Source organism: Kitasatospora sp. NPDC088742, assembly GCF_055584905.1.
In genome coordinates, this window is the sequence record NZ_JBVJLD010000001.1 from 422,889 (window position 1) to 479,110 (window position 56,222).

Annotated in this window: 49 protein-coding genes (2 of these 49 cut by a window edge); 22 read left to right on the plus strand and 27 right to left on the minus strand. The window is 72.6% G+C overall.

The genetic code is table 11. The features are described 5' to 3' along the window. A protein-coding gene (locus ACZ6ZR_RS01800; protein ID WP_465638299.1) for a hypothetical protein crosses the window boundary here: on the minus strand, positions 1-1,662 show its 5' end (the start). 2,565 nt of this gene lie to the left of the window's left edge; 1,662 of the gene's 4,227 nt are visible here — the first part of the coding sequence; the start codon lies at positions 1,660-1,662; its stop codon lies beyond the left edge, outside the window. A 275-nt stretch (positions 1,663-1,937) separates the two neighbouring features. Here ACZ6ZR_RS01800 and ACZ6ZR_RS01805 point away from each other — a divergent pair, with 275 nt between their 5' ends. Next, positions 1,938-3,878 (plus strand): FG-GAP-like repeat-containing protein, encoded by a 1,941-nt coding sequence (locus ACZ6ZR_RS01805; protein ID WP_465638301.1) that lies wholly within the window; start codon positions 1,938-1,940, stop codon positions 3,876-3,878. 41 nt (positions 3,879-3,919) lie between these two features. Here ACZ6ZR_RS01805 and ACZ6ZR_RS01810 read toward each other — a convergent pair whose 3' ends face one another. The 3 genes from ACZ6ZR_RS01810 to ACZ6ZR_RS01820 form a co-directional block, all read right to left on the minus strand. After that, positions 3,920-5,317 (minus strand): NAD(P)/FAD-dependent oxidoreductase, encoded by a 1,398-nt coding sequence (locus ACZ6ZR_RS01810; protein WP_465638302.1) that lies wholly within the window; start codon positions 5,315-5,317, stop codon positions 3,920-3,922. A 131-nt stretch (positions 5,318-5,448) separates the two neighbouring features. Then, positions 5,449-5,955, minus strand: a complete 507-nt coding sequence (locus tag ACZ6ZR_RS01815) for a DUF6624 domain-containing protein (protein ID WP_465638304.1) — start codon at positions 5,953-5,955, stop codon at positions 5,449-5,451. 144 nt (positions 5,956-6,099) lie between these two features. Then, positions 6,100-6,645 carry an EF-hand domain-containing protein gene (locus tag ACZ6ZR_RS01820; protein ID WP_465638306.1) on the minus strand — a complete coding sequence of 182 codons (546 nt, stop codon included), beginning with the start codon at positions 6,643-6,645 and terminating at the stop codon, positions 6,100-6,102. 331 nt (positions 6,646-6,976) lie between these two features. On the opposite strand from ACZ6ZR_RS01820, the gene ACZ6ZR_RS01825 reads away from it, so the two are divergent. Then, on the plus strand, positions 6,977-7,720 hold the full coding sequence (locus tag ACZ6ZR_RS01825; protein WP_465638308.1) for a DUF6585 family protein: 744 nt from the start codon (positions 6,977-6,979) through the stop codon (positions 7,718-7,720). A gap of 134 nt (positions 7,721-7,854) precedes the next feature. Further along, positions 7,855-8,286: an LppU/SCO3897 family protein gene (locus ACZ6ZR_RS01830; protein WP_465638310.1), complete on the plus strand. Its 432-nt coding sequence runs from the start codon at positions 7,855-7,857 to the stop codon at positions 8,284-8,286. Positions 8,287-8,355: 69 nt separating this feature from the next. Here the strand turns inward: ACZ6ZR_RS01830 and infA are convergent, their stop codons facing one another. Both infA and ACZ6ZR_RS01840 read right to left on the minus strand, forming a co-directional pair. Continuing rightward, positions 8,356-8,580, minus strand: coding sequence for a translation initiation factor IF-1 (infA, locus tag ACZ6ZR_RS01835; protein WP_465638312.1), 225 nt, complete (start codon positions 8,578-8,580; stop codon positions 8,356-8,358). A 46-nt stretch (positions 8,581-8,626) separates the two neighbouring features. Further along, entirely contained in the window at positions 8,627-9,394 is a 768-nt protein-coding gene (locus ACZ6ZR_RS01840) for a GNAT family N-acetyltransferase (protein ID WP_465638314.1), read from the minus strand. A 378-nt stretch (positions 9,395-9,772) separates the two neighbouring features. Between ACZ6ZR_RS01840 and ACZ6ZR_RS01845 the strand changes: the two genes are divergently transcribed. Beyond that, on the plus strand, positions 9,773-11,236 hold the full coding sequence (locus ACZ6ZR_RS01845) for an amino acid permease (protein ID WP_465638316.1): 1,464 nt from the start codon (positions 9,773-9,775) through the stop codon (positions 11,234-11,236). A 34-nt stretch (positions 11,237-11,270) separates the two neighbouring features. On the opposite strand, the gene ACZ6ZR_RS01850 is transcribed toward ACZ6ZR_RS01845, so the two are convergent. Both ACZ6ZR_RS01850 and ACZ6ZR_RS01855 read right to left on the minus strand, forming a co-directional pair. After that, positions 11,271-12,428 (minus strand): hypothetical protein, encoded by a 1,158-nt coding sequence (locus tag ACZ6ZR_RS01850; RefSeq protein ID WP_465638317.1) that lies wholly within the window; start codon positions 12,426-12,428, stop codon positions 11,271-11,273. A 74-nt stretch (positions 12,429-12,502) separates the two neighbouring features. Beyond that, complete coding sequence (locus tag ACZ6ZR_RS01855; protein WP_465638319.1) at positions 12,503-15,064, minus strand: DUF7617 domain-containing protein; 2,562 nt, start codon at positions 15,062-15,064, stop codon at positions 12,503-12,505. A gap of 325 nt (positions 15,065-15,389) precedes the next feature. Between ACZ6ZR_RS01855 and ACZ6ZR_RS01860 the strand changes: the two genes are divergently transcribed. Then, a complete protein-coding gene (locus tag ACZ6ZR_RS01860; RefSeq protein ID WP_465638321.1) occupies positions 15,390-16,673 on the plus strand; it encodes a hypothetical protein in 1,284 nt (427 codons plus the stop codon). Here ACZ6ZR_RS01860 and ACZ6ZR_RS01865 read toward each other — a convergent pair. Next, positions 16,664-17,818 carry an RNA polymerase sigma factor gene (locus tag ACZ6ZR_RS01865; RefSeq protein WP_465638323.1) on the minus strand — a complete coding sequence of 385 codons (1,155 nt, stop codon included), beginning with the start codon at positions 17,816-17,818 and terminating at the stop codon, positions 16,664-16,666. The genes ACZ6ZR_RS01860 and ACZ6ZR_RS01865 overlap by 10 nt on opposite strands. A gap of 8 nt (positions 17,819-17,826) precedes the next feature. Beyond that, positions 17,827-18,258, minus strand: coding sequence for a YciI family protein (locus tag ACZ6ZR_RS01870; protein ID WP_465638325.1), 432 nt, complete (start codon positions 18,256-18,258; stop codon positions 17,827-17,829). Between the two features lie 201 nt (positions 18,259-18,459). Here ACZ6ZR_RS01870 and ACZ6ZR_RS01875 point away from each other — a divergent pair, with 201 nt between their 5' ends. From ACZ6ZR_RS01875 to ACZ6ZR_RS01895, 5 genes are all read left to right on the plus strand, one after another. Continuing rightward, positions 18,460-20,112 carry a glycoside hydrolase family 13 protein gene (locus tag ACZ6ZR_RS01875; protein ID WP_465638327.1) on the plus strand — a complete coding sequence of 551 codons (1,653 nt, stop codon included), beginning with the start codon at positions 18,460-18,462 and terminating at the stop codon, positions 20,110-20,112. Between the two features lie 107 nt (positions 20,113-20,219). Then, positions 20,220-21,323 (plus strand): hypothetical protein, encoded by a 1,104-nt coding sequence (locus tag ACZ6ZR_RS01880; protein WP_465638329.1) that lies wholly within the window; start codon positions 20,220-20,222, stop codon positions 21,321-21,323. A 116-nt stretch (positions 21,324-21,439) separates the two neighbouring features. Then, on the plus strand, positions 21,440-23,002 hold the full coding sequence (locus tag ACZ6ZR_RS01885; RefSeq protein ID WP_465638330.1) for a circularly permuted type 2 ATP-grasp protein: 1,563 nt from the start codon (positions 21,440-21,442) through the stop codon (positions 23,000-23,002). Next, entirely contained in the window at positions 22,999-23,973 is a 975-nt protein-coding gene (locus tag ACZ6ZR_RS01890) for an alpha-E domain-containing protein (RefSeq protein WP_465638332.1), read from the plus strand. The genes ACZ6ZR_RS01885 and ACZ6ZR_RS01890 overlap by 4 nt, the downstream gene beginning before the upstream one ends. Positions 23,974-23,978: 5 nt before the next feature. Beyond that, positions 23,979-24,821, plus strand: coding sequence for a transglutaminase family protein (locus tag ACZ6ZR_RS01895; RefSeq protein ID WP_465638334.1), 843 nt, complete (start codon positions 23,979-23,981; stop codon positions 24,819-24,821). 71 nt (positions 24,822-24,892) lie between these two features. Here the strand turns inward: ACZ6ZR_RS01895 and ACZ6ZR_RS01900 are convergent, their stop codons facing one another. The 3 genes from ACZ6ZR_RS01900 to ACZ6ZR_RS01910 all read right to left on the minus strand — a co-directional run bounded on the left by ACZ6ZR_RS01900 (position 24,893) and on the right by ACZ6ZR_RS01910 (position 28,346). Then, positions 24,893-26,170, minus strand: a complete 1,278-nt coding sequence (locus ACZ6ZR_RS01900) for a M23 family metallopeptidase (protein ID WP_465638336.1) — start codon at positions 26,168-26,170, stop codon at positions 24,893-24,895. Positions 26,171-26,185: 15 nt separating this feature from the next. Further along, positions 26,186-27,760 carry a D-alanyl-D-alanine carboxypeptidase/D-alanyl-D-alanine endopeptidase gene (dacB, locus tag ACZ6ZR_RS01905; RefSeq protein WP_465638338.1) on the minus strand — a complete coding sequence of 525 codons (1,575 nt, stop codon included), beginning with the start codon at positions 27,758-27,760 and terminating at the stop codon, positions 26,186-26,188. A 166-nt stretch (positions 27,761-27,926) separates the two neighbouring features. Continuing rightward, complete coding sequence (locus ACZ6ZR_RS01910; protein ID WP_465638340.1) at positions 27,927-28,346, minus strand: ester cyclase; 420 nt, start codon at positions 28,344-28,346, stop codon at positions 27,927-27,929. A 74-nt stretch (positions 28,347-28,420) separates the two neighbouring features. On the opposite strand from ACZ6ZR_RS01910, the gene ACZ6ZR_RS01915 reads away from it, so the two are divergent. Both ACZ6ZR_RS01915 and ACZ6ZR_RS01920 read left to right on the plus strand, forming a co-directional pair. After that, positions 28,421-29,032, plus strand: a complete 612-nt coding sequence (locus ACZ6ZR_RS01915; RefSeq protein WP_465638342.1) for a PadR family transcriptional regulator — start codon at positions 28,421-28,423, stop codon at positions 29,030-29,032. 22 nt (positions 29,033-29,054) lie between these two features. Then, positions 29,055-30,035: an NADPH:quinone reductase gene (locus ACZ6ZR_RS01920; RefSeq protein ID WP_465638344.1), complete on the plus strand. Its 981-nt coding sequence runs from the start codon at positions 29,055-29,057 to the stop codon at positions 30,033-30,035. Between the two features lie 154 nt (positions 30,036-30,189). On the opposite strand, the gene ACZ6ZR_RS01925 is transcribed toward ACZ6ZR_RS01920, so the two are convergent. Next, on the minus strand, positions 30,190-31,635 hold the full coding sequence (locus ACZ6ZR_RS01925) for a non-reducing end alpha-L-arabinofuranosidase family hydrolase (protein WP_465638346.1): 1,446 nt from the start codon (positions 31,633-31,635) through the stop codon (positions 30,190-30,192). Between the two features lie 719 nt (positions 31,636-32,354). Between ACZ6ZR_RS01925 and ACZ6ZR_RS01930 the strand changes: the two genes are divergently transcribed. The 3 genes from ACZ6ZR_RS01930 (at position 32,355) to ACZ6ZR_RS01940 (ending at position 37,992) form a co-directional block, all read left to right on the plus strand. After that, positions 32,355-33,758, plus strand: coding sequence for a glycoside hydrolase family 43 protein (locus ACZ6ZR_RS01930; protein ID WP_465638348.1), 1,404 nt, complete (start codon positions 32,355-32,357; stop codon positions 33,756-33,758). Positions 33,759-34,186: 428 nt separating this feature from the next. Beyond that, entirely contained in the window at positions 34,187-37,258 is a 3,072-nt protein-coding gene (locus tag ACZ6ZR_RS01935; protein WP_465638349.1) for a hypothetical protein, read from the plus strand. Between the two features lie 305 nt (positions 37,259-37,563). After that, entirely contained in the window at positions 37,564-37,992 is a 429-nt protein-coding gene (locus ACZ6ZR_RS01940; RefSeq protein WP_465638351.1) for a hypothetical protein, read from the plus strand. A 241-nt stretch (positions 37,993-38,233) separates the two neighbouring features. Here the strand turns inward: ACZ6ZR_RS01940 and ACZ6ZR_RS01945 are convergent, their stop codons facing one another. Next, on the minus strand, positions 38,234-39,046 hold the full coding sequence (locus ACZ6ZR_RS01945) for an exodeoxyribonuclease III (protein ID WP_465638353.1): 813 nt from the start codon (positions 39,044-39,046) through the stop codon (positions 38,234-38,236). A 255-nt stretch (positions 39,047-39,301) separates the two neighbouring features. Between ACZ6ZR_RS01945 and ACZ6ZR_RS01950 the strand changes: the two genes are divergently transcribed. Next, positions 39,302-40,096, plus strand: coding sequence for a GntR family transcriptional regulator (locus ACZ6ZR_RS01950; RefSeq protein WP_465638355.1), 795 nt, complete (start codon positions 39,302-39,304; stop codon positions 40,094-40,096). Between the two features lie 246 nt (positions 40,097-40,342). Here the strand turns inward: ACZ6ZR_RS01950 and ACZ6ZR_RS01955 are convergent, their stop codons facing one another. Both ACZ6ZR_RS01955 and ACZ6ZR_RS01960 read right to left on the minus strand, forming a co-directional pair. Next, positions 40,343-41,491, minus strand: coding sequence for an ROK family protein (locus tag ACZ6ZR_RS01955; RefSeq protein WP_465638356.1), 1,149 nt, complete (start codon positions 41,489-41,491; stop codon positions 40,343-40,345). Between the two features lie 251 nt (positions 41,492-41,742). Further along, the gene (locus ACZ6ZR_RS01960) at positions 41,743-42,411 is read right to left on the minus strand and encodes a class I SAM-dependent methyltransferase (protein WP_465638358.1); all 669 of its coding nucleotides are present in this window, start codon (positions 42,409-42,411) and stop codon (positions 41,743-41,745) included. 249 nt (positions 42,412-42,660) lie between these two features. Between ACZ6ZR_RS01960 and ACZ6ZR_RS01965 the strand changes: the two genes are divergently transcribed. Beyond that, positions 42,661-43,116 (plus strand): GNAT family N-acetyltransferase, encoded by a 456-nt coding sequence (locus ACZ6ZR_RS01965; protein ID WP_465638360.1) that lies wholly within the window; start codon positions 42,661-42,663, stop codon positions 43,114-43,116. A gap of 7 nt (positions 43,117-43,123) precedes the next feature. Here ACZ6ZR_RS01965 and ACZ6ZR_RS01970 read toward each other — a convergent pair whose 3' ends face one another. Then, complete coding sequence (locus ACZ6ZR_RS01970; RefSeq protein WP_465638362.1) at positions 43,124-44,569, minus strand: FAD-dependent monooxygenase; 1,446 nt, start codon at positions 44,567-44,569, stop codon at positions 43,124-43,126. A gap of 147 nt (positions 44,570-44,716) precedes the next feature. On the opposite strand from ACZ6ZR_RS01970, the gene ACZ6ZR_RS01975 reads away from it, so the two are divergent. Then, the gene (locus ACZ6ZR_RS01975) at positions 44,717-45,154 is read left to right on the plus strand and encodes an excalibur calcium-binding protein (RefSeq protein ID WP_465638364.1); all 438 of its coding nucleotides are present in this window, start codon (positions 44,717-44,719) and stop codon (positions 45,152-45,154) included. A gap of 70 nt (positions 45,155-45,224) precedes the next feature. Further along, the gene (locus tag ACZ6ZR_RS01980) at positions 45,225-45,914 is read left to right on the plus strand and encodes a class F sortase (protein ID WP_465638366.1); all 690 of its coding nucleotides are present in this window, start codon (positions 45,225-45,227) and stop codon (positions 45,912-45,914) included. Positions 45,915-45,921: 7 nt separating this feature from the next. Here ACZ6ZR_RS01980 and ACZ6ZR_RS01985 read toward each other — a convergent pair whose 3' ends face one another. Then, positions 45,922-46,413, minus strand: a complete 492-nt coding sequence (locus ACZ6ZR_RS01985; protein ID WP_465638368.1) for an isochorismatase family protein — start codon at positions 46,411-46,413, stop codon at positions 45,922-45,924. A gap of 83 nt (positions 46,414-46,496) precedes the next feature. On the opposite strand from ACZ6ZR_RS01985, the gene ACZ6ZR_RS01990 reads away from it, so the two are divergent. Beyond that, entirely contained in the window at positions 46,497-46,823 is a 327-nt protein-coding gene (locus tag ACZ6ZR_RS01990; RefSeq protein WP_465638370.1) for a deoxyxylulose-5-phosphate synthase, read from the plus strand. A gap of 61 nt (positions 46,824-46,884) precedes the next feature. Here the strand turns inward: ACZ6ZR_RS01990 and ACZ6ZR_RS01995 are convergent, their stop codons facing one another. Continuing rightward, positions 46,885-46,962, minus strand: coding sequence for a 50S ribosomal protein bL37 (locus ACZ6ZR_RS01995; RefSeq protein WP_380149272.1), 78 nt, complete (start codon positions 46,960-46,962; stop codon positions 46,885-46,887). 378 nt (positions 46,963-47,340) lie between these two features. On the opposite strand from ACZ6ZR_RS01995, the gene ACZ6ZR_RS02000 reads away from it, so the two are divergent. Next, complete coding sequence (locus ACZ6ZR_RS02000) at positions 47,341-48,462, plus strand: hypothetical protein (protein WP_465638372.1); 1,122 nt, start codon at positions 47,341-47,343, stop codon at positions 48,460-48,462. A 29-nt stretch (positions 48,463-48,491) separates the two neighbouring features. Here ACZ6ZR_RS02000 and ACZ6ZR_RS02005 read toward each other — a convergent pair whose 3' ends face one another. The 6 genes from ACZ6ZR_RS02005 to bioB form a co-directional block, all read right to left on the minus strand. Beyond that, complete coding sequence (locus tag ACZ6ZR_RS02005) at positions 48,492-49,643, minus strand: alpha/beta hydrolase family protein (RefSeq protein ID WP_465638374.1); 1,152 nt, start codon at positions 49,641-49,643, stop codon at positions 48,492-48,494. A gap of 131 nt (positions 49,644-49,774) precedes the next feature. After that, positions 49,775-50,545 (minus strand): hypothetical protein, encoded by a 771-nt coding sequence (locus ACZ6ZR_RS02010; protein WP_465638376.1) that lies wholly within the window; start codon positions 50,543-50,545, stop codon positions 49,775-49,777. Positions 50,546-50,633: 88 nt separating this feature from the next. Continuing rightward, positions 50,634-51,950: a YncE family protein gene (locus ACZ6ZR_RS02015; RefSeq protein WP_465638378.1), complete on the minus strand. Its 1,317-nt coding sequence runs from the start codon at positions 51,948-51,950 to the stop codon at positions 50,634-50,636. Positions 51,951-51,971: 21 nt separating this feature from the next. Next, positions 51,972-52,709, minus strand: coding sequence for a dethiobiotin synthase (gene bioD, locus ACZ6ZR_RS02020; RefSeq protein WP_465638380.1), 738 nt, complete (start codon positions 52,707-52,709; stop codon positions 51,972-51,974). A 25-nt stretch (positions 52,710-52,734) separates the two neighbouring features. Next, positions 52,735-54,009 (minus strand): adenosylmethionine--8-amino-7-oxononanoate transaminase, encoded by a 1,275-nt coding sequence (locus ACZ6ZR_RS02025; RefSeq protein WP_465638382.1) that lies wholly within the window; start codon positions 54,007-54,009, stop codon positions 52,735-52,737. Between the two features lie 18 nt (positions 54,010-54,027). Beyond that, positions 54,028-55,236, minus strand: coding sequence for a biotin synthase BioB (gene bioB / locus ACZ6ZR_RS02030; RefSeq protein WP_465638384.1), 1,209 nt, complete (start codon positions 55,234-55,236; stop codon positions 54,028-54,030). 189 nt (positions 55,237-55,425) lie between these two features. Here bioB and ACZ6ZR_RS02035 point away from each other — a divergent pair, with 189 nt between their 5' ends. Beyond that, positions 55,426-56,151 (plus strand): hypothetical protein, encoded by a 726-nt coding sequence (locus tag ACZ6ZR_RS02035; RefSeq protein ID WP_465638386.1) that lies wholly within the window; start codon positions 55,426-55,428, stop codon positions 56,149-56,151. Between the two features lie 34 nt (positions 56,152-56,185). Here the strand turns inward: ACZ6ZR_RS02035 and ACZ6ZR_RS02040 are convergent, their stop codons facing one another. Beyond that, positions 56,186-56,222: the end of an RICIN domain-containing protein gene (locus ACZ6ZR_RS02040; protein ID WP_465638388.1), read on the minus strand. The gene runs 2,147 nt beyond the window's last position; 37 of the gene's 2,184 nt are visible here — the last part of the coding sequence; its start codon lies off the right edge, out of view; its stop codon occupies positions 56,186-56,188.

Below are 56,222 nucleotides of genomic sequence, written 5' to 3' on the forward strand. Positions count from 1 at the left end.
GAGCAGCTCCACCGCCCGCTTCCCGGCGGTGGCGGCCTCCTCGTGCCGCCCCAACTCGGTGAGGGAGGACGCCAGTTCGCGCAGCACGGCGGCATGCTCGGCCGGCTCCGAACTGTGCGCCAGCCGGTGGCCGGCCAGCTTCACCAGCAGCGCGGCCCGGCCCGGCCGCAGGTCCGGCGGAGGGTCGGCGGGCAGGGCGGCGAGCACCCGCTCCAGCAACTCCCGGTCGATGCGCGGCAGTTCCGTCAGGGCCAGCAGGACCGGCGTGCCGCCCGCGGCGGCCAGGGCCGGATCGGCGGAGAGCAGCGGGTGGAGCAGTTGCGGCAGGACGTGGGGCCAACGGGCGGCGGTGAGGGCCAGTTGGAGCACGACGGCACCGGCTTCGGCACCGGCTTCGGCACCGGCTTTGGCATCGGCGCCGGGCTCGGCGCCGGGCTCGGTTCCGGCCCCGACGTCGGCCCGTAGGCCGAGCACGGTGGCGGCGTCACCGGCGGCCCACGGCTGCGCCGGGTACCCGGCGGCGTGGCCCGGCAGGGTGAGGGCGAGGAAGTCCTCGGCCAGGGTGGCGGGTCGCAACGGCGCCAGTTCACGGCCCGGTTCGGAGGGCGGGTAGCAGAGCGCGTGGTCGGCCAGCACCGCCGAGACGGGGTGGTCCAGGGCGAGCGCGCCGAGCAGCTCCGCCGCCTGGTCGGAGGCCCGGGGTCCGCCCAGGGCGGCCGCGAAGACGGCCCTGCTCATCACCCACGGCGGAGTGCTGAACCGGCCCACCTCCGGGCTGCGGTGCAGCAGCGCCCAGTGCGCCTGCTCGCGGTCGAGCAGCCGGACGGTCAGCGCGGTCCGGTCGAGGGGGAGGACGAGGTCAGGAACGGAAGCGGCGGACGGCTGTGCGGACTCCAGGACGGTGTCCAACGCGGAGAGCAGCACGGTGAGGGCCAGCCCGAACTCCGGGTGCTCCACCTCCCTCGGCTGCGAGGGCGGTTCGACCCCGTACTGCGCGGCGAAAGCGGCCACCGCCGCCCGGTGCAGCGCACGTCGCGCCTCCGGCCCCAGCGGGCCGAGCAGTTGGGAGTCCGTCACGGTCGGCTGCTCGGAGGCGGCCTCCAGTGCGTACCGCAGGCTGTCGCCGCGGGCCAGCAGCAGCACCCTGGTCGGCACCCCCGGCCGCGGCGGCACCGCCGAGGCCAGCAGCCGGGCCAGCTCGGAGACCGGCCGCCGGTCCGCCTGCTCGACCAGCACCAGCAACCCGGCCGCCCGCTCGTCCGGAGCCGTACCCGGCGTGCCCGTCGTACCTGCCGCGCCCGCCGGACGCCCCGGCCCGCCGGCTGCCACCGGCCCGTCCACGGAGACCACCTGCCAGCCCGACTGCCGCTGCTCCTCGGCGAGTTGGTCGGCCAGCCGGGTCTTGCCCTGCCCGCCCGGCCCGTGCAGCCAGCGCACCGCGTGCGGACCGTCCTGCGCGCACCAGGCCCGCAGCGCCCCCAACTCCGGCTCCCGGCCGGTGAACCCGACCACCGCGAACCGGGCGTCCAGCAGCCTGCTCGGCTGCTCCACCAACCACCCGGAGTCCAGCGGCGGCGGCGACTGCCAGGCCGCCGGAAGGTACCGCCCGGCAGCTTCGGCCGCGCCGCTTGCGGTACCGGTGCCCCACGACTCAGCCAGCATGGACTACCCCGATCAGCTGCGCCCTCCCCGGGGCCCACCCCACCCGCTCGGTCGGGGACCATGCTGCCACCAAGGGCACGGATGTGACAGATGATTGACATGTTTCCGGAGCCACCCCGTGCGGTTCGCCCACGGTCCCCGCCCCGGCCTCCGCCGCAGCCCGATCGGGTGACCCGGAGCGTGTCGTCGCCCTCCGGGCCGGTGGTGCGGGTGACGATCCGTTCGACGGACCGCGCCGGGAGCCGATCCGGTGGCAGCCCTGGAAGGGATTCCCGATGCTCACTGGCACCGCACGTCCGGGGTTGCGGGCGGCCCTGGTCGGCCTGCTCGCCGCCTCGCTCTCGGCCGGCCTCCCCGGTGGGTTCCGCGCCCCGAGCCCCGCCGCCGCTGCAACCGCCATCGCAACCGCCACCCGCGCCGCCGGAGAGCTCTTCGCCCCGGCCACCGTCCAACCCGTGGGCGACCAGCCCAACCGGATCATCACCGCCGACCTGAACGGCGACGGCCGGCCCGACCTGGTCACCAGCGACGTGGCCTCCTCCACGGTCTCCGTCCTGCTCGGCAACGGGGACGGCACCTTCCAGCCCCGGCGCGGCTTCCCGGTCGAGGGATACCCGAGCGCCCTGGACGCGGGCGACCTGAACGGCGACGGCCGGCCCGACCTCGCCGTGGTCAGCGCCGTCCAGAGCCTGGTCACCGTGCTGCTCGGCAACGGCGACGGCACCTTCCAGCCCGGCGTGGCCCAACGCACCTGGGAGTGGTCCAACTTCGTGAAGATCGCCGACCTGGACCGCGACGGCCGGGCCGACCTGATCACCAGCAGCGACCGGTACCACTTCATCGACGTCTGGCTCGGAAACGGCGACGCCACCTTCCGCCCCGGCCAGCACTACACCACCGACAACGGCGCCACCCGCGCCGCCGTCACCGACCTCAACGGCGACGGGGCGCCCGACCTCGCCGTCACCAACCTGTGCGACGACAGCGTCTCGATCCTGATCGGCAACGGCGACGGCAGCTTCCGGCCCCAACGCTCCCTCCCCGCAGGGGTGGACCCGGAGGAGATCGCCGCCGCCGACCTCGACCACGACGGCGACGCCGACCTCGTCATCGGCAACGGTCTCTCCGGCTCGGTCGTCGACCGCCGGGTCTCGGTGCTGCTCGGCAACGGCGACGGCACCTTCCAACCGCTGCGCGCCTACGAGCTGCCGCAGGCCCCGACCGGCCTGGCAGTGGCCGACTACGACGCCGACGGGCGGCTCGACCTGGCCGCCTCGGTGACCGACCTCTGGGACGAGTCCGCCGTGGTCGTCCTCCCGGGCGACGGCGAGGGCGGCTTCGGCGCCCCCGACCCGTACCAGGCGGGATCGCGCCCCCGGGACCTGGCCACCGCCGACTTCGACGCCGACGGCCGTCCCGACCTGGCGGCCCCCGCCCAGGCGGACAACACGGTGGCGGTCCTCCTCAACCGGGCGGTGGCGCCGGTCCGTTCGGCCCTCACCAGCTCCGCCGAACCGGTCGGCTACGGCACCCCTGTCACCTTCACCGACACCGTCTGCCCCCGCTCACCCGCACTCCTGCGGCCCCCGACCGGCACGGTCACCTTCACCGAGGGCACCACCACCCTGGCGACCGCCACCCTGACCGCCGCCCCGGGCGCGGGCTGCGCCGGCGCCGCCTTCACCACCGCCGACCTGACACCCGGACAGCACGAGCTCACCGCCACCTACTCCGGCGACGCCCGCTACCGGCCCGACAGCTCCGCAGTCCTCCGTCAGAACGTCAACTGCACCACCACCGTGGCCGGTTCGGCCGTCCCGCTCACGGTGACGGGGTCCACTTGCGTCACCGGCGGCACCGTCGGTCCGGTCACCGTCCGCCCCGGCGGCGTCCTCTACCTGGCCGGAGCCACCGTCACCGGCGGCCTGACCGCCGACCGCGCGGCCAGGGTCACCTCCTGCGGCTCCACCCTCACCGGCCCGGTCTCCGTCCAGGGCTCCACCGGCCCGGTGACCCTCGGCTCCCCGGCCACCGGCTGCGGCGGCAACCGCGTCGACCGCGGCCTGCTGCTGCGCGGCAACCGGGCCGGCACCCTGCTGGCCGGCAACCGCGTCACCGGCCCGCTGCTCTGCACGGGCAACACCCCGCCCCCGTCGAACGCCGGACAGCCCAACACCGTCACCGGCTCCCGCGCGGGGCAGTGCACGGGGCTCTGACCCACGCCGGGTTGGCTGACGCCCCGTCCGCCGACGGGGCGTCAGCTGTCGAAGCCCAGCCCGAGGCGGTCCAGCGTGCGCAGCCAGGCGTTGCGGTGCCCGGAGTTGGCGTCGGCCCGGGTGAGTGACCACTGGGTGACGCCGATGCCGGCCGAGCGGATCGGCTCGGGCGGGAAGGGCAGCGGCTTGCGGCGCACCATCGACAGCTCGGTCCGCTCGGTGCGCCGGCCGGCCAGCAGGTCGAGCACCACCTCGGCGCCGAAGCGGGTGGCCCCGACCCCGAGACCGGTGTACCCGGCGGTGTAGGCGACCTTGCCGCGGTGGGAGAGGTCGAAGAAGGCACTGAACCGGGTGCAGGTGTCGATCGCCCCGCCCCAGGCGTGGCTGAAGCGGACGCCCTCCAGCTGAGGGAAGGTCTCGAAGAAGTGCCGCGCCAGGGTGGCGAAGGTCTCCGGCCGCTGGTCCCGTTCGGCCCGCACCCGGCTGCGGTACTGGTGCACCACGTCGTACCCGCCCCACAGGATGCGGTTGTCGGCCGACAGCCGGACGTAGTGGAAGTGGTTGGAACTGTCCGCGAACCCCTGCCGGTTGCGCCAGCCCACCGAGGCGAGCTGGTCCTCCGTCAGCGGCTCGGTCATCAGCGCGTAGTCGTAGACCGGGACGGTGTACGGCCGGTGACGGCGCAGCAGGGAGGGGAAGGCGTTGGTGGCCAGCGCCACCCGCCGGGCCGCGACCCGCCCGTACGGGGTGCGCACCACGACCCCGGAGCCGGACTCGGCGAGCCCGGTCGCCCGGGTGTGCTCGTGCAGCCGCACGCCCAGCCGCAGGCAGGCCCGGCGCAGGCCCCAGGCCAGCTTGGCCGGGTTCACCATGGCGACGCCCTCGCGGTCCCAGAGACCGCCCAGGAAGGTGGGGGAGTCGATCTCGGCGCGCACCTGCTCACGGTCCAGCGGGGTGAGGTGGCCCCCGTACCGCTCCGCGAGCGCGGCGAACTCGCGCAGCCCGTCGACCTGGTAGGGCTCGGTGGCGACCACGATCGAGCCGGAGCGCTCCCAGTCGCAGTCGATGTCGTACCGCTCGAGGGTGTCCTCCATGCCCTGGAGGTTGCGGGCGCCGAGACGCTCCAGGGCGGCGAGTTCGTCCGGCCAGCGCTGGTGGCCGTTGGCCAGCCCGTGGGTGAGGCTGGCCTCGCAGAACCCGCCGTTGCGCCCGGACGCGGCCCAGCCGGCCTCCTGGGCCTCGATCAGCAGCACGTCCAGCGACGGGTCCCGCTCCTTGGCGATCAGCGCCGTCCACAGCCCCGCGTACCCGCCGCCGACCACCAGCAGGTCGCACCGCGTCTCCCCGACCAGCGCCGAGGCGGCCGAGGGCCGGCCCGGGTCGTCGAGCCAGAACGGAACGGGCTTCGCGTCTTCCAGCGCGCGGACGGCGTCGGCCATGGCGGGGGGCTCCTACGGGTACGGAGGAGCGGGGGGTCTCCTCGTCGGACCGCCATCAGAACCCTGGGCCCGCCGTAAGGTCAACCATGTTGACGTAAGAGCGGATGAGGGGCCGAGGACGGCCCGGTGGCTCAGGCGATCGAGAACTGAGCGATGTACTCGGCGTACGGCGGGATGCCGACCTCGGCCCGGCGCTCGTCCATGCGCTCGGGCTCCTCGCAGGGCCACGGGACCGGCGAGCCGTCCTTCACGCCGGCGATCTGGGTGCCGTAGACCTGCTTCCTCCCCTCGTTCACCAGCGTGCGATCCCGCAGGAACGCGAGGTCCCGCGGGCTGGCACCGCCGCCGGCCACGGCCTGCTCCATCAGCCGCAGCGCACGCCGCTGCACGTCGAGCTGCCGGTCGGCGTGCTGGGCGATCAGCCATGCACCCTGGGCCGCCTCCGCGCCGACCAGCTCGGCGGTCGGCCAGCCGTGGGCGTCCATGATTTCGCTGAGACGGTCCGCGTGCCGCGCGGTCAAGCGCCGCCACAGCAACTGCTCCGCCGGGTCATCGCTGTTCGCATGGCGCGCGGCCTGGTGGTCCGCCGCCACCATCGCGTCGAGCTCTGCAGCCACTGCGGCAATCTCGGATGCCATCCCTTACTCCACGTCAGATCGAAGTCGTCGCTGGTCATTTGCCACCCTAGGTGTGCAAATCGCGACAGGATCTCCTCCCGGAGGACGGTGACAGACGCCCCTGAACATGGGGATACTTGATCTACCCGCGGAGCGAGAGCCGGATCAGCCGAGCGGGCCGAGGAGGTAGTTGCCAGGGGCGTCGGGGTCGGTGCTGAGGTAGAAGTCGACGATGGCACTGCGGTACTCGTGGTGGCTGATGACGCCGTCACCGTTGAGGTCGACACGCTCGAACGCCGGCCCGGAGAGCTCCGCGGGCACGCCCAGCGCCCGGTACAGCGCCACGTACTCCTCGCGACTCAGGACGCCGTCGCCATTGGTGTCGGCGGCGTTGATGACGGCGTCGGCGATGGCCATGACCGCGCTCTCGAAGTGGGCGGGGGCGGTGATGTCCGCCATCGCGGCGGTGAACTCCGCGCGGGAGACCTGTCCGTCGCCGTCGGTGTCGGCGTGCTCGAGGAGCAGCTGCCACCACTGCCCGAACGCGGTGTGGATCGCGGCCTGGTTCGCCAAGTCCTCATCCGCCGCGACCTGGGCGAACACCCCGGCCGTCGCCTGCAGGTCCTGCTCGGTGAGCCGGCAGTCGTCGTCCTGGTCGAACCAGTCGAACAGGAGGCTGAACTTCTGACCGGCCATGGTGGAGCTGTTCATGCTTCGTCCCTCGTTCCACGGTCCGCGCGCAGTTCCAGCGCGCGGCAACGTGCAAACGCTAGTGACATCGAGCCTGGACAGGCCGGCCGTTCCGCGGACAGCCATTCGTCCGGGTGAATGCCCCCTGGGTCACCTGTGCGAGTGGGCGGGGCTGCCCTCGTACCGGTCGCCGGCCAGACGGGTCGGTCCGCTGATGCGGCCACCGGGCTGGGGTTCGGCGGGATCACGTTCAGAGTTCAGCTGACCGGTGTGTCGGTGGTGGGTGGGGGCCAGTAGCATCCGTTGGCCCGTCAGGGCCGGCCCGTGAATTCCCGTGATGAAAGAGGCGTCAGTGCAACACGTCGAGTCCCCTCAGGCGCCGGTGCGGGAGCAACTGCCCGGGGAGGTGGCGGCGCTCGCGGCTGCCGAACGGCTCGGGGAGCTCCGGGCGAGTTTCGGGCCGAAGCGGGTGGGGGCCTGGGCGATGGCCGGTATGGGCTTGCTCACCCTGCTGGGGCTGCCGGCTCTGGTGCTGCCGGGGCTGTACTTCGGCTGGCGGCTGCTGCGGACGCCCAACCTCAACGGCAAGCAGGCCGCGAAGCGGATCCACTGCTTCGAGCACGGGCTCGTCGTGAGCGACCGCACCGGTCCGGTCGCGTTCCGGTGGGACTCGGCCGCGGTGCTGCAGCGGATCACCAGGAACCACGTGAACGGGGTGTACGTCGGGACCAGCTACCTCTACACGCTGTTCAAGCCGGATCGCTCCACGATCGAGTTGACGGACTTCTACGCGGACCCGGAGGTCTGGGGCGCCGCCATCCAGCACGAGCTCACCAGGGCCCAACTGCCCGGTGTGCTGGAGCTGTTGGACCGGGGCGAGCACGTGCGGTTCGGTGACGTGGTGGTGGGGTCCGGCGGGATCTCGACCACGAAGCGGGGCGGGGTGCCGTGGAGCGAGATCGAGAAGATCGAGGTCAGGGACGGGGTGGTGTGCGTGGCGAAGGCCGGCAAGCTGCTCGCGTGGTCGAATACGCCGGTCCACCGGATTCCCAACTTCTTTCTGTTCCTGGCCGTGGTGGATCACCTTCGCGGCTGAGGCCGTTATCAATTCTTTGCATCTCACTTGAATCACGGCCGGGTTGATAGGTCGCCATTGCCCGAAACGCGCGCAATGGCTGTGGATACTGTGCGCCCTGCACTGCCATGAAGCCATTGACCGCAGAGGACCCCATGAGTACCCCGCAGAACCCCCAGGGCCAGCCCGTGCCGCCGTCCGAGGAGGGCGCCCCGGCTCCCTTCGCCTACGACGCCGCCATGCAGGCGCAGGCGGCAGCGCCCAAGAAGAGCCTGTCCAAGAAGCTGCTCTCGCTGCTCGGTGTGCTCGTGGTGATCGTGATCGTGGCAGTGATCAAGGTCGCCGTGCGGGACGCCTTCACCGACGGGCCGGTCCGCGCCAAGGTCGGTGACTGCGTCGCCGTCACCGGCAGCGAGAACGACCCGTCCGTCGAGACCGTCGGCTGTGGCGACTCCAAGGCCACCCACACGGTTTCGAAGGTCATCGACAACACCTTCGACGGGACGAAGTGCGGCCCCGAGTTCGACGCCCTCTCGCAGAAGCTGGGCAGCGACAAGTTCGTACTCTGCCTGACTCCGAAGAGCTGATCACGGCAGGGCGCCGCCCCGGGGGGAATTCCCCCCGGGGCGGCGCTCGCTTTTCCGCCCGACGGGGCGTCAGTTGCGGTAGCGGTACAGGACGCGGCCTCGGGTCAGGTCGTAGGGGCTGAGCTCCACGAGGACCCGGTCGAAGGGGAGGATCTTGATCCGGTTCTTGCGGATCTTCCCGCTGATGTGGGCGAGCACGTGGTGGCCGTTGGTGAGTTCCACCTTGAAGACCGCGTTGCGCAGGCACTCGAGGACGGTGCCTTCGATTTCGATGCCGTTCGGTGTTCTCGGCAAAGGTCCCTCGTTTCTAGGGGATTGGAGGATGGGCGGTGGAGAATGATCAGTGGTGGCGGACGAGCTCCGTGACGCTGCCGGTCCGCTGGGCGCCGAAGTCCTCGAAGAGTGCGGCGGCCGCGAGGTTGGACGCGTCCACCTCGGCCCAGGCCGACGGGATGCCCGCCGCGTCGAGCGAGGCGAGGGCGTGGGCCAGCAACGCCCGCCCGGCGCCCCGCAGTCGGAAGTCGGCCAGGACCGCGAGGAGTCCGATGCGGGCGCGGCGCGGCACGATCGCCACCCGCACCAGCCCGATGTAGGTGCCGTCGTCCGTGACGGCCACCGCGTAGCGGGTGGGGTCGCCGAGGACGGTGCCCGCGGGGGGCGGGATGACCTCGGCGGGCATGGTGTGCCAGCCGGCCGCGGCGGAGATCTCGGCGCGGAGGTCGCGGTCGAGTGCGCGGAGCAGGGTCTCGTCGGCTTCGGTCCCGGGCAGGACCGACATGCCCGCCGGGGTGGTGAGGCCGCCCGGCCGGGCGGTGGGCAGGACGTACTCCAACTCGCGGCGGGAGAAGGTGTAACCGGCCTGCTGCCAGCGGGAGTTGAGCTCGGGCTCGGAGTCGCTCACCAGGGTGTGGAGCGGGGCCGGCAGGGCGGCCGACATGGCGTCGGCGAGCGGCGCGAAGGCGGTGTCCTGCCAGACGTCGATGCTGAGGAAGCGGCGGCCGTCGGGCCGCTCTGCGAGGTCGCCGTGGCCGAGGACGCGGCTGTCGCCGTCGACGGCCTGCCACTGGGTGTCGGTCACGCGGTTGACCAGGGGGAGGGGAGAGTTCATGGCTGTCGCCCTTTCAGGAGTGCCTGCTTGAAGAGGCGCTCCCGACGACACCGTCCTGGTCAGTCGCACACCGTGAAGAAGAGGGGGAGCACCCACGTCGATACTGCGTTCACGGGTCTCACCTCCTGGCGTGCGGTCACGGTGATCGGCACACTAGCAAGCCGGCCGGGTCCGGCCCAAACTGTTTTCGGAGTGGCCGGATCCGAATCGCCCAAAGCTCAAATTTCGCGCAAATCATCCTCGAAGGTGACATACGCCACAGCGGGAACCCCTGCCACGGGTAAGGATGTGCCGCTCGGCCGAGGCGCCCGACGACCACCCACATCGCCGCCGTCCCGGTCGGGAGACCACACTCCCCCTCATGAAGGCGACGACTCCATGGTTGACCGCACGACCACCACGGCGGCCCAACTCAACACCGATGAGCCACAGTTGGCGGCGCCGGGGCATGTGGACGCCGGTGACGCCGGGTACCGCAAGGACCTGAAGTCCCGTCACGTCAACATGATCGCGATCGGCGGCGCGATCGGCACCGGCCTGTTCCTGGGGGCCGGCGGGCGGATGGCGAACGCGGGGCCGTCGCTGTTCATCGCGTACGCCGTCTGCGGCGTCTTCGCCTTCCTGGTCGTCCGGGCGCTCGGCGAGCTGGTGCTCTACCGGCCGTCCTCCGGCGCGTTCGTCTCCTACGCCCGCGAGTTCATGGGGGAGAAGGGCGCCTACACGGCGGGCTGGCTCTACTTCCTCAACTGGGCCACCACCGCCATCGCGGACATCACCGCCGCCGCGACGTACGCGCACTTCTGGGCGATGTTCAGCGACGTCCCGCAGTGGCTGCTCGCGCTGGTCGCGCTGTCCGTGGTGCTCGCGGCCAACCTGATCTCGGTCAAGTACTTCGGGGAGATGGAGTTCTGGTTCGCCATCATCAAGGTGGCGGCGTTGGTGGCGTTCATGCTGGTGGGCATCTACCTGGTGGCCACCCACCACCCGGTGGACGGGCACACCCCCGGCCTGGCCACCATCACCGAGAACGGCGGGCTCTTCCCGAGCGGCGTGATGCCGATGCTGCTCCTGCTCCAGGGCGTCGTCTTCGCCTACGCCTCGGTCGAGCTGTGCGGGGTCGCGGCGGGGGAGACGGAGCACCCGGAGAAGATCATGCCGAAGGCGATCAACTCCATCATGTGGCGGGTGGGCCTGTTCTACGTCGGCTCCGTCGTCCTGCTCGCGCTGATCCTCCCGTACACCGCGTACTCCTCCAGCCAGAGCCCCTTCGTCACCGTCTTCGACAAGCTCGGCATCCCGGGCGCCGCCGGCGTGATGAACCTGGTGGTCCTCACCGCGGCGCTCTCCAGCCTCAACTCCGGCCTGTACTCGACCGGTCGGATCCTGCGCTCGATGTCGCTGTCCGGCTCGGCGCCGAAGTTCACCGGCGTGATGAACAAGGGTGGCGTCCCCTACGGCGGGATCCTGCTCACCGCCGGGTTCGGCGTGCTGGGCGTGGTGCTGAACTACGTGATGCCCGGTGAGGCCTTCGAACTGGTCATCAACTTCGCCTCGATCGGGATCCTCGGCACCTGGGCGATGATCATGATCTGCTCGCTGCTCTTCTGGCGCCGGGCCGGCCAGGGCCTGCTCACCCGCCCCGGGTTCCGGCTCCCCTGGGCGCCGTGGACGCAGCTCGTCACGCTGGGGTTCCTGGTCTCGGTGCTGGTCCTGATGTGGATGGACGGCGGTGTCGGGCGGACCACCGTGGCCTGTCTGCCGCTGGTCGCCGCCGCCCTGACGGGTGGTTGGTTCCTGGTCCGCCGACGCGTCTCGGAGACGGCCTCGGCGGAACGGGGCTGACGCGGCCGGGCGCCGTCGGCGCCCGGCGCGGAGGTCAGACGGGCCGGCGGTCCAGGACGTGTGTCAGGAAGCGTTCGGTGGACGGGAGCCCGGCGAAGGCGCGCAGGTCGGGACGGGCGGCGAAGTGGTCCGCTCCGGGCAGCGAGCCCGGGCGGGTGAGGACCAGGGCGGGGCGCCCGTACCGCTGGTACGAGGGCTCCCAGCCCGCCGGGCGGAAGCCGTCGCGGTGGAGCTGCTCCAGCCGGACCGGGGTGTCCGGTGCGCCGAGCACATCGTCCTCGACCACGATCCGGTCGGAGAGCCCGGTGGAGCGGTACGAGCCGTCCGGCCCGGCCACGGCGGGGACGGTGGGGACCGGCTGTCCGGTGAGGGGCGGACGGGCCGTGAGCAGGTAGAGCGACTCCACCGTCGCCGAGGGTGCGGCGAGTTGGTGCAGTGCGCCCACCGCTCCGGTCCCGTCCGGGAGTTGGTGGTCGAGGGCTGCTTCGAGGCCGGTGCTCTCCGCCCACATCGCGGCCAGCAGGCGGTAGTCGGGGCCGTCGGGCAGGTGGAGCGGGCGCTGCCGGGCGGCGGCCTGCCAGGACGGCAGGTCGCGGGGGGCGAAGGTGGCGATGAAGGGCTCGGCGGCCGTCCGGGCGACGAGGTGGGAGTGCAGCGCGTGGGTGGCGGTGAAGCCCTGCGCGAGCTGACTGGCGATCACCGGGCCGACCGGTGGCCGGCCGGGCCGGTTCAGCGCGACCCGGGTGTGGGTCACCAGGTGGTCGGCCTCCAGGAGGTGCTCGCGGGCCCAGCGCACCCGGGCGGTCAGCAGCCCCGCCGCGAGGCCGGACCGGGTGCCGGGGCGCTTGCCGGTGCGGCCGAGTTCGTACCGCGTGGGGCCGTCGGCGAAGAGCGGCTCGACCAGGGTGTACCTGGTCGTCGCCACCACCACCTCGCTCTGCCCGTCCAGTAGGAGGAAGAGCCGGACCCGTCCGGACTCCACGGCCTCGGCCAGCTGCCGGGCCTCCGCCTCTGCCGCGTCCTGGTCCAGGCGCCGGTCGTAGAGGAGCGCCAGCAGTCCGGCCACCTGGCGGGCCGCGCGCAGCAGGTGGGGGTGGGCCAGGCCGGCCACCGCGTCCGGTGGGATGAGCTCGAACCCCTGTTCCGTGTAAGCCCGTTGAGCTTTGATCAGATCCTCGCGGCGGCTCTCCATGGCACCAGGGTAGAACGGCGGATGCCGCCGGCCGGAGGTGTTCCGGTCGGCGGCATCCGCAGCGGCTGCGGAGGTCAGGCCTGGTCGGGTGCGGCCAGGATGCAGAGCAGGGAGCAGGCCACGGCGTAGGACGGGGCGGTGGTGGTGGGGACGGTGCCCGGGGGCGAGTTGGCGGGGACGAAGCTGGCGGAGGCGGTGTTCTTCATCGGGAGGGCCAGCAGGAAGGAGCTGCAGTGGATCTGACGGCTCGTCCCGGCGGCCAGCTCGAAGGTGCCGGCGGCGGTGCGGCAGGCGGGCGTCGCGGCGTCGTTCACCTGGACCCCGGCGGCGGCCACCTGGCCGGTGTTGGTGACGGTGATCCGCCAGTGGGCGGTGCCGAGCAGGCGGAGCAGACCGACCGGGCTGGTCTTCGCCCAGGGGCCGGGCCCGCCCGGGTCGCAGTCGTGCGGGTGGTCGGAGGCGCAGATCTCCTTCACCACGCTCACCTGCGGCAGGCAGCCGCTGCCGGGGGCGACGGCCAGGGTGACGGTGTTGGAGCCGGACTGGCCCGCCGCGTCGACGCCGTTCGCGGTGTTGGAGAGCTGGGTGGCCGCGCAGTCGGCGGAGACCACGGTCCGGAAGCAGAGCTGCGGGGCGTCACCCTGGTAACGGGCCGTCAGCACCGGCCCGTTGCCGTTCTCGAAGTCGGCGGCCGAGGTGAGCGTCAACTGCACCGACACGGTGACGGCCGGGTGGGCGGCGGCGCTGATGCCGCTGAGGTCGATCACCCCGTCGGCGGTGAGCGGCGGGCTCGCCAGCACGGCGCCGCTGTCCGGGTCGGTGACGCTGACCCGGGAGGCGGCCAGGTCGGCGTGCGAGAGGTCGATGCCGGTCAACTCGGCCCGGGTGTACGCCTGGACGTGGCCGGTCCCGCCGTCGCAGTAGAACGCCGAGGGCCGGAGCGTGACGGTGGCCCCGCTGTGCACGCACGGGGAGGTACCGGTGGCCGGGTCGATCGAGAACAGCACGCCCGCGTCGCCGAGGGCGATCAGGCAGCGGGTGGTGGCGTCGTAGGCGTAGCCGTAGTCCCGGGTGGCCCCGCCGTTCACGTTCGGGTGCTTGGCCGGGAGCGGGAAGCCGGCGCAGGGCGCGGCGTGGGTCCAGTCGTGGCAGACCGTCGCGCCCGCGATGCCGCCGCCCCAGATCGGGAAGTAGCTGCGGGTCTCGCCGTTGGCGGTGACCACCTCGGGGTTGAAGGTCAGCACCCCGCCGGCGATCCCGGCCAACGTGGACGGCGGGGTCAACGGGGCGCCGGCGATGGCGAAGCAGGCGGTGTTGAGGGTGGCGCCGCTGACGGTGGTGGTGCAGACGCCGTTGGCCTGGCCGGCGGTGTCGTAGGCCGTGTAGGCGTTGTAGCTGTAGTAGGCCGCGCTGGGCGCGGCGGCGTGCGGGGTCTCCCAGCCCGCGCAGGCGGTGCCGGTCGCGGGGTCGAAGCAGCCGAGCGCGGGCGGCAGCGCGGCGGTGGAGCCGCCGGTCTGCGGGGAGGACGAGGCGAAGACCTTGCCGTCGGCGACGGTGGTGGCGCCCAGGTAGAGCGCGCCGGGCGAGCTCGGCAGGTCGTGGTTGGGCGGCACGATCGCCGCGTACGGCTGACCGGCGCACGGGGTGCGGGAGCTGACGGTCAGACAGAGCACCTGCCCGGTGCTGGCGACGCCGTACAGCTTGCCGCCGGTGGTGACCAGCCCGGCGAGTCCGTTCGCCGCGGACGGGGAGCCGGCGACGGGGGCCAGGGCGAAGAAGCCGCAGTTGGCCACGGTGTCCAGGTCCAGGCAGCCGACGCCGACGCTGCCCGCCGAGACGCCCGGGTAGTAGACGGTGCCGGGCCGCTGCGGGTCCTCGACGTACTGCGGGGTCAGGGTGGAGGCGATGTCGCCGGTGTCGCCCGAACCGAGCGGCCCCGGCGTGCTGTTGAGCGGGCGGGGCCAGGGGCCGCCGGGGCAGGGCTGCCCGGTGGAGAGGTCGCTGCAGACCACCTGCCGGGCGGTGGCGCCGACGTGGTGGTACATGTTCCAGGACTGCACCTGGCCGAGGGCCGTCCGGTGCAGGATCGGCGTGAAGCCGTCCCCGCCGGTGGCCTGCGTGGTGGGCTTCACCGGCGGCAACAGCGGGGCCGAGAGCTCGGTGCCGCCGTTGCGGGCGTCCGCCTTGGACGCGCGGACGGCGGTGGTGGCGGCGCCCTGGTCGGTGCCGGTGAAGGTGGAGCCGTCGGTGGACCAGGACGGCGTCCAGCCGGGCGGGGTCCGGAGCGAACCCGGCACGTAGGTCTGGGTGGTGCCCGCGCCCGTCCCGCCGCCGGTGATCGGGTCGGTGACGGTGGCGGGCGCGGCGGCCGGGGAGTCGACCGCGTTGCGGTAGGAGACGGCCCAGTCGACCGTGTCGCCGTGCTCGGCGGTGGCGGCGCCGGGGTGGGTGACGTTCCGGACCGACTTCGTCAGGGTGGACGGCGAGGCGGCCGCGGTCTCGGCGGCGGCTTGGGCGGCCGTGGCGGTGGTGGTGGCCGGTGCGACTCCGACCAGCAGCGCGGCCGTCAGGGACGCGGCGGCGGTGGTGGCGCGGAGGAGGTGGCTGGTTCGGGATGCGAAGAGCGTTCTCAGCATGGATTCCCCACCTGGGTCGGCGGGCGTCCGGCACGGCGCCGGAGCCCTTCCGGGGGCGACCTTAGGGGAGCGGCCCGAGCCGGGTGAGCTGATGAACGGAAGATACGGCCATCGGAAGAAATTCGGACACGATACAGAAGCAGTCGGCTGACGAACTGTCGGAATGCAGGCTCGGAACGGTCCTTCCCGGCTGGAAAACCCACTGGTCCCGCCTGCCCCGGGCGGCCAGACTGCACAGGTGAACCCACTGACCACATCCCGTGGACCGCTACGCCCCGCTCCGCCGGATCCGCGCAGCGAATTCCTCGTCCCCGACTTCGAGGACATGGCGGACCTGATCGCCGGGCTGGCCGTTCCGGCGGACGCGCCGATGGACGTGATGAGCGCGCTGGGCACCTGCCGCGAACTCCTCCGGTTCGCATTCCACCGCTACGAGTTCGCCACCGCCGCGATCACCCATTCGCTGGTCGCGCTGGAACTCGCCCTCACCGGGCGGTCGGTGGCGCCGGGGCCGCTGCCGGAGCGCGTGCGGTCGGCCGTCGCGACGGGACTGCTCCCCGCGGGGTCGGCCGCTCCGCTCGGCCCGGCCCTGGCGCTTCCCGGCCAACTCGCCCGGGGCGAACGGAGCAGCGCCGCCTGGCAACCCGAGGCCGCCGTCGGAGTGGCGCAGGCGGTGTTCGACGCGGTGGCCGCGCTCGTCACGGTGGCGGCCCGGACCGCGGAGTCGGAGCTGAGCGGCGAGTCGTTGGTCCGACTGCGGGACGAGCACCGGGCCATGCCGTTCCCACCGAGCTTCCGGGGTGCCGGCATCGCCGGAACGGACCTGGTCCTGGTCGACCTGTGGGTGGCCGGTCTGGTCGACCGCACTCTCAACGGCACCTTCGACGAGTGGTGCGCGGCCGAGCTCTGGGGGTCGATCAACGCCCTCGACAAGGCGATCCCCCTGATGCACGAGCCGTACTGCGAGAGCTACTTCGCCAAGTTGCGGAGCTTGGCGATGGCCGTCGCCTCGCGCCACGTCCCGGACGCGGCACCGATCCCGCTGGGTACCGCGAGCCCGGACCATCCGGGAGAGCACGGCTCCTTCTCGGTCCGGGTCGGCGGCGGAGCGCTCACCGTCCCCATCCGGATCTACCACGACGAACCGGCCACCGCCGCGGTCGGGTCGCTCACCGAGCGGCGGCGGAGGGCACTCCACTGCCTCTACACCCGTCACCACGACGGGCGGGTGCGGCAGCGTCACCTCGCGGAGATCATCGCGTCCACGGACCCCGAGGTGGTCCCCTTCGTCGTGCGGCTGCTCGGGGAGTACGTGCTGGAGATCCTGGTCGATCTCCGGGACGGGCTACGGGAGTTGCTCGTTCCCGGCTCCGAGGGGAGTGCCGTGTACGGACGGTTCGTCGTGGAGAACCCGGCGTTCTTCGCGCGTACCGAGCGGCGGGTGGTCAGCTACTGGAACCAGTACCACCGCGGCACGTACGCGAGCTTCCAGGGCTACCCCGGCGGCACCGCGCTCGATCTGCTGCGCGACGCCGCCTCCGAGGTGGCCGGGCGCCCCTGGCCCAACCGGACCCCAAGTCGGCGGACCCGGGTGGACGGCTACTGCTGAACCCCCGGGAGGGAGTTGAGGCGGGCGGCCTGGCGGTAGAGGTGGTCCCGTTCGGGCTGGTTGGCGGCGTGGCGGGCGGCCTCGGCGTAGAGGCGGGCGGCCGTGGTCAGGGCGCCGTCGCGTTCGTGGAGGTAGGCCGAGACGGCGGTGTGGCGGGGGACGGTGGGGGCCACCGTGGCGAGGGCGGCCAGGCCGGCGCGGGGGCCGTCGGCCTCGCCGACCGCGACGGCGCGGTTGAGGCGGACCACCGGACTGTCCGTCAGCTTCGCCAACTCGTCGTACCACTCGACGATCTGGACCCAGTCGGTCGCCGCGGCCGTCGGCGCGTCCGCGTGCAGCGCGGCGATCGCCGCCTGTGCCTGGTACTCGCCGAGACGGTCCCGGGAGAGCGCCGCCTGGAGCACCGCGACCCCCTCCGCGACGGCGGCGGTGTCCCAGCGGCCGCGGTCCTGCTCGGCCAGCGGGACCAGGGCGCCGTCCGGGGTGGTCCTGGCCGCCCGCCGGGCGTGGTGCAGCAGCATCAGGGCGAGCAGACCCGCCACCTCGGGGTGGTCGACCGCCGCCGCCAACTGCCGGGTCAGACGGATGGCTTCGGCGGCCAGGTCGAGGTCACCGCCGTAGCCCTCGTTGAAGACCAGGTAGAGCACCCGCAGCACGGTGGCCACGTCGCCGGGCCGGTCGAGGCGGACGGCCGAGACGGTGCGCTTGGCCCGGCTGATCCGCTGCGCCATGGTGGCCTCGGGCACCAGGTACGCCTGCGCGATCTGGCGGGTGGTCAGCCCGCCGACCGCCCGGAGGGTGAGCGCCACGGCGGAGGAGGGCGTCAACGACGGGTGCGCGCACAGGAAGTAGAGGCGCAGGGTGTCGTCCGCCTCCGGCACCGGACCGGGCTCCGGCTCCTCGTGCACCCGCTCCTCCCGGCGGCGCCGGGCGGTCTCGGCCCGGGCCCCGTCGAGGAACTTCCGCCAGGCGACCGTGAGCAGCCACCCCTTCGGGTCGCGCGGCGCCCCGGCCTCCGGCCAGGTCCGGAAGGCCTCCAGGAGCGCCTCCTGCACCGCGTCCTCGGCGGCGGCGAAGTCGGCGCCCCGGCGGACGAGGGCCGCCAGCACGCCCGGGGTCAGGGTGCGCAGCAGCACCTCGTCCACCGGCGGGTTCACCCCGCCGACCCGTGGCAGTCCAGGTCGGCGTCGACGGGCGGCGCGGACATGAACGGGCGCAGCTCCAGCCACTCGTGGATCGGCTTCCCGTCCTTGCCGGGCGCGGCCGACAGCTCGCCGGCCAGCTCCAGCGCCCGCTCGTAACTGTCCACGTCGATCACCATCCAGCCGGCGATCAGGTCCTTGGTCTCGGCGAACGGGCCGTCGGTGACGGGCGGCCTGCCCTCTCCGTCGTAGCGGACCCAGGTGCCCTCGGGCGCGAGCGCCTGGGCGTCGACGAACTCGCCGGTCTGCTCCAGCTTGGCGGCGAAGTCCCGCATGTACTGGATGTGGGCGGTGATCTCCTCGGGCGTCCAGTGCTCCATCGCCACGAAGTTGGCCGGCGCCGGGGCGCCGCGGTAGTGCTTGAGCAGCAGGTACTTGGCCATGATCGCTTCTCCTCCGTACGGTGTGGCGGGCCCATTCTGGCCGCGCTCACCCCTGGGACGGAGCCGGACACGGCTTCTCGACATCCCGGGCGAGATTCTTTTTCGGGGTTTCTCCGGAAGTTGTTGCGCGGGCCCCGCCGGGCCCGGAGCCTGGGAGACGGGCCGCCGCGCCGGAGCGGGCCGATAGGAGGTCGGTACCGCATGACCGGTCACGAGGCCCGCCCGTGGTGGCGGGACGCCGTCGTCTACCAGATCTACCCGCGCAGCTTCGCCGACGGGAACGGCGACGGGGTCGGCGACCTCGCCGGGATCCGTCACCGCCTGGCCCACCTGGTGGAGCTCGGCGTGGACGCGCTCTGGACCTCGCCGTGGTACGTCTCCCCGATGGCCGACGGCGGTTACGACGTGGCCGACCACCGCGACGTGGACCCGCTGTTCGGCACGCTGGCGGAGGCCGAGGCCCTGATCGGCGAGGTCCACCGGGCCGGTCTGCGGATCATCGTCGACCTGGTGCCCAACCACGTCTCCGGCCAACACCCGTGGTTCCGCGCGGCGTTGGCCGCCGGGCCCGGCTCGCCGGAACGTGCGCGCTTCCACTTCCGCCCCGGTAGGGGCGCGGACGGCGAGCTGCCCCCGAACGACTGGACCTCCTACTTCAGCGGCCCGGCCTGGCACCGCGTCACCGACCCGGACGGCACCGAGGGGGAGTGGTACCTCCACCTCTTCGCACCCGAGCAGCCCGACCTGAACTGGGAACACCCGGACGTACGGGCCGACTTCGAGCACACCCTGCGCTTCTGGCTGGACCGCGGCGTCGACGGCTTCCGGATCGACGTCACCGACGCCCTGGTCAAGGAGGCCGGACTCCCCGACGCCGCCGACCACCGGCCCGGCACCCCGCTGCCCTGGGCCGACCAGCCCGGGGTGCACGAGATCTACCGCTCCTGGCGCCGCCTGACCGACTCCTACCCGGGCGGGCGGATGTTCGTCGGTGAGCTGTGGAGCCCGGACCCCGAGCGCTTCGCCCGCTACCTGCGCTCCGACGAGCTGCACACCGCGTTCAACTTCCCCTTCCTCCAGGCCCCTTGGGACGCCGAGGGGATGCGCGGGGTGATCGACCGGACACTGGCCATGCACGCCCGGGTCGGCGCGGCGGCCACCTGGGTGCTCTCCAACCACGACACCACCCGGCACGTCACCCGCTACGGCCGCCGCGACACCGCCTTCGCCTTCGACGGCGGGACGCGGTACGCCAGCCCCGTCGACCTGCGGCTGGGCACCCGCCGGGCCCGGGCGGCCGCCCTGCTCTCGCTGGCCCTGCCCGGCAGTGCCTACGTCTACCAGGGCGAGGAGCTCGGCCTGTGGGAGGTGGAGGACCTGCCCGCCGCCGTGCGGCAGGATCCGACGCTCCATCAGTCCGGGCAGACCGACCCGGGCCGCGACGGCTGCCGCGTCCCCCTCCCGTGGTCGGGCGACGCCCCGCCGTTCGCCTTCACCCCGCCCGGCGCCGCGAGCCCGCCGTGGCTGCCCCAGCCCGGCGAGTGGAAGGACCTCACGGTCGCCGCCCAGACCGGTGACCCGTCCTCGATGCTGGAGCTCTACCGCACCGCCCTGCGCCTGCGCCGCACCGAGCCCGGCCTCGGCGACGGCCCGCTCGCCTGGCTCCCCACCACCCCCGACGTCCTCGCCTTCACCCGCCCCGGCGGTTTCACCTGCGTGGTCAACCTCTCCGCGGAGCCCGTCCCCCTGCCGCCCCACGAGGCCGTCCTGCTCGCCAGCTCCCCGCTCGACGGCGCCCTCCTCCCGGCCGACACCGCCGCCTGGCTCCGGAGCGTGGCGCAGGCGGGCGGATGAGTCCTCGCGGATGAACACGTGCGTCGGGCCCTGTCTCGACGGACGGGGCCCGACAGTGCCGCCGCGATTGCCTAGTGCCGTGCCCGGCACTAGGAGGGCAGTGCGTCGTGCCCGGATGGCTGCCCGGTGTGCCGGGCGGTTCGGCCGTCGCTCCTGCGTACGCTGCCGTTTCCGGTGTGACGGCGACGGCGACGGGAGCGGGAGTGCACGAGCATCACGACACCGAACGTCAGCGTCGGCCGGCCGGCCTTCCGTCGGCCGACGGGCGTCAACCGGGCGGTGTGCACCCGTTGTTGGCCCTGCAGCGCTCGGCGGGGAACGTCGCCGTCAACCGCCTCGTCGCCCAGCGCATGGATCCGCCCACTTCGGTGACCTCCACGACGTCGACGGGAGGGCAGCAGACCTCGGGCTGGGAGGACGCCGACAGCTTGGACGCGGAACACAAGCTGGGGATCGCCGCACAGTTGCAGGACGAATTCCGAGTGGGATTCCTGGCTGGGCTGACCGCGGAGTTCCCCGAACTGGCCGGTGCCGTCCTGCGACCCAGCCTGGGCGGGGGTGCGGCGGTGGCCGCGCTGCACTACCACCGGCCGGTCCAGGACCTCGACATGCGCCTTGAGGTCGTCCCGCCCGAAGGGGTGACCGTGACGAAGGAGCACCGGGGGTGGCTGCTCGACGCCCTTGTCGAACGGCTGGGCGGGAAGAAGGTCGAGGTCGGGAGAGGAGAGCCCACCACGGTCAGGGGGCGGTTCGGGGACGCCGAGGTCAGCGTGACGCTGGTGCGCAACTACGAGACGGTGAACCGGGATCGGCCCGGCGGGCCGTCGCTGGTCGTACGGGAGGAGAAGCAGCTCTTCCTGGACAAGATCGAAGCGTTGATCAGTCGTGAGCGCTCGGCCGAGCCGGGGAACGGGTGGAAGGAGAAGGTGAAGCGGGACTCCTCGGACATCAACGACCTCTACGAGAACGTCCTGCGCCGCGACCTGTCCGATGTCGCGCGGCTGCCGGTGGTGAAGTGGAAGACCTTCGTCAGCAACTTCAAGAACGCCGCCGGCAAGCACGGGAAGACGCTGACGGACGGGGCCCGGCTGAAGGAGATCAGCCGTAGCCTGGAGGACGCGTGGAAGAAGGCGGTCCAGCCCGCCACCTCCAAGCCGGCGGTGGAGCCGGAGCCGGAGCCGGAGACTCCCGGATCGGACCAGGAGGCCTGAGGCAGGGCCGCGCGGACCTGACGGGGAGACAGCCACATTGCTCCTGTACCGGGGTGAGGTGACATAGGTCGTGCGGTAGTGGCGCGAGTGAAACAAACCGGCCATACCGTTTTGCTATGGCCGACATTTTCGACTCGTACACGACAGCGGGCGCGTGGGATGAGATGTTCGAGCGTCCCGGGGTGGTGCGACCGGCCTACGAGGCCGTCTTCGCCGCCCTGAGCCCGCTGGACTCCCTCGAACTTCGGTACCGCACCGACCACATGGCCCGGGCCTTCACCGACCGGGGCGTGACCTACTCCTACGGGGGTGAGGAGCGTCCCTTCCCGCTCGACCTGGTGCCACGTCTGCTCGACGCCGTCGAGTGGGACCGGCTGAGCCGGGGGGTCAGGCAGCGCGTGCTCGCGCTGGAGGCCTTCCTCGCCGACGCCTACGGCGCGCAGCGGGTCTTCGCCGACGGCGTGGTGCCCTACCGACTGCTGTACTCCTCGCCGCACTTCCACCGGGCGGCGCACGGCATCGAGCCGCCGAACGGGGTCCGCATCCACGTCTCCGGGATCGACCTGGTCCGCGACGAGGAGGGCCGGTTCCGGGTGCTGGAGGACAACGTCCGTGTGCCGTCCGGTGTTTCGTACGTGATCGAGAACCGTCGGGTGATGACCCGGACCTTTCCTTCCCTCTTCGCCGAGCAGCCCGTCCGCCCGGTGGACGAGTACCCGCAGCGCCTCCTGGGCGCCCTCCGGGCCTGCGCCCCCGAGGGCGTGACCGATCCGGTCGTGGTCGTGCTCACCCCCGGGTTGGCGAACGCCGCCTACTTCGAACACGCCCTGCTGGCACGGCTGATGGGCGTCCAGCTGGTCGAGGGCCGCGACCTGGTGTGCTCCGGCAACCAGGTGCGGATGCGCACCACCCGGGGCGAGAGCCCGGTCCACGTGATCTACCGGCGGCTCGACGACGACTTCCTGGATCCGCTGCACTTCCGGCCGGACTCGCTGATCGGCGTGCCGGGCATCCTCTCCGCCGCGCGCGCGGGCAACGTCACCCTCGCCAACGCCGTGGGCAACGGCATCGCCGACGACAAGCTGCTCTACACCTACGTCCCCGACCTGATCCGCTACTACCTCGGGGAGGAGCCGCTGCTGCCGAACGTGGAGACGATCCGCCCGGAGGAGCCGGGCCGGCTGGAGGAGGTCCTGGACCGGCTGGACCGGCTGGTGCTCAAGCCCGTCGACGGGGCGGGCGGCCAGGGCATCGTGATCGGCCCGCAGGCGGACCGGCGCACGCTCGACCGGCTGGCCGCGCAGGTGAGGGCGTGCCCGCGCAGCTGGATCGCCCAACGCCCGGTCGCGCTCTCCACCTCACCGACCCTGAGCCGCGGCGCCGACGGCCGGGACGACCTCGCACCGCGCCACATCGACCTGCGGCCGTTCGCCGTCCACGACGGCAGCGACGTCTGGCTGCTCCCCGGCGGGCTGACCAGAGTGGCGCTGGGCGAGGGCAACCTGATCGTCAACTCCAGCCAGGGCGGCGGTTCCAAGGACACCTGGGTGATGGCGGCCGGTGCTCCGCCGAGCCGGACCGTCGGCCGACGGCCCAGCCCCGTACGCAAAGTGGTCCCACGCCAGTTCGGCCCCGGCGGTCTGCCCGGTGGCCTGCCCCACGAGGAGGCGCAGCAGTGATCACCACCACCACCGACACCATGCTCTCCCGGATCGCCGAGTCGCTGTTCTGGCTCGGCCGCTACGTGGAACGCGCCGACGACACGGCGCGCATCCTGGACGCCTACCTGCACCGGCTGTTGGACGACCCGTGGAGCGGCGAGGACGCCGCCTGCCGCTCGCTGCACGCCATCCTCGGCGTGTCCGTACCGGCCGGGCGGCAGTGCGACATGGACTCGGTGCTGTCCCGGCTGGCCTTCGACGCGGCCAGCCCCGGTTCCATCGAGGGCGCGCTCGCGGCCGCCCGGCAGAACGCTCTGACGGCGCGTGACGTGGTCTCCACCGAGATGTGGGAGACCCTCAACTCGACCTGGCACCAGCTCGCGGAGCGCCGCCGCGCCGCACGCCGCACCGGGCCGGACGCCTACCTCGGGCTGGTCCGGCGTCAGGCCGCGCTGTTCTTCGGGCTCGCCGACTCCACCATGAGCCGTGACGACGGCTGGCGCTTCGTCGTCCTCGGGCGGAGCCTGGAGCGGGTCGACATGACCGCCCGGCTGCTCTCCGTCCAGGTGCTGGCGGCCGGCCAGGCTCCGGACTGGCCCACCCTGCTCAGCGCGAGCGGGGCCGAGGAGGCCTTCGTCCGCGTCCGCGGGGCCGGCAGCGACCCGGCCGAGGTGGGGACCTTCCTGCTGCTCGACCGGGGGTTCCCGCGCTCCGTCCTGCACGCGCTGAACGCCGCCGAGGAGTGCCTCACCGAGCTCGGCGACGGCGCGCCCTCCTGGCAGCGGCCCGAGCCCGCGCGGCTGGCCGTGGGCCGGATGCGCACCAGGCTGGAGTACCTCTCCACCTCCGAACTGGACCGGCTGCCAGCCCTGTTGAACGAACTCCAGCTCGCCTGTGGCGAGGCCACCCGGGCCGTCTCCGAACGCTACTTCCCCTGCGGTGGCCCGATCGAGTGGTCGCACCAGTCCGAGATCCGAGAGGCGGTGTGACCGCGATGGCCAGCCGACTGAGGATTCGCCACGAGACCCGGGTGGGATACCCGAGCCCGGCCGGCTCCTCCTACAACGAGCTGCGGATGAGCCCGCTCACGCTACCCAGCCAGACGGTTCTGGACTCACGGGTGGACGTGAGCCCGAGCACGTCGCTGTGGACCTACTGGGACTACTGGGGCACCCAGGTCACCGTGTTCGACCTGCCCGAATCGCACACCACGCTCGCCCTGACGGCGACCAGCCTGGTCGAGACCGTACCGCCGGCCGCGCTGCCCACACCGCTCGGCCGGGCCGAGATCACCGCACGGTCGGCCGACACCCGGCTGAACGAGTACCTCGCCGGGACGCCGCGCACCACGGTGAGCCCGGAACTCGTGGCGCTGGCCGGCGAGACCGCCTCGGGCCTGGACGCCCACCAGGCCGCGGCGGCCCTCACCGACCTGGTCAGGGAACGGGTCGCCTACACCCAGGGGACCACCGGGGTGCACAGCGGAGCACAGGACGCCTGGGACCAACGGGCGGGCGTCTGCCAGGACTTCGCCCACCTCACCGCCGCCCTGCTGCGCGCGGCCGGCATCCCGGCCCGGTACGTCTCCGGCTACCTGCACCCCTCGCCGGACGCCGAACCGGACCGGCCGGTCGCCGGTGAGAGCCACGCCTGGGTCGAGTACTGGTCGGGCGACTGGACCGGCCACGACCCGACCAACGGCACCCGCCCCGGCGAGTCCCACGTCATCGTCGCGCGCGGGCGCGAGTACGGCGACGTCCCCCCGCACAAGGGCGTCTACCGCGGCACCCCGGGCGAACTCCCGCAGGTGCGCGTGGAGTTCACCCGCCTCTCCTGAACCGGACCGGGTAACGAGCGGACGCTCAGGGGCCGGTCCCGCAGCGGCGGAGACCGGCCCCCGAGTCACGGTCAGAAGTGCAGCACCTCGCGGTCCAGCGGGTACTTTGCGCGGTGCGGGCCCTCGTAGGGCGAGGGGGTGATCGGCAGGACACCGGTCGGCTGGGTGCCCAGGTTGTCGTCCCAGAGCCGGGGTTCGACCTGTCCGAGGACGCGGAACTCCCGGAAGGTGAACGGCGGGCTGTCGGTGGGGAAGAACTCGGCCGTGGTCATCACCTGGAAGTGCAGGTGCGGGGTGGTGGAGTTGCCGCTGTTGCCGATCAGCCCGAGCTCCTGGCCGGGCTCGACGCAGTCGCCCTCCTTGACCCGGAGCGAGCCGGGCTGCAGGTGGCCGTAGAGCAGGAAGCGGCCCGGCGCGACCTCCAGGGTGATGTGGTTGCCGGTGGTGTCCCCGATCGGCGGGACCGGCGGCGTGTGCGGCGGCGTGTTGTCCGGGACGCCGTCCTGGACCTCCACCACCCGGCCGCGGGCCGAGGCCAGCACCGGCTGACGGTAGCTCAGGTAGCTGTCGAGCCGGGCGGGGTCGCCGGCCCAGGTCTCGCCCTGCCAGCCGACCCGGTACCAGTCGATCGCGAAGCGCTGCGGTACGTAGAACTGCCCGTTGATCGGGGCGAAGCCGCGCCGGTGGTGGGTGTTGCCGCAGCACGACTCGCTGGCGAACCAGGCGCCCGGGGCGACCGGCGCGGCCAGGTCCAGGGGCGCGGTGCGGCCGAGCGGGGTGGTCCGCACCGTCTCCTCGAACGGGGTGGCGCCGGAGGGGGAGAGGACGGCGCCGGTGAGGTGGTGCTCGACGGCCTCGGGCGCGGGACGGCCGCCGTCGAGGGTGAAGTCCAGCCAGATGACCCACTGTTGGGAGCCCTGGAGGACGGTCGGCATCGGCGGAGGCGGCGGCGGGGTGTACGCGTCCGCCCCCGGAAGCGGGTCGCCGACCGGGTTGGCGGCCGCGGCCAGCTCCTCGCCGCTCAGCGAGCCGAGCACCTGGTGGGTGCGGGCGTCCTGGACGTCGACCCGGTCCAGCCGCACCTGCGCGCGGCTGGACAGCGCGTTGGTGGCGAGCAGTTCGTAGGAGAGGTGGGTCCGGCCGTCGGTGGCCTCGAACGGTGTGGGTTCGGTCAGCACGGACGCCGTCAGCGGGGTGAACTGGGTGGTGGGCGGCAGGGCCCTCGGGGCGGCTCCGGCCACCGGCGTGGCCGCCGCCAGCAGGACGGCCGCCGCGAGGGAGGCGGTGCCGAGGCCGTGGCGCCGCAGCGTGCGGACGGCTCGGGTGGGGGAGGGAGTGGGTGCTGCCATGGTGCTGCTCCGTTCTCAGCGGGCGGCCTGCTCCTGGAGCAGTGCCGCGATCCGGGCGACGTCCGCGACGGTCTCGATGAGGCCCTCGATGTCGGGCGCGGAGGCCCCGTTGACGCCCACGAAGAAGGTGTGCAGGCACCCGTCGCGGGTCTCCAGGTAGCCGCCGAGGGCCTGCGCGCCGATCGCGAGCCGCTGGTTGACGGCGTCGAAGCCGGCCACCGTGCCGGGCTTGGCGAACACCTTGCCCTTGGCCGCGCAGTCGGGGCAGAACGGGGCGAGGCTGCCGTCCACGCCGAGGATCGGCAGGGCGTGCCGGAAGCGCTCGGCCTCGGGGGTGGAGAGCCAGTACTTGAGCACCTCGTTGACCGCGCGCGGGGTGACCCGGTCGACCGGGTTGCCGCCGCGGCCGTCCAGCAGCTGCACCTGGGTGGGGTCGACCCCGGCCTGCTCCAGGAAGGACCGCAGCACCGGGAAGCCGTCGTCGCAGGCGTGGCCGCCGGTGGTCACCGCCATCAGGCAGATCCCCAGGTTGGCGCCGAGGTTGTGACTGACCTTCAGGATCAGCCGGGCGTACTCGGCGTAGGGCGGGGAGACGTACGCCGCGACCCGCGGCGCCCCGGCGTAGTCGGCGGGCAGGTCGCCGACCGGGTTCGGCCCGGTCGGCGGGGCGGTCACCGTGACCCCGGCCCGGGCGAGGGCCTCGATCAGGGCGGTGCGGCCGAAGGCGTTCGGGTCCTGCACCGAGGAGACCCGCAGCACCGGCCGGGCGTCGGCGGCGACGGTGCCCGAGAGGGTGATCCGGGTCCCGTCCGGCGAGGCGCCGACCTGGATGTCGGTCGGCCCGCCGGGCTCGACCGTCCGCACGGTCGAGGTCACCTGGTACGGCGCGACCTGCGGACGCCACATCAGCTCGGCCGCCTCGCCGGGGCGGGTGGGCGTGGCCAGCAGGTCGATCAGGTTGTCGTTGATGATCAGGGGAGTGGGCGCCGGGTCGAGGTTGGACTCGGCGGTGAACAGGCGCGGGTCGACGACGACGTCGCCGCGCACCTCGGTGATGCCCGACTCCCGTACCTGGGCCGCGATCCGGTCGAGCCCGGCGAGCGGGTCCTCGGGGGTGAGGGTGGCCCCCGGGAGGTCGTTGGCGTAGGTGTGGTCGGTGTCGGTGAAGGCGACCGAGCCGTCCGGCGCGGTGCGCCCACCCATCGTGAGGTCGCCCTGGGCGACCAGCGCGAGGACGCCGTCGAGGGCCGAACCGTCGCGGGTGCCGAGCGCGTGCACCGGGGTGGTGAAGCGGTGGTCGCTGCCCAGCGCGTGCCAGGTGCCCGAGACGCTGAAGAGCTTGGTCACCGAGCCGGGGATGAAGAACTGATCGGGCGTCAGCGCGTGGACGGTCTCCCCGCTCACCGGGTCCATCTCCAGCAGGCCCCACTGGCCGTGCCGGTACGCGGGCTTGTCCATCACGGCGTCGATCGCCGGGCCCAGGTCGGCGCGGGGATCCTGCACGGGCGCGGCAGCGGTCACGGCGGTGACCGCCAGCAGCGCGGCCCCCACCCGCAGTCGGACGTGTGCTCGACGGCTCTTCGGTCTCATGCGGTGCACCTAACGGCGAGTCAGCAAACCCGTCCAAACGGGCTCATTCCGCTCGCACCCTAGGCAACCCCCACCCCCGCCACCCCCACAGGCGGGGCCCCGACACCCGGAGCCCCACCGATCGGCCCAGTCAGTCCGGCGGTCAGGGCAGTTCGTACCTGCGCTCTCAAGGCGCGGGCACGGCACCGATCTGCTGCATCACCCCGAGGAGGTCGGGCTGGCCCCGCTCCTTGATGATCTTTCCGCCGGCCAGGTAGTAGAAGTTCATGGCCTGGACCGAGATGGTCCTTCCGCTGGCCGGGATTCCGAAGAACTCGCCCTGATGCGTCCCGCGCATGGTGAACCGGGCGGCGACCGTGTCGCCCTCGGTGACGGTCTCCTCCAGAGTCCACCGGACATCCGGGAACCCCGCGCGCATCATCGCGATCAGCTCCAGGTAGCCCTCAGGGCCCCGCAGCGGTTCCGCGTGGCTCGGCGCATGAAACTCGGCATCGGGGGCGATGACCTCACGGGCAAGGTCCTCGTCGGCTGTGTTGATGAACTCGACGAAGCGACTCATCACGGATTCGGTGGACTGCGGCGACATGTCCGCCCGCCTCTCTCTTCTTGCACTGCCCCTCGCAACGAGCGAGCGGAAGAACCACGGTACATCGTTTCGATGTGCACATCGAATCGATGTACGTGTGGGACGATAGGGACATGCTTGACCTAGCGATACTGGGCTTCCTGGCCGAGCGGCCTCTGCCCGGACATGAACTGCGCCGCCGACTCTCGGAGCTGACGGGCTACACCCGGCCGGTCAGCGACGGCAGTCTGTACCCGGCGATCAAGCGTCTCGCCGCGGCGGGCCTGCTGGAACGGCGTGCGGACCCGGCGGCGGGCCCGGCCCGCTACACACTGAGCGTGACCGACGCCGGGCGCGCCGACCTGCTGAAGCGGCTGCGCGCGCCCGCCGACCACGAGATCAGCGACTTCACGCGGTTCTTCACCGTACTGGCGTTCCTGTCCCTCCTGCCGGACGTCGCCGAACAGCACGCGGTGCTGCGGCGGCGACTGGAGTTCCTGGAGGAGCCGGCGAGCTTCTTCTACGACGGCGACCGGCCGCTGCGCGCCGAGGACATGACCGACCCCTACCGGCGCGGCATGCTGCTGACCGCCCGCGCCATCAGCAGCGCCGAACGGGCCTGGTTGCACCAGGTTCTGGACGGTGACCAGCCAGTCACCGCGGGCACCGGGACAGACCCCTCTACGCTTCGACGACCTGTGCGCTGACCAGCCCCGGAGGTAACCGCTCATGCTTGCGTCCTGGTACGACCGTCAGGGCCCCGCCGCCGACGTGCTGCGCGTCGGCGAGCTGCCCGACCCCACCCCCGGCCCCGGCGAGGTCCGCGTCCGCGTCACCGTCTCCGGTGTCAACCCCGGCGACACCAAGAAGCGGCGCGGCTGGCTCGGCTCCTCGATGCCCTACCCACGGGTGGTCCCGCACAGCGACGCCGCCGGAGTCGTCGACGCCGCGGGCGAGGGAGTCGACGAGCGCAGGGTCGGACAGCGGGTGTGGATCCACGGCGCCCAGTCCTACCGGCCCTTCGGCACGGCCGCCCAGTACACCGTCGTACCCGCCGGTCTGGCTGTTCCGCTGCCCGACCACCTCGGCGACGAGGTCGGCGCGGCCCTGGGCATCCCCGGCATCACCGCCCACCGCGCCGTGTTCGCCGACGGACCGGTCGACGGCAAGCTCGTGCTGGTGCACGGCGTTCTGGGCGGGGTCGGTTCCCTGGCCGCGCAGCTCGCCCGCTGGGGCGGGGCCAGGGTGATCGCCACTGTCCGGCGCGGCGCCGATCTCGCACAGGTCGATCCGGCCGTCGTGTCCCACGCCGTGGCCCTGGACCACGGGAACCCGGCGGCGGCGATCCGCGCGTACGCACCCGAGGGCGTGCACCGGATCGTCGAGGTGTCCCTGTCGGGCAACGCGGACCTCGACAACGCCGTGGCCGCGAACGGCGCGGTCATCGCCGCCTACGCGACGAGCGCGGACCGAACCGAGATCCCCTTCTGGCCGCTGCTGTTCAACAACGTCGTCCTGCGCCTGATCGGCAGCGACGACTTCCCCGAAGAGGCGAAACGCCAGGCAGCACGCGATCTGACCGCCGCGGCCGCCGTGGGCGCCCTGACCGTCCAAGTCGGCGACCGTTACGAACTGGCGGACATCGCCAAGGCCCACGACCGCGTCGACGCCGGCAGCCGCGGCCGCGTCCTGGTCACCCTCCCCCGGTGACCCCGCCCGTCGTTCACCACGCCCACGGGTGCGCCCCGCACTGCTCGGACGAGTTGCCGCCCGGCATCCTCACCTGCACCCCGGACCAAGGATGAGGAACCCCAGCCGATGTACGGCTGGGGTTCCTCATCGTGATCACCGTGGAGCAGGCGGCTCAGCGCTGCAGGGTGAGCAGGCCCGGCCGGTACGGCAGGGCCAGGTACTCGGTGCCCGCCGGGACGTTCTTGAGAAGGCCCTGGTAGAGGAACTGCAGGTTGCAGGGATCGATGGTCATGGTCTGGTCAGGATTGTCGCGGACCAGGTCACCGTGGCTGACGCCCTGGGCCCAGGTGGAACCGCTGTTGGCCTGGCCCGCGAAGGGGCTGCTCTCGCTGCCGGCCTGGACCGTCCACGGACCGTTCAGGCTGGAGGCGGTGAACGAGCGGAAGTAGCGGTTCGACCCCTGCGCCTCAACGATCATGAGGTACTGGTTCTGGCCCTTGACCTTGTAGACCTCCGGCGCCTCGAACAGGAGGTTCGCCGTGTCGCTCATGACCGTCGTGTACGAGGAGCCGAAGCTGCCGGGGAAGTTCCCGATCGGCATGCTCGCCCGGTAGATCTTGCCGTTGTCACCGGCGAAGAACAGGTACATGTTCTGGTCATCGGCGATCATGGTCGGGTCGATCGGGGCTTCCTTCTGGCCCTGGGGGCCATCGGGGAGGCTGCCGGTGAACAGCGGCTGTGCGGCGGACCAGCCGTTGGGGTTGGTGGGGTCGCTGGACGTGCGGTAGTAGAGCGGCCACTGACTCCACTGGGACACCATCACCCAGACGTTCTTGGGTGCGAAGTAGAACAGTTCGGGCGCCACCGCGGGCTGGTTCATCCCGGTCTGGGTGGCCGCTCCCATGTCCGACCAGTTCGTGAAGGGGCTGAACGCCGTCGAGCCCCACGACGTTCCGTTGGAGGTGGTCGCGTAGACCAGGTTCTTGCCGTTGTACTTCACGGTGGTGAAGTCCTTCAGCGCGAGCTGCCCGTTCGCCGGCTCCGCCAGCGGAGCCGTCGAGGTCCAGCGGTAGGTCGTCGGAAGAGCGCAGGCGCCGGTGGAGACGTCGGCGACGGGGACGAGTTGCCACTGCTGGTTGCCGCCGCCCCAGTCGGCGTACTGGACGATCTTGCCGCCGTCGGCGGTGGAGGCGCTCTGGACCTCAAGTGCCTTGCTGCTGTGGCGGTTCAGGAGGCGGACGTAGCCGTCGGCGGAGTCGGCGAGACGGAACTGCTGGTTGGTCGCGTTGAGGTCGCTCCACTGGACGATGTCGGTGCCGTCGGCGGAGGACCAGTTGTAGTTGTCCAGGACCTTGCCGGAGTTCCGGTTCTGCAGGCGGTAGTAGCCGCTCCCGGAGTCCAGGAAGCGCCACTGCTGGGCTTCGTTGTTGTTGCGGTTCCACTGGACGACGGGCGAACCGTCGGCGGTGGCGAAGTTGTAGTCGTCCAGCGCCTTGCCGCTGTTGCGGTTGACCAGCACGTACCACTTGCCGGTGTCGACCGAAGCCGCCGAGGCGGACGACGGGTTCACCATGGCCAGGAAGCCGGCCACGAAGACCATCGAGAGCAGGGCGGCCATCCGAGGCCGCCATCCTCGCTGTGTCGAGCTTCGCGGAGCTGTACCGAGAGCGTTCATCTGCACCCTCCTAGGGGCGACTTGGGCAGGGATCGGCCCTTCTCGGTGCGTGCGGAAACCGGGCACGGCGCGTCCGAGGCGGCGGCAAGGCGTGACCCCTGCGGGGTGGGGGCGCACCGGATCTGTGGCGCTTTGTTAGCGCTAACAATTTGAAAGTCGAACATCCGGCGTGCTGCACGGAGGAAACCATGGGGCATGAGGGGTCGTCAAGCACCCCGCCGAAACCCTCCCGTTGCTGAGGCGTCATCAGAAACCCGTCCCGTCAGGGATGTTGACGGGGCGGAGGTGAGCGCCTAAGCGCTTCGGTGCGACCGGTCTGATCGGCTGCCCCGGCCGGCGAATGGCTCTGGAGTGGGTCGGGTGCCGGGTTGCCGGTCCGGGCCCGGCCCTGTCGTGGTTCAGCCCTTGACGGTCAGGCGCCAGGCCTGGTTCTTCTTGGTGGCCAGGGCGCCGGCGGAGTCGCACGTCCACTGACATGGCCGGCGGCAACGACCTCTCCGCGTCCACCCAGGGTGGCGTCGTCGTACTCCTGGACGGCACCCTCGTGTCACGATCGGGTAACGGCGCGTCAGGTCTCTTGCCCGCCGAATTGTTAGCGTTAACACTCTCCCGACGGCGACCCAGCCGTTCCACCCGTGCCCGTACCGCCCCAGGGAGTCCCGATGAGCGCAGCCCCCCACCCGGCGCAGCCGTCCCGTCGCACCGTCCTCGGCCTGGCCGCCGCCACTCCCTTGGCGATGACCGGGGTGCTGAGCCTCGGCGCGGGCACCGCCCACGCGGCCGATGCGGCGTACGTGATGTGCTACTTCACCGAGTCGAACGACCTCGGTGCGGGTACCGACTACGGCCTCCACCTCGCGGTCAGCCGCGACGCGCTGGAGTGGACTCCGCTGAACCGGAACAACCCCGTCGCGATACCCACGGCGGGCGCCCTCGGCCTGCGCGACCCGTTCGTCCTGCGCAAGCAGGACGGCACCTTCGTCGTGCTCGCCACCGATCTCAAGGGCACCGACTGGAACTACAACAGCCAGTACATCCACGTCTGGGACTCGGTCGACCTGCGCACCTTCACCGGCTACCGGCGCCTCAAGTTGCACGGCATGGCCACCCACAGCTGGGCGCCCGAGTCGTTCTGGGACGCGGGCCGCGGCCAGTACGCGGTCCTCTACTCGGCGGTCAACGCCAGCGGCCACAACGTGATCATGGTGAACTACACCAGCGACTTCGTCACGGCCTCCGCCCCGCAGGTCTTCTTCGACCCCGGCTACGACGCCATCGACGCCACGATGACCGTCGGCGTGGGCGGCGTCAACTACATGTACTTCAAGAACAACGGGCAGGGGAAGCTGTACGGCACCAGGTCCACGTCGCTCACTCCCGGCAGCTTCACCGTCTTCGGCACCCCCACCGACCACGGCGGCACCGAGGCCCCGGCCATCGTGAAGTCGCTGACCTCGAACACCTGGTACATGTGGGGCGACACCTACACCCCCAACGGCGTCTTCTATGCCTGGCAGACCTCCGACCTCGCGGCCGGCACCTGGACCGCCCTCGACCAGAGGACCTACACCCAGCCGCTCAACTCCAAGCACTGCGGCATCACGACCATCACCGCCGCCGAGTACGACAACCTGCTCGCCAAGTGGGGCGCACCGGACTGGAACCGGCTCAAGTCCTACAACTTCCCGGACCGTTACGTCCGCCACGCCGACAACGTCGGCCGCATCGACGCGTACCCGTTCAACCCGTACACCGACTCCCTGTGGAAGCTGGTGCCCGGCCTCGCCGACAGCTCCGCCGTGTCCTTCCAGTCCGTCAACTACCCCACCCGCTACCTGCGGCACTACAACTACGAGCTGCGACTCGACGTCAACGACGGCACCTCGACCTTCGCGGCGGACGCGACCTTCCACCGCACGGCCGGCCTGGCGGACTCCACCTGGTCCTCCTTCCGCTCGCACAACTTCCCGACCCGCTACCTCCGGCACTCCAACTACGTCCTGCGCATCGACCCGATCTCGACGGCCACCGAACGGCAGGACGCGACCTTCCGCGTCGGTCACTGACCGGAGCGCCCTGCGCCGCCCGGCCGACGGACCGCGTTCGGCCCCGGGCGTGACGGAACGGCGGGACGGGGCCCCCGTCCCGCCGTTCCGCGTTTGCGGCCATGCAGTCCGGGTCGCCTTCGGCGTCGGACCGAGCGGACAGGGCCCGGCAGCAACGGCTCGATCCGCGCCCACTGCGCGTTGGTCAACGACACGGCCGGGGCCCTGCTTCTTCTCCCGCCACCAGGGCAGTGCTTTCGATGCGCGCTGCGGTAGGGCAGTTGGTTCGGGCACTGTTTTGGGCCATTCCCGTCAAAGTGTGCCGCTCCTGCGATCACTCTGTGTAGGTTTCCGATCCGGAAGGCGTCACTCTCCTTGGCACCGTGGGCAGTTGGTGCCGGGTGCCCTGCCGTGCCGCCCTCATCCATCCTCCGCAGACGGGATTCGTCATGACCACCGCCAGCCCAGGAACACCCAGCACCGTCCCGGCGCCCGCTACCGCTCCGGCACCTGCGGCCGCGCCGGCGACCGCGACCACCCCGGCGGGTACGGGTGCGTCGCCCGCGATCGAGGTGGACCGGGCGAGCCTGGACGGCGCGACGCCGAAGGATCTGCTGCCGACCACCGGGAACTACCCCACCGAGATCGTCCGGTACAGCTCGGTGGTGCTGACCGACATCCCGAACGCGAAGCCGGCCCGCAAGCTGACGGGTGCGATCGACCTCGGTGAGGAGAACCTGCCGTTCTACGACAAGCCGGCGGAGGGCATGATCGTCACGACGGAGCAGAGCTGGTCGGCTCAGGGCGTCACGCTCGGCCGCCTTCTGCACAGCCTCGCCCTCGCGCCCGGGGAGAGCACCAAGGTCGCGGTCGTCGACTGGCAGGGCACCACCAAGGCCACCGGTACCGAGAAGACCGCCGAGGCCGACACCCTTTCCTCCACCACCGACCAGAACCGCTCGATCAGCGAGCTCGCGAACGCGATCGCGCGCGAGGAGCAGCACGGGGACTCGCAGGGCTTCCAGCACAGCAAGTCCTCCAGTTCCGGCGGCAGTGCCGGCATCGCGTGGTTCGGCGCCGGCATCGGCGGGAACTGGAGCAATTCGTCGAACACGGGTTTCTCGAGCGCGGTGTCGCGCTCGACCGGGGTGAAGTCGGTGGCGGAGGAGGCGTCGCAGCGCATCAGCGCGCGGACCCAGCAGCTGGCGACGGCCGCGCGCAGCCGGAACATGACGGTGGTGCGTGAGACGTCGCAGGCGGAGAAGGACCAGGTGCTGACCCGGGTCGTGACCAACTACAACCACATGCACGCGATGTCGGTGCAGTACTACGAGGTCGTGCAGGTGTACAGCGTGACGACCAAGCCGACGAAGCTGGAACGCTGCCTGTTCATCCCGCTGCAGGAGCTGACCTTCACCTACTCCAGCCTCCAGCGGTACAAGGAGGTGCTCGCCTCGGTGGCCCCGGCCGAGTGGGCGGCGAGGATCCGGGCGGCGAACCCGTTCGAGACCGCCCAGCGCAAGCTCGACGCGCTCACCGCGCCCGAGGCGCTCCCGCTCCAGGCTTTCGACGGGGTGGACCTGGCCGACATCGCCGGCGGCCCGATGGGCGTGTACGGGATACGCAAGGCCGACAGCAGCCCGGTGCGGTTCGACCCGGTGGCCCGGCAGTGGAACCCGATGCCCACCAGCGGCCTGCCCAACGGCCTGAACCGCATCGTGCCGGGCAAGGACACCGTCTGGGGGCTGCGGGCCGACAAGACGGTCGTACGCTTCGACGGGACGACCTGGAAGGCCGACTCGGTGGGCTTCAAGGGGCTGAGCCTGGCTTGCGGCGGTGACGGCACCTTCTACATCGTCGGCGGCGACAACACGCTCTGGCAGCACCCCCAGAACGGCACCTGGCAGCCCCTCAACGTCCAGGCCGACGAGGTCGCCGCCGCCGGAAGCAAGGTCTGGTACAGCCGGCAGGGGAAGATCTACGAGCGCACCGGCGCCGGCTGGTCGGAACGGGCCACCGGGAGCCCGACCCGCCTGTTCGCCACCGCCGACGGGGCGCTCTGGGGCGTCTTCAAGAGCAACGACAACACGGCGACCCTCGTGCTGGAGCCCGGCGCGGCGTCCTGGGGCCAGTCCGCCAACCCCGTGCTCAGGACGGCCACGACAGGGACGGCAGCCGTCGTCTCGGCCGTCGGCGGGGACTACTGGCTCCTCAAGAACGACGGGACGATGACGCGATATCTCAACACGTCACGGGAGACCCCGGCGCCGTTCGACTTCCAGCCGAAGGCCGACTCTCCCTACGCCTCCAGGATCGACGTCTGGTACGACGACGCCGGGATCCGCAGCATCCAGGTGGTCTTCCCCGGCCAGACCGCCCGCTGCGGCGACACCGGCGGCTCCGGTGTCCTGCGCCAGGCCTCCTACACCTTCGGCGGCGCCGACAAGCTGATCTCCGTCGACGCCTGGTCCGGCACCGCCGCCCGCGGCAGCCTCGCCGGACTGCGCCTGACGATGACCTCCGGCGTGGCCAACTTCGGGATCGCCGAGACCACCACCACACCGCCCGACCTGACCGAGGACGCCGGCGGCGCCTCGGCCGTCTGCGGGCTGTTCGGCGCGACGGTGAAGACCGGCAGCCGCACCTACGTCTCCTCGCTCGGCTTCTACGTGCGCGGCGGCAACGTCTCGCAGGTGGTCCTGGACCACCTGAACGACAACCGCCGGCACTACAGCCAGGCCGTGTGGGCCAACGCCGACGAGCTCACCCTCAGCCGCATCCTCGCCAACTACTCCTACGCACCGGCGGGTTCGACCGCGCCCCCGGTCCTGCTCGGCACGGTGCTGGACCCGAAGCCGGTCGCCACGACCGGCAACTACCTCGGCTTCCGGTGGAACTTCACCAGCGAGCAGGAACGCGAGGCGTGGACCAACGCCCGCAAGGCGACCGCCACCGCCTACGGGACGCCGGTGACCAACACGGTCGCCATCGCCACCAAGGGCGTCTTCGCCGAAGCCGTCCTCGGCCGGGCCAACTCGGCCGAGAAGATCGACCTCACCCGGTTCTGGAACTGGAAGGACTCGCCGATCCAGATCACCCCGGCCGACATCGCCCCGGTCTCCACCGCCTCCCGCGCGCAGAACCTCGACACCAAGGTGGCCGCCCTGAGCCCCTCCGAGGCCAGGTACACGCCGATGACGGCGATGCCCGACCCGGTCGGGCTCCAGACGGCGCAGGCCATCGCCACCGCCAACCTGTTCCGCGACATGAGCGGCATCAACACCGTCAGCCAGGTGCTCACCAAGGGCATCGAAGCCGCCGCGAGCAACGACAAGGCCGCCGGCGAACGCGGCCAGGAAGCCCTGAAGACCGCCACCGAGCACCTGCAGAAGATGTCGCAGATCGCTGCCGACGCGGCCGCCAAGGCGATACCGGCCGTGGCCACCGGCGGTGCCAGCAACCTCAGCGCCCTCGGCGGCATGATGAACCAGGGCGGCAAGGACGGCGCGGACAAGAAGTAGCCCCGCCGCACCACCCGAAGAACCGCACCCGCGGCCCGCCCGACACGTTCGGCGCGGACCGCGGGTGCAGGCCGGGTCGCGGTGACTGCCGACCCACCAGCGATGATCAGATTCTGATTGTCGATGAGCGGAAACAGCCACCATCGTTCATCTGACCGTTCGTCAAGTGCCGTGAAACTAGCGTGATTCGACGGAGTCCGTCCGCTCGGCCGGGCTTCCGCATCCCGCAAGAGGCGGAAGACATGGCACCGACCACCCACTCCACCGCGATACGCCCGGGGAGCTGGAGAAGGCTGCGGCGAGTCGTGGCAGGATCAGCGGCCACCGCGCTCCTCGGCACCGCGGCCGCGGTGCTGCCGGTCGTTCCCGCGCACGCGGCCGGCCCCGCCTCGCTGCTCCACATCCCCTCCGGCTACGCCGACGTCCTGGGCGTCGACCCGGCCACCGGGGCGACGGTCACCACCCTCGCCAGCGGCGGGGCCTCGCCCTACACCAAGGACACCACCAAGCTCACCGCGAACCCGCTGCTGCTCTCCATCGCCCCCGGCCAGCTGAGCATCAACCTCAACCTGTCGGCCACCCTCACCGACAAGCCCGTCCCCGGCGCCACCGTCACTTTCAAGGTCGGCTCCACCACCGTGTGCACCGCCACCTGCACCGGCCCCTGCCCGGTCCTCACCGTCCTGCTCAACCTCGGCTACACCGCCACCGCCGGACTCATCCGCATCGGCTGACCCACCACACACCGCTGGAGGCCGCCACCGGGACTACCCGGTGGCGGCCTCCAGCGGTCCAGCGGGCCATCGGGAGGTCGCTACAAAAGAGACACCCTGGCCGTCCTCCTGGACGAGGCGACCCTGTCCGACGAGGCCAGGCGCGAGGGAATCACCGGGCCGGTCACAGACGTCGACCGCCGCCTGGTGGGGCCGGGCCTTCCCCCTGCGGCTCGCGGGCGCTCTCCGTCTTCCGCCAGTTCTACGGGAGTTGGCCGAGGTCGAAGACCGCTGTGACGGGGGCGTGGTCGGACCAGCGCTCGGCGTGGGAGGCGGCGCGTTCGACATAGGTCTGGGTGCAGGTGGCCGCGAGTTTCTGACTGGCCATCAGATAATCGATCCTCCAGCCGGAGTCGTTGTCGAAGGCGCGGCCGCGGTAGGACCACCAGGTGTAGGGGCCGGGCTGGTCGGGGTGGAAGGTGCGGACGACGTCGACGTAGCCGGCCTCGGTGAGGACGCGGGTGAGCCAGGCGCGCTCTTCGGGGAGGAAGCCGGCGCTCTTCTGGTTGGCCTTCCAGTTCTTGAGGTCGATCTCCTGGTGGGCGATGTTCCAGTCGCCGCAGACGACGACCTCGCGGCCTTCGGCCTCGGCGCGCTTGCGCAGGTCGGTGAGGTGGACGAGGAACTCCGCCATGAAGCGTTCCTTCTCGTCCTGCCGTTCGGTGCCGACTTCGCCGGAGGGGAGGTAGAGGCTCGCCACCGTGACACCCGGGAGGTCGATTTCGACATACCTGCCCGAATTGTCGAATTCGGCCGAGCCGAAACCGATCGCGGTGCGGGTCGGCTCCTGCCGGGAGAGGACGGCCACCCCGGCCCGGCCCTTGGCCGCGGCGGGGGCCCAGACCGCGTGCCAGCCGTCCAACTCGCGCAGCTCGGCCGGGAGTTGGCCGTGCTCGGAGCGGACCTCCTGGAAGCAGATCACGTCCGCCTGGGTGGCGGAGAGCCACTCCAGCAGGCCCTTCTTGGCGGCGGCCCGAATGCCGTTCACGTTCGCGGTAGTCACAACAAGAGTCACCGGGGAAGGGTATCCGGCCGCCCGGGTGGCGGGTGGAAGGCGGTGCGGTGACGGGTGCGCGTCGTGAACGCCCTGTGAAGTCTTGTCCGGGCCGGGTCAAGGGTGCGCATTGGTCTTGACCATCTCGGCGGGCAAGCCCTACTGTCACTTACTGCAAAGACCTTTAATAAAGAAGGACGGATAAAGCCCGCCCCTCCCACCTGCCAGAACACCGGGCGTGGGGCAGGCCCGGCGACCTTCAGGGCGGAGGACACGGTGGGTCAGAACCAGCTCACGGCAGTACCGGAGCCGAAGTACTGGCACCTGCGTACGGTCCTGGTGCGCACCATCGACTCGGAGTTCTCCACCGGTCAGGTGCTGCCCAACGAGCGGGAGCTCGCCGCCCGCTTCGGCGTGGCCAGGGCCACCCTGCGGCAGGCGCTCGACCAGCTGGAGCTGGAGGGCCGCCTGGTCCGCCGCCGCGGCATCGGCACCCTGATCGCCGCCCCCCGGGTCGGCGTCCCGGTCAGCCGCCGCGAGGAGGGCTGGCCCGGTGTGAGCCGCAGTCAGGCCTGGCGCGAGGTCGGTTGCGAGAGCGCCCCCGCCACCGCGCAGCTCGCGCTCTCGCTCGGGGTCGAGCCCGGGAGCCTGGTGCACACCGTCCGCCGGGTCCGCCTGGTGCAGGGCCGGGCGATGGCCACCGAGTCGCTGCACGTGCCGGACGCCGCGCTGCGGGCGCTGCCGCGGGTGGTCGGCGGGGCGGCCCAGGGTGAGGCGGAGCTGGCGCGGCTGGTGTTCCGTCAGTTGGAGCGCCTGGTGATCGACGGGGAGTCCCGCGCGGTCGAACTCGGCGTGGCCGAGGCCGAGGAGGCCGGCCTGCTGGAGCGCCCCCCGGGCACCCCGGTCCTGGTGGTCACCACCCAGTACGCCGCCGCCGGCCGCCTCGCCGCGCTCTCGGTCGCCACCTACCGTGCCGACACCTGCAAGCTCACCTTCGGCGAGACCGGCCTGGTCGAGGTCACCCCGGTCCAGGAGAAGCAGCCGGTCGGCGCGGCCGCCGCTGCTTCCTGACGGTCCTTCGGACCGCGCTCGGACCGCCCGGAGGGCGGTCAGGGGCGCGAGGCCCTGCTGACATGCGGCTCCGCCGCGTGGGCGCGAGTCGGAAGACATAGACCCGTGTGCCGGGTACGGAGGTTCACTTGCAAGTGAGCGTCCGTACCCGGCACACGGGTTTCGTTCTTCCGACTCGCGCCCACGCGGCGGAGCCGCATGTCAGCAGAGCCCCGCGCCCCTGACCGCCCTTCGGGCCGCGTAGGGTCAGCGGGGTGAGTCGACTGCGAAGAGTTGGTCTTCGACGTGGTCGAGGGCGACGCGGAGGGCGCCCATGGCGACCACCTCGGTGCCGAGGGCGGCGAGGGCCACGTCGGGGGCGCGGAGGCAGTAGAGGGCGAGCTGTTCGCGCAGGGGTTCCAGGACGTCGTCGAGGCCGGCCGCCCAGCCGCCGACCACCACGATCTCGGGGTCGAGGGCGAGGACCAGGGCGGCGACGTCGTGGACCAGGCGGCGCAGGAAGCGGTCCATGGCGACCATGGCGACCTCGTCGCCCTCGCGGGCCAGGCGCAGGACCCGGGCCACGGCCGCCTCGTCGAGGGGGTCGAGCGGCTTGCCGGTGGTGGAGAGCAGGCGCTCGGGGGTGGCCTCCTGGCCGAGCAGGTGGAGGGCGCCGATCTCGCCGGCCGCGCCGCCGAAGCCGCGGTGCAGCCGCCCGTCGATCAGGGAGCCCGCGCCCGGGCTCAGGCCGGCCATCACGAAGACCAGGTCGCCCTTGCCGACTGCCGCGCCCTGCCAGTGTTCGGCGATGGCGGCCAGGTTGGCGTCGTTCTCGATCATCACCGGGCAGCGGAACGAGCGCCGCAGCCGGGCGCCGAGGTCGAGCCCGGTCCAACCCGGCATCGCGGTGCCGAGTTTGACGTTCCCTTCGCGGTCGACGATGCCGGGGCTGCCGACCGCGACCGCCCAGAGGCTGTCCCGGGAGACCCCGGCCTTGCGGAGGACCTCGGCGACGGTGGCCCGCACCAGGGTGAGGCGCTCCTCCGGTTCGAGGGTCTCGACGGCGGGCTTGGCGTGGCTGCCGAGCACGGTGCCGGTGAGGTCGGCCAGGATGACCCGGATGTCGTGGACGCCGATCTCGATGCCCAGGATGTGCCCGGCCTCCGCGCGGAAGCGGAACCAGCGGGCGGGGCGGCCGCGCTGACGGCCCGTGTCCTGGGAGTGCTCGACCTCGGCGACCAAGCCGGCCTCGATCAGCCCCTCGATCACGCCCTCCACCGTCGGCCGGGAGAGCCCGGTGTCCCCGACCAGCTGGGTCAGGGTGACGGCCTGTCCGTCGCGCAGCGCCCGCAGGGTGACCGCGGCGTTGATCCGACGCAGCAGCGAGGAGTCCCCTCCGGTGAGCCGATCCGCCAAGTCGCTGCCTTCCGCCGTCTTGCGCGCGACAGCACCGGCGCGCGCAAAAAAAGGAGTACGCGGGCGGCACAGTTCGGGCCCCCACGGGTGTGCCCACCGGGCAGCGCGACACGGGGTACGGCGCCGGAGGGCGTGAGCCGGATGCTACTCGGAGCGACCCGGGCTCGCGAGCGTTTCCGCAGCTCATCACCGGTTCGGTATCGAAACGGTACGTAGCCCCCGCCGCCCGGCGGGGGAGCGGTGAGGAGCCGTCAGCCGTCGAGGCGCCAGACCGTGGTGGTCTTCACCTTGCTGTCCTCGAGGTCCGCCGCCGTCGGCACCGGGTAGACCGCCACCTCGGTGAAGGCGCCGCGCGGCAGGTACGCCCGCCCCGGGTCGCCGACCAGCACCAGCGCGCCGCGCGCCTGAGCCCGGGTCAGGAACGGCAGCACCCGGTCGGCCATCGCCCGCTCGTAGAAGACGTCCCCGGCGAGCACCACCTCGGCCGGTGCGCCGTCCCCGCCGAGCAGGTCCGCCAGGACGGCGTCCAGCTCCACCGCGTTGGCCTCGGCGTTGAGCGCGATCGCGGCCACCGCGTAGGCGTCGATCTCGGCCGCCGTCACGCTCGCGGCCCCGCGCAGGGCCGCCGCGACCGCGACCAGGCCCGAACCGGCCGCCAGGTCCAGCACCCGGCGGCCCGCCACCACCTCCGGGTGGTCCAGCACGTACCGGGCCACCGCCTGGCCGCCGGCCCACGCGAAACCCCAGAAGGGCGGCGGCAGGTCGGCCTGCCCCTTGCTCTCCTCGGTGTGCTCCCAGAGCGCGATGGCCGAGGCGGCCTGGTGCAGCAGCACCTCCGGCACGAACGGCACCGGGGCCAGCTCGGTCTGCTCCCGCACGAACCCCCGCAGGACCTGCTCGTCCGCCGTGGCCACACCCATGCTCCGCGCCTCCCTCTCACCCGTGCCCGGATCCTACGCCGGTGCCGCCACCGCACTGACCAGCTGCGGAACGCGCCCCGGCGGCCGGGTGTGCCAGACCCTACGGCATCTGACGCCCCGTCACGCGCCCGTCATCCGGCCGCAGCACGGACGCAGCGCGGCCGCCACACGGCAGCGGCACGCGGGCGGCCCGGTGGCCCGTCCCGGCAGGTGGAATTCGCTCGTCCGGGTGGGGCGGCGCTGGTAGACATGCCCGGCATGAGCGACCTACGACTGCGCCCCGCCAGCACCGACGAGATCCCCGAGCTGCTGGCCTTCTGGGCCAGGGCTGCGGAGGGCACCAGCATCACCGACGACCCCGAGGGGGTCGGGCGCCTGATCGCCCGTGACCCGGAGGCGCTGATCGTCGCCGAACGGGACGGCGCGGTGGTCGGCACCGTGATCGCGGGGTACGACGGCTGGCGCTGCCACCTCTACCGGCTCGCGGTGGACCCGGAGCTGCGGCGGCAGGGCATCGCCGCCGCGCTGCTGGCCGCGGTGGAGGAGCGGTTCGCGGCGTTCGGCGGCCGGCGGGCGGACGCGATGGTGCTGGACCACAACGAGCTCGCGCAGCACGCCTGGCGGGCGGCCGGCTACGGGCCCGAGCCGGTCTGGACCCGCTGGGTGAAGCCGCTGGGTGAAGCTGCTGGGGTGACGGTGGCCTGACAACGGGTCAGAGCCGCCGCAGGTAGTCGGTGACGAGGCCCGGTGCGTCGGCCGGGGCGGTCAGGGCGAGGTGGCCGTCCGGGCGGACCAGGACGTGGGCCGGGCCGCTGATGCCGTACGCCGCCCGGGCGGCCGGGTCGGTGACCGGGAGCGTGCGGACGGAGGGCGGCAGGCCGGGCGGGGCCGGGGCGTCGAAGCCGAGCAGGGTGAAGGAGTCGCCGGCGAGCAGCCGGTGCAGGGTGGTGCCCTCGGACGGGGCGTCAGGGGCGCGGTCTCCCGCGCGGACCGGGCCGTCGAGGTGGTCTGCGGAGAGGCTGCTCGCGCGGTGCCCGACGGCCAGCCCCGTGAGGTCCGCGACACCGGCCGCCTCCACCCCGACCCCGGGGGTGCGGATGCCGTCGAGCACGGCGGCCATCCCCGCCCCGCTGGCCTCCAGGGTCCACGCGGCGACCGGCAGCCGCTCCTCCTGGTAGGTGTCCAGCAGGGCGGGGGAGGCGAGGCCGCGCAGGACGTGGCCCAGCTTCCAGGAGAGGTTCCAGGCGTCCTGGATGCCGGTGTTCATGCCGAGGCCGCCCGCCGTGGGGTGGACGTGCGCGGCGTCCCCGGCCAGGAACACCCTGTTCTCCCGGTAGCGTTCGGCCATCCGCAGGTTGACCCGCCAGCTGGAGAGCCAGCCGACCTCGGTGAGCCGGACGTCCGCCCGGCCGGTGCGGTCCCTGACGAGCCGTCGGAAGCCCTCGGGGGAGGGCGGGACGGGCCGTCCGCCGGCGTCGGTCTCCGGGCTCGCCTGGAGCTGCCAGACCGGGCTGTCCCGGAACGGACAGAGCATCAGCGCCCCGGCCGCGCCGAACCACTGGTACCAGGCGTCCGGCTCCAGCCCCGTCAGCCGCACGTCCCCGACCACCATGGCCGGCTCCGGGTCGCCCTCGCCGACGAACGGCACGCCGAGCAGCCGCCGGACGGTGGAGCGACCGCCGTCGCAGCCGGCCAGGTGCGCCGCGCGCAGCCGCCGCCCGTCGGCCAGCTCCGCCGTCACGCCGTCGCGGTCCTGGGTGAGCCCGGTCAGCTCGCTGCCCTGCTCGACCACGACCCCGTGGCGCGCGAGCGCCTCGCGCAGCAGCTCCTCCACCCGGGGCTGCGGCAGCCAGAGCGGGGTCGGGAACGGCGTGCCGGCCGGCACCGGCCGGCCGTCGAAGGGGTCGCCCTCCGCCACGAACTCCCCGTCGAAGTACTTGCGGAACGGCAGCCGGGTGAAGCCGGAGTCCGTCAGCACCCCGTCCAGCCCGAGGTCGGCGAGGATCTCACGGCTGCGCTGGTTGAGCGTCTTGCCGCGCGAACCGGTGGGTGGAGAAGGGGACTTGTCGATGATCCGGACCCGGACGCCCTGCCGGGCCAGCCCGCAGGCGAGGGTCAGTCCGGTCGGCCCGGCGCCGACCACCAGGACGGAGGTCATCGGCTCTCCTCTCGGCTCTCGTCCCGGCGCGGCGGATGCGCGCCCCGGCGTGCGCTCCCACCAGCGGCGGAGCGCAACTGGTGGTCATGGTCAGGATACGTACGGTGAGACTCAGGAGAAGTCGCCCTACCTACAGGAGTACGTGACATGCGCACAGGTACCTTCGCCGGAGCCGCCGTTCTGCTTGCGGCGAGCGTCTTGCCGCTCGCCGGGGTGGCCCACGCCCAGGACCTCGACTGCAAGGACTTCAAGACGCAACAGGAGGCTCAGGCCGAGTTCGACCGTCGGGCCGGGGATCCCAACCGGCTGGACCGCGACAAGGACCTGAAGGCCTGTGAGGACCTCCCCAGCGGGACCGCTGCCGCTGCTGTCGGCGGGAGTGCCGCCGTGCCGGGCGGGACCCCGCCCCCGGTGACCGGCCCGTCGCCGGCCGTGCCGATGCCGCACGGCGGGGTGAGAGCGGGCACCGGTCCGTCGCGGACCGGCGGTTCCACGACGCTCGCGGTCACCCTCGGCGCCGGGTCCGTGCTGGCCGCCGGCGGCGCACTGGCGCTGCGCCGCCGCCAGGCCGGGCAGCCGCGCTGACGTTTCGTCGGTTCGGGCCGGTGCGGCGTCTTCCCGTCGCACCGGCCCGTACAGAGAGGAGGTGAGCCCGATGGCCACCGCCTTGGGAGGCGGACGCCGGGCCGCGCGACGGGCCGGGCGGCGCCGCAGGTTGCCGGGGGTGCTCGCGCTGGCCTCGGCGTTGTTGGCGCTGGGTGCGTGGGGGGTGGGGCTGGGCACGCCGTCCGCGCTGCCGCCGGTGCCCGAGGTGCCCGGGGCGGTGCCGGTGCCGGCCGTGGTGGTGCCGGTGGCGCCGGCGGTGCCGGGGGTGGTGCACGGGATGGGCCGGTCGGTGCCGCGGCGGCTGCGCATCCCGGCGTTGGAGGTGGACGTCCCGCTGGTCGAGCTGGCCCTCGGCGCGGACGGTTCGCTCCAGCCGCCCGCCTCCGAGGAGACCGCGCTGGCCGGCTGGTACGCGGCCGGGACCAGCCCGGGCGAGACCGGCACCGCGCTGCTCGCCGGGCACGTCGACACCGGGCGCGGCCCCGCCGCGCTGTACCGGCTGGCCACCCTGACGCCCGGTCAGGCCGTCCTGGTGGACCGGACGGACGGTGCCACGGCCCGCTTCGTGGTGGACGTGGTCGCCAACCACCCCCGCGACGCCTTCCCCAGCGACCGGGTCTACGCCCCGGCCCCCCGGCCCGAGCTGCGGGTGATCACCTGCGGCGGCCGCTACGACCGGGCCCACGGCGGCTACCAGGACAACACCGTGGTCTACGCCCACCTGGAGCAGCAGCCCTGACGGACGGTCACCCGGTGAAGTCGGCGGTGTGCCGGACCTCGCCGAAGCGGGGGAAGACCCGGCCGACCGCGAACTCGTGCTCGTCGGCCGCGAAGCCCGACATGGCGTCCGCGACGAACTCCACCTCGTAGCCCAGATCGCTCGCGGCCCGCGCCGTCGACTCCACGCCCATGGTGGTCACCAGTCCGCCCAACACCACGGTGTCCACGCCGAGTTCGCGCAGCCGCTCGTCCAGGCCGGTGCCCTGGAAGGCACCCACGGTCCGCTTCACCACGGTGACGTCCCCGGGGAGCACCAGCCCCTCGGCGAAGCCGCTCCCGGGCGGCTGCTCGGCCACTCCGGGACGGTCCACCCGCACCAGCACCACCGGCCGGCCCTGCGCGCGGAACGCCTCCGCGAGGCGCCGGCAGCGGGCCAGCACCTCCTCGCCGTCGTACGGCGCGAGCGGGAGGGCGACGATCCGGGGCATCAGGTCGATCAGGACCAGGGCGCTGTTCACGGGCCGAGCATAGGTGAACCCCCGCGCGGAGGCGGCGGGAAATTCCGTCGAACGGAACGGGGATCGGACCTAGGCTCCGGGGCATGGCGCACGCGAAGACCAGCTATGTCTGCCTGCCCTGCCGGGCCTCCTACAAGCAGCCCTACGACCGCACGCGCAACCGCGCCTGCCCGCGCTGCGCCGAGCCGCTGATCCACGTCGGCTCGGCCTTCGCCGCGCCCCGCCGCCGCGACACCGCCGCCTGGCGGACCCTCTCGGTGCTGCTGAACGCGGGCATCGGCTTCCACAAGTCCTGCTGCGGCGGCCCCGGTTACCGCCCCCGCACCCTCCACGAGGTCCGCGCGCGCCTCACCCACGCCCGCCGCACCGGCCGCCCGCCGGCCGAGGTGCTGGTGCGGTACGGGATCTGACGCGGACCGGCCGTGCCGCCCTTCGAGGGGGTGGCACGGCCGGTCCGGGTTCAGAGCAAGGTCAGCACTGGGGCCGCTTGCCGTGGTTGGCGCCGTGCTTGCGGCGGGCCTTCTTCTTGCGGCGTCGCTTGGATGACATCGCGTCTGCTCCTCTCGCTGCGGTCTGCCGGTTCTCCGTTCAACCTCGCACGGGCGGCGGTGGTCGGCGAGGCGGTGGCGCTGTGCGGGTGACGGGGTGTGAGCGGAGGGGGACCGCCCGGTTCCGGCCAGGTGGTGAGGGGGAGGTGGGGAAGAAGAGTGGGTGGTGTGGCGTGGATGTGCGAAGGGTGGGGGAGCCGGGGCGGGCGGGGCTGCGGAGGACTGCCCGGGCGGAGCGGAGAACGGCCGACAAGCGACCGGCCGGGGCATGCCAGAGGTCTAGGCCAACGGGGGCCCTGCTCCTAGGGTGTGACGCACCGTCAGCCGGGCCCGGGTGTCGACGGAGACCGTCCACCGCCACCACCCAAGGGGTATCCGCATGTCCGTACGCCTGTCGCCACGCCCGTCGCTGCGCCTGTTCTCACGCGTGGTCAGATCCGCGCTGCTCGCCCTGAGCGTGCTCGCCGCGCTCGTCGCCGCCACCCTGCCCACCGCCGGGCCGGCCGCGGCCGCCGTGCCGGACCGCTACGGCTTCGCCTTCCTCGACAACCCGGCCCCGCCGCCCGCCTACGTCCCGGACACCACCCGCCAGTGGGGCAGCTGGCCCTCCCCGGGGGCCAACCCGGTCAAGGTGGACCAGACCGGCGTCGGCCAGTACGCGGTGCACTTCCCGCTGATCGCGGGCCCGGGCGGGATCGCCCACGCCACCGCCGTCGGCCGCACCGGCTACTGGTGCCAGGTCAAGGGCTGGGGCCCGGTCGGGACCGGTCTCGACGTGGTGGTCGGCTGCTACAAGCCCGGCGGCGCGCCGGTGAACTCGCTGTTCACCGTGCTCTACACCACCAGCAGCGGCGTCCCCGCCCCGGCTGGCGGCGGTTACGGCTACACCTACTCGCAGCCCACCGGCGCGGTGATCACCCAGTACAACTCCTCCGGCGGGGTCAACGCCGTCAGCCACGGCTCCACCGGCATCTGGAAGGCCTGGCTGCCCGGCCTCGGCGCGGCGAGCCAGCTCGGCAACTTCCAGGTGACGGCGGTGGACGGTGTCCAGGGCGCCCGCTGCAAGGTGGCCGACTGGTACCCGTCCGCGAGCGGTCAGACCGCGATCGTCGCCTGCTTCGACGCGGCCAACAACCCGTACGACACCCGGTGGACGCTCAGCTACTCGGTCAAGCGCGCCGTGCACGGTCCGGCCTTCCCGCCCAAGTACTTCGGCCACCTCTGGTACAACGGCGGCGTCCCGGCGGCCACCAACTTCAACTCCGTCGGCGCGGTCAACTCCCTCGCGGGCTCGGTCCCGTACTCCGTGACCATGCCCTCGGTGGCCGTCGTCCCGGACACCTCGCACACCACCGCCTACGGCCCCGGCCCGGACTACTGCGGCGAGGCCATGCCGTGGAACCGCAGCGGCAGCACCGTGACGCTCTACCCGATCTGCTTCAACGGCGGCGGCAGCCCGGTGACGGGGCGGTTCTTCACCGCTTACACCTCCGCGTTCTGACGGATCGCCGGCGGAACCCGCCCGGGCGCTCAGGGGGTGTGGAAGAGCACCTCCGGGGCGTCCGGGCGGGGGCCGTCGAGCACGGGCTGCGGGCGGCCCTTCAGGTGGAGGTCGAGGAAGGCGCCGACGTAGCGCCTGGTCAGCTCCACCGAGCGGGCACCGGAGAGCGGGAAGTCCGGGTCGGGGAGACCGAGTTGGTCACCGAGGGCCGGGTAGTCGGTGAAGGTGAAGTGGCCCGAGCCGGTGAAGGTGATCCAGCGCTTCCAGCCGGTGAAGCTGCTCCAGTCCCGGTCCCAGCTGGCCTCGTGGCCGGGCGTGCTCTCGGCGGCGCCGAGCAGCAGGAACGGCCGGTCGCCGGTCGCGGCCGGGGTCATCAGCGAGCCGTCCATGTCCACCCCGGCCCTGATCCGCGGGTCGGCTGCCATGGTGGAGGCGGCCGAGGCGCCGCCGATCGAGTGGCCGGCCATCGCGATCCGCCCGCGGTCGATCATTCCGGCGTGGCGCCAGGCGGGGTGACGGCCGGTCAGGCGGTCCAGCAGGAAGGAGACGTCCTTCGCCCGGCCGTCGGTCACCTTGTCGTAGCCGACGGTCTCCGCCTGCTCGCAGGCCAGGCACTCCGGCAGCCGGCCGCCTGGGAAGGCGGTGCCGACGCTCTCGTACGCGTGGTCCACCAGGGCGACCAGGTAGCCGCGCGAGGTGAGGTCCTCGGCGAGTGAGCCGAGGGTGGCCCGGTGCACACCGAAGCCGGGCGAGAGCACCACCAGTGGGTACGTCCCGCCCAGCGGCCGGGCGTCCGTCCGGGCCGCCGTCCTGGTGGCCGCGACCACGGCCGGGTCGACGGTGTCCTGGAGGCCCCGGGAGGCCAGCAGGCGGCGAGCCTCATCCACCTGCAGGTATTGGGCCGGGCGGCCGGTGCCCGGGCGGGCCGGGTAGTACATCGAGACCATCAGCTCGCGCGGGCCGGACTTCGCCCACTGGTCCACCCGGCTGTGGTCGACCAGGTGGAGCACCTCCTTGCCGACGCCCAACGGGCCGGTGGGGCGCGGCAGTTCGAGCTGGATCCGGGCGGGCTTGGTGGCCGTGGCGGAGGGTGCGGGGGCGGCCGAGGCGGTGGCGGCCAGCGGCAGCGGGAGCGCCAGGGCGAGGAGCAGGACGGAGGCGGCGGTGAGACGTCGGTTCATGCCTTCGAACCTAGGCGCCACGCCCTGACGGTTCGTCAACTCGCCGGACGACCACGCTCATCCGCCCGGAGGACACCCCGTCTCCACCCACGGTCTGACGGCGCGGACGAGGAGTCCTCCGACGGTACCGGTCAGACGGCGAGCGCCTCGGCGAGCGGGTCCGCCAGGTCGGGCGGCAGGAGCTGGTCGGACCCGGGCGGCTCGACCTGGAAGGGGTCGTCGAACGCGCTCAACTCCCAGCGGTCGCCGGTCCCGGACCACGAGATCACCAGCGGCGCGTAGTCCCTGGCGGCGAGCTGGACGGACGTGGTCCTGCCGTCGAGGGTGTGGGTGTAGCTGACGGTGGGCACCCCGCCGATCTCCCCGGCCGGCCCCGGTACCGGCCGGTCGGTGTCGAGCTCCTCCGCGACCATGTCCTGCATCGACGCCAGGTCGCACAGGTCGATGATCCGCTTGAGCTTCTTGTTCCCGGCCGGAACCTCGATGTACCGCGCGAGCAGCCCGCGTGCCACCGCCCGCTCCTGCTCGGTCTTCGCCAGTCGGGCGGCCAGCGCGTCGGTGAACTTCTGATCCAGCTTCACCCAGAGTCGGCCGCCCCGGCCCAGCAGCTCGAAGGAGCCCTGGTCGAACGTCACCCCGCCCCGGCACCGGCCGTCCGTGCCGACCGTGACGTCCACCCCGATCCGGTCGCCGGCCGTGCCCACCTTCCCCTGGAAGCGGAACGCCGTCTTGAACCGCAGGATGTCCATCGCCCCGTCGACGAGATGGTCCTCGCGAACCTCGTCGGTCGGGTTGTCCGAAGCAGCCGAGGGCTGCGGCGCCGGGGTCTCGGCGGTGCAGGACGTGACGGCGAGGAGGGCCAGCCCGGCCAGGACGGTGCGGGCGGGGAGCGAACGGATCAATGCGGTTCCTTGCTCGGAGGCGGTCGGTGTGCGACTGCATCATCGGGCATCGGAGCGCACGGGTGCGAACGGAATTTCGAACGGTCCGTCAGTTGATCCGCCAGCGGTGCAGGGCGCCGTCGACCAGGGCGGCCAACTCGCCCGCGTGGCGGTCGTGGTGGGTGGGGTGGAAGCCGGGGACGGTGGCCAGGCGGGCGCCGTCGGCGGGGTCCCAGACGGTGAGGCCTTCGGGGGTGGCGGCGTAGAGGAGGCCGTCGGCGGCGAAGTAGGGGCCTTCGGGGCCGGCGAAGGCGGTGAGGCGGATGGGGGTGCTGTGGGGGCCGGTGAGGTCGTCGACGTGCAGGACCAGGGCACCGGGAAGGATCCACTCGCTGTCGTCGCCGAGGCCGCCGAGGGCGAGCCGGTCGCCGTCCAGCCAGACCATCGAGCGGTTCCAGAAGTAGTCGGGCTGGAAGGGGTTGTGCAGGGTCGGGCCGTCCTCTCCCTCGTAGGGGTTCTCGGTCAGCCAGCGGTGCAGGCTCCAGAGCGAGGGGGCGCCGACGGGCTGCCAGATCCAGCCGTCGTCGGCGATCCGGCGGCCGTCCGGGCTGAGGTGCAGGGCGCCGTGGAAGTAGTCGAGCTTGCGCTCGTCGTCGGGCTCACGGGCCGTCAGGAGGGTGCCGTCGGCGGGGTCGGAGACGTCGAGACGGTTCCAGTCGGTGCGGTGGACCAGCAGCGTGCGGCCCTCGCGCTCGGTGAAGGCGAGCGAGAAGGGGACGGTGTAGGTCTTGTAGGTGCCGCCCGACAGCGTCATGGTGACGGCGCCGGTGGTGAGGTCGAGGACTTGGCCGAGGGACTCGCCGTCCACGTGGTCCTGGACCACGGCGGCGTACCGGCCGTCCGCACTGGCGTGCAGCCGGAGCACGGGCTCCGCCGCGCCCCACGGTTCCGCGTCCGGCGGGAGGGTGAGGGTGGAGCGGGCGAGCTCCTGCCAGGCGTCCTCGCCCGGGTGCCAGCGGACCACGGAGCCGTCCCCGCACAGCAGCAGCCAGCCGCCGGCCGTACCGCCGGGCGCGAGGTCGGTGACCGGGCCGAGCGGGGCGGGCAGCGGGGAGAGCGTGACGGTGGGGTCGGTCGGGCGCAGGCGTTCGACCGGGCCCGGGTGGCCGCGGGTGCCGAGCAGGCCGAGGGTGGCGGCGTCGACGCAGGTTGCGCAGCGTGGGGTGACGCGGACCGTCGGGCCGGTGTTCGTCCACGGGGCGCAGTCCTGGCAGAGCCTGGCCTGCTCGGCGCCCTCGCCGGTGAACTGGACGTACTGGTACTGCGGCTCGGCCGATGTGAGCAGGTGCTCGCAGACCGGGACCGGGGCTGACGCCGGGTCATGGCCGCATGCGGGCAGGGCCGCTCTCCCCCGTGGATGGTTCACGGGGGAGAGTAGAGCACGGGCTCAGGCGTGATCGGCAGCGAATTTCGCGCTGTCCCAGACGCCGCCGAGGGCGGGCGCGAGGGCGGACTTGGCGAGGGTGGCGAAGGACGGGGAGTCCGGGGCGCCGTGGGGGAGGGCGCCGAGGAGGGGGGCTCCGGCGGCGGTGGGGAGGTCGGCGAGGTTGCAGCGGGTGGCGAGGTCCGGTTCGGTGGGCCAGCTGCCGATGACCACGCCGAGGGCGGAGAGACCCCGGGCGCGCAGGGCCTCGGCGGTGAGGGTGGTGGTGTTGAGGGTGCCGAGCCCGGCGGTGGCGACCAGCAGGACGCGGACCTCCAGGCCGAGCGCGGCGGTGGCCAGCGCCATGTCGGGGAGGGTCTCCCCGGCCGGGTTGTAGCGGACCAGCAGGCCGCCCGCGCCCTCGACCAGCACCAGGTCGTGGTCGTCGGCCAGCGCGGCGGCCTCGGCGGCGGCCTCGGCGGCGGTCAGCGGCGGCAGGCCGGAGCGCCGTGCGGCGGTCTCGGGGGCCAGCGGCTCGGGGTAGCGGGCGAGTTCACGGAGCGTCACGTGCGGGCCGGCCAGCCGGCCGACCTCGGCCGCGTCGCCCGGCTCGTCCGGGGCGACGCCGGTCTGACCGGGCTTCAGCACCGCCACCGAGGGGGCGAGCGCCGCCACGGCGGCGGTGACGGCGGTCTTGCCGACCTCGGTGCCGGTGCCGGTGACGAACAGGACGGTGCCGGGGCGGTTCTGACGGGTGTTCACAGGAGCCTCAGGGGGTCATGGGGGGTCAACCGGCGGTGGCGGCTGCGGTCACGGCGGCCGTGATCCGGGCCAGCTCCGCGTCGGAGGTGACGTACGGGGGCATGGTGTAGACGAGGTCGCGGAACGGCCGCAGCCAGACGCCCTCGCGGGCGGCGGCTTCGGTGGCGGCGCGCATGTCGACCGGGTGGTCGAGCTGGACGACGCCGATCGCGCCGAGCACCCGGACGTCGCGGACGCCGGGGACGGCGGTGGCTTCGGCGAGGCCCTCGCGCAGGCCGGTCTCCAGGCGCTTGACCTCGGTGCGCCAGTCCTGGGCGAGCAGCAGCTCGATCGAGGCGTTGGCGACGGCGGAGGCCAACGGGTTGCCCATGAAGGTCGGGCCGTGGGCGAGCACCGGGACCTCGCCGCGGCTGATCCCGTCGGCGACCCGGGAGGTGCACAGGGTGGCGGCCATCGAGAGGTAACCGCCCGTCAGGGCCTTGCCGAGGCAGAGCACGTCGGGGGAGACGCCCGCGTGGTCGGCGGCGAAGAGCTCGCCGGTGCGGCCGAAGCCGGTGGCGATCTCGTCGAAGACCAGCAGCACGTCGTGGCGGTCGCAGACCTCGCGGAGGGTGCGCAGGTACTCGGGGGAGTGGAAGCGCATGCCGCCCGCGCCCTGCACCACCGGTTCGACGATCACCGCGGCCAGCGTGTCGGCGTGCTCGGCGACCGCCTGCTCCAGCTGGTCCGCGTAGGCCTGCTCGAACTCCACCGGCGGCTGCGGGACGAAGAGCTGACCCGGCAGCACCCCGCCCCAGAGCGAGTGCATCCCGCCCTCGGGGTCGCAGACCGACATGGGGTGGAAGGTGTCGCCGTGGTAGCCGCCGCGCCAGGTCAGCAGGCGCTGCTTGGCGGGGCGGCCGACGGAGCGCCAGTACTGCAGGCACATCTTCATCGCGACCTCGACCGCGACCGAGCCCGAGTCCGAGAGGAACACGTGCCGCAGCGGCTCCGGGGTGATCTCCACCAGCCGGGAGGCCAGCCGGACGGCCGGCTCGTGGGTGAGCCCGCCGAACATCACGTGGCTCATCCGGCCGAGCTGGTCGGTCACCGCGGCGTCCAGCACCGGGTGCCGGTAGCCGTGGATCGCGGCCCACCAGGAGGACATGCCGTCGATCAGCTCGTGGTGCCCGGCCACCGGTTCGGCCATCCGGAGCCGGACCCCGGCGGCGGACTCCACCACGTAGGGGGTGGAGGTGCCGGGCATCGGGCCGTACGGGTGCCAGACGTGGGCGCGGTCGAGGTCGAGGAGGTTCTGCATGCGATGAAGGGTCAATTCCTAGGCGTTGGGCGCCAGTTCGGTGCCGGCGCCGCGGCGGCGGACCCGGACCAGGTCGGGCTGGGCCTCGTCGTTGGCGGGTGTGGCGGCCTGGGCCGGGACAGCGGCGGTGTGCCCGCCGCAGGGGCCGCAGCCGCCGCCGGTGCCGCAGCCGTGGGCCTCGTCGGTACCGGTACCGGTACCGCAGCCACCGGCCGCGACCTCGGAGCGGTGGCGCGGCAGGGTGGCCTCGCCGGCGCCCTCCACCACGAAGCCCGCGTCGGCGATCATGTCGAGGTCGGCCTGCCCGGCCTGGCCCTCGCTGGTGAGGTAGTCGCCGAGGAAGATCGAGTTGGCGATGTGCAGGCCGAGCGGCTGCATCGAGCGCAGGTGCACCTCGCGGCCGCCGGCGATCCGGACCTCGACGTCGGGGCAGACGAAGCGGACCATGGCGAGGATGCGCAGGCAGCGCTGCGGGGTGAGGTTCCACTCCTTGGCCAGCGGGGTGCCCTCGAAGGGGATCAGGAAGTTGACCGGCACCGAGTCGGAGCCGATCTCGCGCAGCGCGAAGACCACGTCCACCAGGTCCTCGTCGCTCTCGCCCATCCCGGCGATCAGGCCGGAGCAGGCGGAGAGGCCGGCGCCGTGCGCCTTCTGGACGGTGTCCACCCGGTCCGCGTAGGTGTGGGTGGTGGTGATGTCCCCGTAGGTGGCCTCGGAGGTGTTGAGGTTGTGGTTGTAGGCGTCGGCCCCGGCCGCCTTCAGGCGCTCGGCCTGGTTGTCGGAGAGCAGGCCCAGACAGGCGCAGACCTCGACGGCCTCGTTGGAGTCCTTGATGGCGGCGATGGTGTCGGCGACCCGGTCGATGTCACGGTCCGTCGGGCCGCGGCCGCTGGCCACCAGGCAGACCCGCTTGGCGCCGCCGGCCAGTCCGGCGGCGGCCGCCTCGGCCGCCTGCTCGGGCTTGAGCCAGGTGTACTTGAGGATCTCCGCCTTGGAGCCGAGCCGCTGGGAGCAGTAGTTGCAGTCCTCGGGGCAGAGGCCGCTCTTGAGGTTCACCAGGTAGTTGAGCTTGACCCGCCGGCCGAACCACTGGCGGCGCACCCGCCCGGCGGCCGCGACCACGTCCAGCAACTCGTCGTCGGTGGTGGCGAGTACGGCCAGTGCCTCCTCCCGGGTGGGGAGTTCCCGGCGCAGGCCCTTGGCGGTGAGGGTGTCGAGCAGATCCATGGCCTTGATCCTGCCCGGGTGACGACGCGTCGCGCCAGAGGGAACCCACCAAGAACAGGGCCTCGGAGGTGTGCGAGTTGTCACAGTTCCGCCATCGGGCGATCGGCTCTCCGCCACCGGGCGGTCGGGCGCGGCGTGGCAGTGACCCTGGTGCGGACGTGGTCGGATCATCCGCTTAGAATCTGCGCCATGACCACGCAGGGGGAGCGCCAGAGCCGCCGGGTCCGGGGCCGCCGCCGCCGGATCATCGCCCTGTGCACCGTCGGAGGTGTGGCCGTCGCCGTGGGCGTGGTGGTGGCCGAGTCGGGCGACTGGCTCCCGGGTGCCGGACGGACCACCAAGGAGGGCCTCAGCGCGGCGCCCGCCGACGCCGGTCCGCCCACCCAGCCGTTGACGGAGGAGCAGTTCTTCACCGTCGAGCGCTACTTCCCCGGCGGCCGCGCGATCGACAACGGCGGCTTCAAGGCGCGCCGCACAGCCGCCCGCCAGGGCCAAGTCTGCGCCGAGGTGCTGGCCGACCGGAACCGGGACGTGCTCAAGGACACCAACTGCCTCTCCTACGTCTCGGTCAGCTACACCCAGGACGGCAACCAGGTGGTGAGCAGCGTCACGGTGCTGCGCTTCTCCGACGAGGCCTCGGCCCAGGAGGCCGAGAAGGCGCTGGTCCCCAACGCCGAGGCGATCTCCTTCGTGCCGCCGGACCCGGGCGTCCTGCCGACGCCCTCCGGCTCACCGGCCGCCGTCGCCGGCCCCGGCGCGCAGCGGACCAGCGTCCAGGTCGACGCGGTCGGCCACTACCTGACCGTCACCTCCTCGCGCTTCGTCGACCCGGCCTCCACGGCGGCCCCCGCGGCGCTGGACGAGGCGACCCGGGCCGTGGGGTACACGGCCCGGGCACCCTTCATCTGGCTCTGAGGCTCCGTCAGGGGCCTCGGGGGTATCAGAGGTCTCAGGGGTAGCTGACCAGGTTGGCGACGTTGGTGGCG

Bases quoted from the DNA above. Each gene is read 5' to 3' on its own strand.
- ACZ6ZR_RS01805 (WP_465638301.1), top strand. From the start codon at position 1,938: ATGCTCACTGGCACCGCACGTCCGGGGTTGCGGGCGGCCCTGGTCGGC.
- ACZ6ZR_RS01810 (WP_465638302.1), bottom strand. From the start codon at position 5,317: ATGGCCGACGCCGTCCGCGCGCTGGAAGACGCGAAGCCCGTTCCGTTC.
- ACZ6ZR_RS01815 (WP_465638304.1), bottom strand. From the start codon at position 5,955: ATGGCATCCGAGATTGCCGCAGTGGCTGCAGAGCTCGACGCGATGGTG.
- ACZ6ZR_RS01820 (WP_465638306.1), bottom strand. From the start codon at position 6,645: ATGAACAGCTCCACCATGGCCGGTCAGAAGTTCAGCCTCCTGTTCGAC.
- ACZ6ZR_RS01830 (WP_465638310.1), top strand. From the start codon at position 7,855: ATGAGTACCCCGCAGAACCCCCAGGGCCAGCCCGTGCCGCCGTCCGAG.
- ACZ6ZR_RS01840 (WP_465638314.1), bottom strand. From the start codon at position 9,394: ATGAACTCTCCCCTCCCCCTGGTCAACCGCGTGACCGACACCCAGTGG.
- ACZ6ZR_RS01845 (WP_465638316.1), top strand. From the start codon at position 9,773: ATGGTTGACCGCACGACCACCACGGCGGCCCAACTCAACACCGATGAG.
- ACZ6ZR_RS01850 (WP_465638317.1), bottom strand. From the start codon at position 12,428: ATGGAGAGCCGCCGCGAGGATCTGATCAAAGCTCAACGGGCTTACACG.
- ACZ6ZR_RS01855 (WP_465638319.1), bottom strand. From the start codon at position 15,064: ATGCTGAGAACGCTCTTCGCATCCCGAACCAGCCACCTCCTCCGCGCC.
- ACZ6ZR_RS01860 (WP_465638321.1), top strand. From the start codon at position 15,390: ATGGCGGACCTGATCGCCGGGCTGGCCGTTCCGGCGGACGCGCCGATG.
- ACZ6ZR_RS01870 (WP_465638325.1), bottom strand. From the start codon at position 18,258: ATGGCCAAGTACCTGCTGCTCAAGCACTACCGCGGCGCCCCGGCGCCG.
- ACZ6ZR_RS01875 (WP_465638327.1), top strand. From the start codon at position 18,460: ATGACCGGTCACGAGGCCCGCCCGTGGTGGCGGGACGCCGTCGTCTAC.
- ACZ6ZR_RS01885 (WP_465638330.1), top strand. From the start codon at position 21,440: ATGGCCGACATTTTCGACTCGTACACGACAGCGGGCGCGTGGGATGAG.
- ACZ6ZR_RS01895 (WP_465638334.1), top strand. From the start codon at position 23,979: ATGGCCAGCCGACTGAGGATTCGCCACGAGACCCGGGTGGGATACCCG.
- ACZ6ZR_RS01900 (WP_465638336.1), bottom strand. From the start codon at position 26,170: ATGGCAGCACCCACTCCCTCCCCCACCCGAGCCGTCCGCACGCTGCGG.
- dacB (WP_465638338.1), bottom strand. From the start codon at position 27,760: ATGAGACCGAAGAGCCGTCGAGCACACGTCCGACTGCGGGTGGGGGCC.
- ACZ6ZR_RS01910 (WP_465638340.1), bottom strand. From the start codon at position 28,346: ATGTCGCCGCAGTCCACCGAATCCGTGATGAGTCGCTTCGTCGAGTTC.
- ACZ6ZR_RS01920 (WP_465638344.1), top strand. From the start codon at position 29,055: ATGCTTGCGTCCTGGTACGACCGTCAGGGCCCCGCCGCCGACGTGCTG.
- ACZ6ZR_RS01925 (WP_465638346.1), bottom strand. From the start codon at position 31,635: ATGGCCGCCCTGCTCTCGATGGTCTTCGTGGCCGGCTTCCTGGCCATG.
- ACZ6ZR_RS01930 (WP_465638348.1), top strand. From the start codon at position 32,355: ATGAGCGCAGCCCCCCACCCGGCGCAGCCGTCCCGTCGCACCGTCCTC.
- ACZ6ZR_RS01935 (WP_465638349.1), top strand. From the start codon at position 34,187: ATGACCACCGCCAGCCCAGGAACACCCAGCACCGTCCCGGCGCCCGCT.
- ACZ6ZR_RS01960 (WP_465638358.1), bottom strand. From the start codon at position 42,411: ATGGGTGTGGCCACGGCGGACGAGCAGGTCCTGCGGGGGTTCGTGCGG.
- ACZ6ZR_RS01965 (WP_465638360.1), top strand. From the start codon at position 42,661: ATGCCCGGCATGAGCGACCTACGACTGCGCCCCGCCAGCACCGACGAG.
- ACZ6ZR_RS01970 (WP_465638362.1), bottom strand. From the start codon at position 44,569: ATGACCTCCGTCCTGGTGGTCGGCGCCGGGCCGACCGGACTGACCCTC.
- ACZ6ZR_RS01975 (WP_465638364.1), top strand. From the start codon at position 44,717: ATGCGCACAGGTACCTTCGCCGGAGCCGCCGTTCTGCTTGCGGCGAGC.
- ACZ6ZR_RS01980 (WP_465638366.1), top strand. From the start codon at position 45,225: ATGGCCACCGCCTTGGGAGGCGGACGCCGGGCCGCGCGACGGGCCGGG.
- ACZ6ZR_RS01990 (WP_465638370.1), top strand. From the start codon at position 46,497: ATGGCGCACGCGAAGACCAGCTATGTCTGCCTGCCCTGCCGGGCCTCC.
- ACZ6ZR_RS01995 (WP_380149272.1), bottom strand. From the start codon at position 46,962: ATGTCATCCAAGCGACGCCGCAAGAAGAAGGCCCGCCGCAAGCACGGC.
- ACZ6ZR_RS02000 (WP_465638372.1), top strand. From the start codon at position 47,341: ATGTCCGTACGCCTGTCGCCACGCCCGTCGCTGCGCCTGTTCTCACGC.
- ACZ6ZR_RS02005 (WP_465638374.1), bottom strand. From the start codon at position 49,643: ATGAACCGACGTCTCACCGCCGCCTCCGTCCTGCTCCTCGCCCTGGCG.
- ACZ6ZR_RS02025 (WP_465638382.1), bottom strand. From the start codon at position 54,009: ATGCAGAACCTCCTCGACCTCGACCGCGCCCACGTCTGGCACCCGTAC.
- bioB (WP_465638384.1), bottom strand. From the start codon at position 55,236: ATGGATCTGCTCGACACCCTCACCGCCAAGGGCCTGCGCCGGGAACTC.
- ACZ6ZR_RS02035 (WP_465638386.1), top strand. From the start codon at position 55,426: ATGACCACGCAGGGGGAGCGCCAGAGCCGCCGGGTCCGGGGCCGCCGC.